Source organism: Bradyrhizobium sp. AUGA SZCCT0169 (assembly GCF_018130085.1).
Lineage (GTDB): Bacteria > Pseudomonadota > Alphaproteobacteria > Rhizobiales > Xanthobacteraceae > Bradyrhizobium.
Genome location: NZ_JAFCMC010000048.1, coordinates 1 through 53,798, shown reverse-complemented (window position 1 = coordinate 53,798; position 53,798 = coordinate 1). Strand labels below are relative to the sequence as shown.

At 62.8% G+C, this 53,798-nt stretch carries 53 protein-coding genes and 1 pseudogene; 20 read left to right on the top strand and 34 right to left on the bottom strand.

Annotated features, from left to right (window positions below; genetic code table 11):
* Positions 1–557 precede the first annotated feature (557 nt).
* Together JQ609_RS32125 and JQ609_RS32120 are read right to left on the bottom strand one after the other, a co-directional pair.
* A complete protein-coding gene (locus JQ609_RS32125; RefSeq protein WP_212276657.1) occupies positions 558–1,922 on the bottom strand; it encodes a hypothetical protein in 1,365 nt (454 codons plus the stop codon).
* A gap of 205 nt (positions 1,923–2,127) precedes the next feature.
* A complete protein-coding gene (locus tag JQ609_RS32120; RefSeq protein WP_409411215.1) occupies positions 2,128–3,396 on the bottom strand; it encodes an allantoate amidohydrolase in 1,269 nt (422 codons plus the stop codon).
* A gap of 423 nt (positions 3,397–3,819) precedes the next feature.
* Between JQ609_RS32120 and JQ609_RS32115 the strand changes: the two genes are divergently transcribed.
* From JQ609_RS32115 to JQ609_RS32090, 6 genes are all read left to right on the top strand, one after another.
* Positions 3,820–4,929, top strand: coding sequence for a BMP family ABC transporter substrate-binding protein (locus tag JQ609_RS32115; RefSeq protein WP_212276656.1), 1,110 nt, complete (start codon positions 3,820–3,822; stop codon positions 4,927–4,929).
* On the top strand, positions 4,926–6,035 hold the full coding sequence (locus JQ609_RS32110; RefSeq protein ID WP_212276655.1) for an ABC transporter permease: 1,110 nt from the start codon (positions 4,926–4,928) through the stop codon (positions 6,033–6,035). The genes JQ609_RS32115 and JQ609_RS32110 overlap by 4 nt, the downstream gene beginning before the upstream one ends.
* 1 nt (position 6,036) lies before the next feature.
* On the top strand, positions 6,037–6,963 hold the full coding sequence (locus JQ609_RS32105; protein ID WP_212209119.1) for an ABC transporter permease: 927 nt from the start codon (positions 6,037–6,039) through the stop codon (positions 6,961–6,963).
* Between the two features lie 9 nt (positions 6,964–6,972).
* Entirely contained in the window at positions 6,973–7,656 is a 684-nt protein-coding gene (locus JQ609_RS32100; protein WP_212276654.1) for a cysteine hydrolase family protein, read from the top strand.
* Positions 7,653–9,185, top strand: coding sequence for an ABC transporter ATP-binding protein (locus tag JQ609_RS32095; protein WP_212276653.1), 1,533 nt, complete (start codon positions 7,653–7,655; stop codon positions 9,183–9,185). Before JQ609_RS32100 ends, JQ609_RS32095 begins: the two co-directional genes overlap by 4 nt.
* A gap of 130 nt (positions 9,186–9,315) precedes the next feature.
* The gene (locus JQ609_RS32090; RefSeq protein ID WP_212276661.1) at positions 9,316–9,588 is read left to right on the top strand and encodes a hypothetical protein; all 273 of its coding nucleotides are present in this window, start codon (positions 9,316–9,318) and stop codon (positions 9,586–9,588) included.
* A gap of 16 nt (positions 9,589–9,604) precedes the next feature.
* On the opposite strand, the gene JQ609_RS32085 is transcribed toward JQ609_RS32090, so the two are convergent.
* The 4 genes from JQ609_RS32085 to JQ609_RS32070 form a co-directional block, all read right to left on the bottom strand.
* On the bottom strand, positions 9,605–9,859 hold the full coding sequence (locus JQ609_RS32085; RefSeq protein ID WP_212276652.1) for a DUF3551 domain-containing protein: 255 nt from the start codon (positions 9,857–9,859) through the stop codon (positions 9,605–9,607).
* Between the two features lie 147 nt (positions 9,860–10,006).
* Positions 10,007–10,939: an allantoinase PuuE gene (gene puuE, locus JQ609_RS32080; RefSeq protein WP_212276651.1), complete on the bottom strand. Its 933-nt coding sequence runs from the start codon at positions 10,937–10,939 to the stop codon at positions 10,007–10,009.
* Positions 10,940–11,353: a DUF3830 family protein gene (locus tag JQ609_RS32075; protein WP_192734938.1), complete on the bottom strand. Its 414-nt coding sequence runs from the start codon at positions 11,351–11,353 to the stop codon at positions 10,940–10,942.
* Between the two features lie 151 nt (positions 11,354–11,504).
* Positions 11,505–12,374: an aldose 1-epimerase family protein gene (locus tag JQ609_RS32070; RefSeq protein WP_409411216.1), complete on the bottom strand. Its 870-nt coding sequence runs from the start codon at positions 12,372–12,374 to the stop codon at positions 11,505–11,507.
* A 196-nt stretch (positions 12,375–12,570) separates the two neighbouring features.
* Between JQ609_RS32070 and JQ609_RS32065 the strand changes: the two genes are divergently transcribed.
* From JQ609_RS32065 to JQ609_RS32050, 4 genes are all read left to right on the top strand, one after another.
* A complete protein-coding gene (locus JQ609_RS32065; RefSeq protein ID WP_212276649.1) occupies positions 12,571–13,644 on the top strand; it encodes an LLM class flavin-dependent oxidoreductase in 1,074 nt (357 codons plus the stop codon).
* Between the two features lie 79 nt (positions 13,645–13,723).
* Entirely contained in the window at positions 13,724–14,701 is a 978-nt protein-coding gene (locus tag JQ609_RS32060; protein ID WP_212276648.1) for an NADPH:quinone oxidoreductase family protein, read from the top strand.
* Between the two features lie 10 nt (positions 14,702–14,711).
* Complete coding sequence (locus JQ609_RS32055) at positions 14,712–15,299, top strand: DUF2889 domain-containing protein (RefSeq protein WP_212276647.1); 588 nt, start codon at positions 14,712–14,714, stop codon at positions 15,297–15,299.
* A gap of 323 nt (positions 15,300–15,622) precedes the next feature.
* Entirely contained in the window at positions 15,623–17,872 is a 2,250-nt protein-coding gene (locus JQ609_RS32050) for a hypothetical protein (protein WP_212276646.1), read from the top strand.
* Positions 17,873–17,881: 9 nt separating this feature from the next.
* On the opposite strand, the gene JQ609_RS32045 is transcribed toward JQ609_RS32050, so the two are convergent.
* From JQ609_RS32045 to JQ609_RS32000, 10 genes and pseudogenes are all read right to left on the bottom strand, one after another.
* Positions 17,882–18,523: a pyridoxamine 5'-phosphate oxidase family protein gene (locus JQ609_RS32045; RefSeq protein ID WP_212209108.1), complete on the bottom strand. Its 642-nt coding sequence runs from the start codon at positions 18,521–18,523 to the stop codon at positions 17,882–17,884.
* A gap of 70 nt (positions 18,524–18,593) precedes the next feature.
* Positions 18,594–19,229, bottom strand: a complete 636-nt coding sequence (locus JQ609_RS32040; RefSeq protein ID WP_212276645.1) for an FMN-binding negative transcriptional regulator — start codon at positions 19,227–19,229, stop codon at positions 18,594–18,596.
* A 55-nt stretch (positions 19,230–19,284) separates the two neighbouring features.
* Positions 19,285–20,532 (bottom strand): annotated as a pseudogene (locus tag JQ609_RS32035) (SulP family inorganic anion transporter); the annotation flags it as partial.
* 53 nt (positions 20,533–20,585) lie between these two features.
* A complete protein-coding gene (locus tag JQ609_RS32030; protein ID WP_212209105.1) occupies positions 20,586–21,488 on the bottom strand; it encodes a CHAD domain-containing protein in 903 nt (300 codons plus the stop codon).
* Positions 21,489–21,749: 261 nt separating this feature from the next.
* The gene (gene uxuA, locus JQ609_RS32025; RefSeq protein ID WP_212209104.1) at positions 21,750–22,943 is read right to left on the bottom strand and encodes a mannonate dehydratase; all 1,194 of its coding nucleotides are present in this window, start codon (positions 22,941–22,943) and stop codon (positions 21,750–21,752) included.
* 24 nt (positions 22,944–22,967) lie between these two features.
* A complete protein-coding gene (locus JQ609_RS32020) occupies positions 22,968–24,008 on the bottom strand; it encodes an L-idonate 5-dehydrogenase (protein ID WP_212276644.1) in 1,041 nt (346 codons plus the stop codon).
* A 13-nt stretch (positions 24,009–24,021) separates the two neighbouring features.
* Complete coding sequence (locus JQ609_RS32015; RefSeq protein WP_212276643.1) at positions 24,022–25,428, bottom strand: TRAP transporter large permease; 1,407 nt, start codon at positions 25,426–25,428, stop codon at positions 24,022–24,024.
* Between the two features lie 4 nt (positions 25,429–25,432).
* A complete protein-coding gene (locus tag JQ609_RS32010; RefSeq protein ID WP_212209101.1) occupies positions 25,433–26,008 on the bottom strand; it encodes a TRAP transporter small permease in 576 nt (191 codons plus the stop codon).
* A gap of 82 nt (positions 26,009–26,090) precedes the next feature.
* Complete coding sequence (locus JQ609_RS32005) at positions 26,091–27,083, bottom strand: sialic acid TRAP transporter substrate-binding protein SiaP (RefSeq protein ID WP_212276642.1); 993 nt, start codon at positions 27,081–27,083, stop codon at positions 26,091–26,093.
* 64 nt (positions 27,084–27,147) lie between these two features.
* Entirely contained in the window at positions 27,148–27,882 is a 735-nt protein-coding gene (locus JQ609_RS32000; RefSeq protein WP_212276641.1) for a FadR/GntR family transcriptional regulator, read from the bottom strand.
* 186 nt (positions 27,883–28,068) lie between these two features.
* Here JQ609_RS32000 and JQ609_RS31995 point away from each other — a divergent pair, with 186 nt between their 5' ends.
* Entirely contained in the window at positions 28,069–29,538 is a 1,470-nt protein-coding gene (locus JQ609_RS31995; RefSeq protein WP_212276640.1) for a mannitol dehydrogenase family protein, read from the top strand.
* A gap of 65 nt (positions 29,539–29,603) precedes the next feature.
* Here the strand turns inward: JQ609_RS31995 and JQ609_RS31990 are convergent, their stop codons facing one another.
* The gene (locus JQ609_RS31990) at positions 29,604–30,671 is read right to left on the bottom strand and encodes a DUF1236 domain-containing protein (RefSeq protein WP_212276639.1); all 1,068 of its coding nucleotides are present in this window, start codon (positions 30,669–30,671) and stop codon (positions 29,604–29,606) included.
* Positions 30,672–30,827: 156 nt separating this feature from the next.
* Between JQ609_RS31990 and JQ609_RS31985 the strand changes: the two genes are divergently transcribed.
* The 5 genes from JQ609_RS31985 (at position 30,828) to JQ609_RS31965 (ending at position 33,520) form a co-directional block, all read left to right on the top strand.
* Entirely contained in the window at positions 30,828–31,160 is a 333-nt protein-coding gene (locus JQ609_RS31985; RefSeq protein ID WP_212209096.1) for a hypothetical protein, read from the top strand.
* Positions 31,161–31,242: 82 nt separating this feature from the next.
* The gene (locus JQ609_RS31980) at positions 31,243–31,503 is read left to right on the top strand and encodes a hypothetical protein (RefSeq protein ID WP_312014921.1); all 261 of its coding nucleotides are present in this window, start codon (positions 31,243–31,245) and stop codon (positions 31,501–31,503) included.
* 238 nt (positions 31,504–31,741) lie between these two features.
* Complete coding sequence (locus JQ609_RS31975) at positions 31,742–32,191, top strand: nuclear transport factor 2 family protein (RefSeq protein WP_212209094.1); 450 nt, start codon at positions 31,742–31,744, stop codon at positions 32,189–32,191.
* A 193-nt stretch (positions 32,192–32,384) separates the two neighbouring features.
* Positions 32,385–33,125 carry a DUF3750 domain-containing protein gene (locus tag JQ609_RS31970; RefSeq protein WP_249128683.1) on the top strand — a complete coding sequence of 247 codons (741 nt, stop codon included), beginning with the start codon at positions 32,385–32,387 and terminating at the stop codon, positions 33,123–33,125.
* Between the two features lie 185 nt (positions 33,126–33,310).
* Positions 33,311–33,520 carry a hypothetical protein gene (locus JQ609_RS31965; protein ID WP_212276638.1) on the top strand — a complete coding sequence of 70 codons (210 nt, stop codon included), beginning with the start codon at positions 33,311–33,313 and terminating at the stop codon, positions 33,518–33,520.
* Between the two features lie 190 nt (positions 33,521–33,710).
* Here the strand turns inward: JQ609_RS31965 and JQ609_RS31960 are convergent, their stop codons facing one another.
* The 9 genes from JQ609_RS31960 to JQ609_RS31920 form a co-directional block, all read right to left on the bottom strand.
* Positions 33,711–34,058, bottom strand: coding sequence for a RidA family protein (locus JQ609_RS31960; RefSeq protein WP_212276637.1), 348 nt, complete (start codon positions 34,056–34,058; stop codon positions 33,711–33,713).
* A gap of 18 nt (positions 34,059–34,076) precedes the next feature.
* Positions 34,077–35,198: an FAD-binding oxidoreductase gene (locus JQ609_RS31955; RefSeq protein ID WP_212276636.1), complete on the bottom strand. Its 1,122-nt coding sequence runs from the start codon at positions 35,196–35,198 to the stop codon at positions 34,077–34,079.
* A complete protein-coding gene (locus tag JQ609_RS31950; protein ID WP_212276635.1) occupies positions 35,195–36,613 on the bottom strand; it encodes an NAD(P)/FAD-dependent oxidoreductase in 1,419 nt (472 codons plus the stop codon). The genes JQ609_RS31955 and JQ609_RS31950 overlap by 4 nt, the downstream gene beginning before the upstream one ends.
* Entirely contained in the window at positions 36,610–36,906 is a 297-nt protein-coding gene (locus tag JQ609_RS31945; protein ID WP_212001941.1) for a (2Fe-2S)-binding protein, read from the bottom strand. Before JQ609_RS31945 ends, JQ609_RS31950 begins: the two co-directional genes overlap by 4 nt.
* A gap of 35 nt (positions 36,907–36,941) precedes the next feature.
* The gene (locus JQ609_RS31940; RefSeq protein ID WP_212276634.1) at positions 36,942–38,081 is read right to left on the bottom strand and encodes an FAD-binding oxidoreductase; all 1,140 of its coding nucleotides are present in this window, start codon (positions 38,079–38,081) and stop codon (positions 36,942–36,944) included.
* Positions 38,082–38,089: 8 nt separating this feature from the next.
* On the bottom strand, positions 38,090–38,896 hold the full coding sequence (locus tag JQ609_RS31935; RefSeq protein ID WP_212276633.1) for an ABC transporter permease: 807 nt from the start codon (positions 38,894–38,896) through the stop codon (positions 38,090–38,092).
* The gene (locus tag JQ609_RS31930; RefSeq protein WP_212276632.1) at positions 38,893–39,801 is read right to left on the bottom strand and encodes an ABC transporter permease; all 909 of its coding nucleotides are present in this window, start codon (positions 39,799–39,801) and stop codon (positions 38,893–38,895) included. The genes JQ609_RS31935 and JQ609_RS31930 overlap by 4 nt, the downstream gene beginning before the upstream one ends.
* The gene (locus JQ609_RS31925) at positions 39,798–40,841 is read right to left on the bottom strand and encodes an ABC transporter ATP-binding protein (protein ID WP_212276631.1); all 1,044 of its coding nucleotides are present in this window, start codon (positions 40,839–40,841) and stop codon (positions 39,798–39,800) included. The genes JQ609_RS31930 and JQ609_RS31925 overlap by 4 nt, the downstream gene beginning before the upstream one ends.
* Before the next feature lie 110 nt (positions 40,842–40,951).
* A complete protein-coding gene (locus JQ609_RS31920; protein WP_212276630.1) occupies positions 40,952–41,986 on the bottom strand; it encodes an ABC transporter substrate-binding protein in 1,035 nt (344 codons plus the stop codon).
* Positions 41,987–42,241: 255 nt separating this feature from the next.
* Between JQ609_RS31920 and JQ609_RS31915 the strand changes: the two genes are divergently transcribed.
* Positions 42,242–43,153 carry a LysR substrate-binding domain-containing protein gene (locus tag JQ609_RS31915; protein WP_212276629.1) on the top strand — a complete coding sequence of 304 codons (912 nt, stop codon included), beginning with the start codon at positions 42,242–42,244 and terminating at the stop codon, positions 43,151–43,153.
* Positions 43,154–43,160: 7 nt separating this feature from the next.
* On the opposite strand, the gene JQ609_RS31910 is transcribed toward JQ609_RS31915, so the two are convergent.
* The gene (locus tag JQ609_RS31910; RefSeq protein ID WP_212276628.1) at positions 43,161–44,678 is read right to left on the bottom strand and encodes a porin; all 1,518 of its coding nucleotides are present in this window, start codon (positions 44,676–44,678) and stop codon (positions 43,161–43,163) included.
* Between the two features lie 639 nt (positions 44,679–45,317).
* Between JQ609_RS31910 and JQ609_RS31905 the strand changes: the two genes are divergently transcribed.
* Positions 45,318–45,629 carry a hypothetical protein gene (locus JQ609_RS31905; protein ID WP_212209082.1) on the top strand — a complete coding sequence of 104 codons (312 nt, stop codon included), beginning with the start codon at positions 45,318–45,320 and terminating at the stop codon, positions 45,627–45,629.
* A 162-nt stretch (positions 45,630–45,791) separates the two neighbouring features.
* On the opposite strand, the gene JQ609_RS31900 is transcribed toward JQ609_RS31905, so the two are convergent.
* The 6 genes from JQ609_RS31900 to JQ609_RS31875 form a co-directional block, all read right to left on the bottom strand.
* Entirely contained in the window at positions 45,792–47,105 is a 1,314-nt protein-coding gene (locus tag JQ609_RS31900; protein ID WP_249128681.1) for a TRAP transporter large permease subunit, read from the bottom strand.
* On the bottom strand, positions 47,102–47,629 hold the full coding sequence (locus JQ609_RS31895; protein ID WP_212276627.1) for a TRAP transporter small permease: 528 nt from the start codon (positions 47,627–47,629) through the stop codon (positions 47,102–47,104). Before JQ609_RS31895 ends, JQ609_RS31900 begins: the two co-directional genes overlap by 4 nt.
* A 38-nt stretch (positions 47,630–47,667) precedes the next feature.
* Positions 47,668–48,573: a TRAP transporter substrate-binding protein DctP gene (gene dctP, locus JQ609_RS31890; protein ID WP_212276626.1), complete on the bottom strand. Its 906-nt coding sequence runs from the start codon at positions 48,571–48,573 to the stop codon at positions 47,668–47,670.
* A gap of 91 nt (positions 48,574–48,664) precedes the next feature.
* Positions 48,665–49,696: an L-idonate 5-dehydrogenase gene (locus JQ609_RS31885; protein ID WP_212276625.1), complete on the bottom strand. Its 1,032-nt coding sequence runs from the start codon at positions 49,694–49,696 to the stop codon at positions 48,665–48,667.
* Positions 49,697–49,719: 23 nt separating this feature from the next.
* Positions 49,720–50,487 carry an SDR family oxidoreductase gene (locus JQ609_RS31880; RefSeq protein WP_212276624.1) on the bottom strand — a complete coding sequence of 256 codons (768 nt, stop codon included), beginning with the start codon at positions 50,485–50,487 and terminating at the stop codon, positions 49,720–49,722.
* Between the two features lie 170 nt (positions 50,488–50,657).
* Positions 50,658–51,323, bottom strand: a complete 666-nt coding sequence (locus JQ609_RS31875; protein WP_249128685.1) for a glutathione S-transferase family protein — start codon at positions 51,321–51,323, stop codon at positions 50,658–50,660.
* Between the two features lie 112 nt (positions 51,324–51,435).
* Between JQ609_RS31875 and JQ609_RS31870 the strand changes: the two genes are divergently transcribed.
* Positions 51,436–51,783 (top strand): hypothetical protein, encoded by a 348-nt coding sequence (locus tag JQ609_RS31870; protein ID WP_212276622.1) that lies wholly within the window; start codon positions 51,436–51,438, stop codon positions 51,781–51,783.
* Between the two features lie 97 nt (positions 51,784–51,880).
* Here the strand turns inward: JQ609_RS31870 and JQ609_RS31865 are convergent, their stop codons facing one another.
* Complete coding sequence (locus JQ609_RS31865) at positions 51,881–53,269, bottom strand: hypothetical protein (protein WP_212209075.1); 1,389 nt, start codon at positions 53,267–53,269, stop codon at positions 51,881–51,883.
* Between the two features lie 327 nt (positions 53,270–53,596).
* Between JQ609_RS31865 and JQ609_RS31860 the strand changes: the two genes are divergently transcribed.
* The coding region (locus tag JQ609_RS31860; RefSeq protein ID WP_212276621.1) for a hypothetical protein at positions 53,597–53,798 on the top strand (202 nt) is incomplete at its 3' end.

Below are 53,798 nucleotides of genomic sequence, written 5' to 3'. Positions count from 1 at the left end.
ACCCGGCCTTCCCTGCGCAATGGCTTTACGGCTTATGCCGTGCTCTCCCCGGAGACGAGTTCTTAGTTGACTCCGTCGCTGCCGTTCCCGCTTGCGCTTCTCCGACAGCTTGACGCCTGCAACGGGCGCCAGGACCACACGGTTTTGCCGTACGCTTGAGTCCACGCCGTCGTCTCAGCGCAAACCAGCGTCCACCGCAACCCGCCCAACGTCCGTGACGACGGCCGACGCCCTTCTGACCAGGACGGGATGGCGATAGATGCGCACTGATTTGGGTCGGCCGACAACAGAAATATTTTTGATTTACGGAAATTTTCTACTTGACACGATTTCTGAAATTCCGAACTGATTTGCCCGTCGGGTTGATTTGTCGCACCTAACCGTCATTGCGAGCGCAGCGAAGCAATCCATGGCACGGCTTGGAGCAACATGGATTGCTTCGCTCCGCTCGCAATGACGAGGAGGTCCGTAGGGTGGGTAGAGCGCAGCGAAACCCACCACCCCACACTGACGAAGGCGATGGGTTTCGCTGCGCTCTACCCATCCTACGGATCAAGCTAGCTCCCCAGCAGCGACGTCCCGAATGCCCGCCGCCAGACCGTCAGGAAGCGCGGAAACCAGGAATGCGCGACGGCGCTCTGATAGGCCCAGGTGCGATATTTGAGGCCTTTTTCGGAAATCAGTTCCTGATATCCGCCGTGGGTTTCGGTCACGGTACGGATATCGCGCAAGATAGCGCAGGCATGGGCCCGATAGGTCTCGGTGCCGGAGCATTCATCGTAGTCCAGCATGCGATCGGCGAATTCGACGTTGAACGTCGGCCAGGACGAACGGCCCTGATAGGCCGGCGCCGCGATCTTGTGAATGAGCTTGTTCAGCGGATTATCCGCCGACACCAGGAAGTGCGATGTATCCGGGACCCGAAACCGCGGCTCGGCAAGGATGAAGTCGGTCGTGGCCGCGAACAGCGCGCGTTCTTCCGCGTCGTTCAAATCCCAAAAGCCCTGATGCACGTTCACGAAATCGAGCGCGATGGAATAGACCGGCGCCTGCTGCCGGGAGTCCAGGGAATGGCTGATATAGCCGTGCCTGCCGAACAGCAGCAGCAGCTCCTGCTTGTACTGTGAAAGCGCGCGTCCAAGCAGCTGCTCCAGCTCAGTCCGCTCGATGACACCAAGCTTGATACCGCGCAGGAACGTCGCGTAGACGCAGGCATTGGTGACGAACCGCCGGCGTTCGGCACGGGTATCGGTCGCCGCAGAACGGGGCGCGCTGACGTCGCACAAAAGCGCCGAAAGCCCGTTGTCATCGAACCGTTGCAACGCCCTGGCGAGCTCAACTATCTCCCGCTTCAGGTTCTCGCGATATTCGGACAGCAACAGGCGGCCGGCATGCGCACCTTGCGACATCGCCAAATACGAAGCCGACCTTTGCTCGGCGGAGAGCAGTTGCTCAAGGCCTGCGAGGATGCCCAGCAGCGTGTCCGACGGCCTCGAAAAATAGTTGATGCCGATGTAGCGGTTGCGCCCCGCAGGCACGATCGTCGTGGTGACGACGCCGGCGCGAACGGCTTCAAGCATCAGGCGGACGCTTTTCTCCAGCAGCCGAACCCTGCGCACGGCATCCTGCGCATCCATGATGGTCTCGGGATCGAGGACATCAGGATAGAACCAGGCGAAGTCGCGCGGATAATAGGCGGAGGCGTGCGGCGCCCCGGTAACGAGAAAGGCTTCCTTCTCGGCAAACGCCGCATTCATCGAATGCCGGTACAGCTCCTCGATGCCTGCCGACAAATGATATTTTCGCAGGAAACGATCACCGAGAAAATTGACGGCCTGAATGCCGTTGGCGACAAGGCTGGACAACATGCCCTGATGAAAGCGGTATTCGCGATGCGATGAAAATGTGATCTGGCTGTTCATAGGCAAGGATGAGAGCAATGTCCGGCGTGTCTGGTATCACGCGTTGGTACTCCAGACATCATTGATTCGTCTCTCCGCAACAGCGTGGGGAAAGATGTCATCGAATTGTCATGTAGGCGTAGGATGGGTTGAGCTCTTCGCGAAACCCATCGATGAAAGCGACGGAGCTGATGGGTTTCGCAAGGGCTCAACCCATCCTACGAACCTACGTGTTCGGCCTGAAATTCTCCACCAGCCGCAACAATACCCGCGCTCCGGCATCGGCATCCGCAAGCTCGACATGCTCGGCCGGATTATGGCTGATGCCGCCGCGGCAGCGGACGAACAGCATGGCGACGTCTGAGATATCGATCATCGCCATGCCGTCATGCCCGGCGCCGCTCGGTAGTTCGAACACGCCAAAACCTTCGGCGGCGACGGCGTCCGCGACCTGCGCTTTGAGCCAGGGCGCACAGGGCACGGTGCGGTTTTCGTGGGTGACGTCGAGCTGCAGCACAAGATTGCGGCGTTTGGCGATGGCTTCGATGCGGCGCACGATGTCGGCGACGGCCATCTTGCGGTGCGGATCGGATGGTGCGCGGATGTCGAGCGTGAAGGAGACGAGGCCGGGGATCACGTTGGTGGCGCCGGGCATCGCGTCGATGTAGCCGACGGTGCCGACGAGGCCGGCTTGGTCGGTCTTGCAGAATTCCTCCACCATGCAGATGCATTCGGCGGCGCCCGCCAGCGCATCGCGCCGGAACGCCATCGGCACCGTGCCGGCATGACCGGCCATGCCGGTCAGTTTTGCCGCCAGCCGCGTCGCGCCCGCGATCGCGGTGACGACGCCGACCGGCAGATTGTTCTCTTCCAGCACCGGGCCCTGCTCGATGTGCAGCTCGACATAGGCGTGGAGTTCGCGGCGGGTGCGCGCGGCCGCGCCGATGTACTCGGGGTCGAGGCCGAATGTGACCATCGCATCGCGCATCGAAATCCCGGCATGGTCGCGTGAATTGAGCGCGCTCTCGACAAAGGTGCCCGCGACCGCGCGGCTGCCGAGTAGCGTGGACGCAAACCGCACGCCCTCCTCGTCCGCAAATCCGACGACTTCGACCGCGAACGGCAGCCGCCGCCCGCGTTTGTTCAGATCGGCGACGCAGGAGATCGCCGTGATCAAGCCGAGCGGGCCGTCCCATTTGCCGGCATCGCGCACGGTGTCGTAATGCGAGCCCAGCATCAGGCACGGCAGGCCCGGCCGGTCGCCTTCATAGCGGCCGCAGACATTCCCGATGGCGTCGAGATGCGCGGTCATGCCGGCCTCGCGCATCCATGACAGAATGAGATCGGCGGCGGCGCGGTGCTCGGGCGAAAGGAAGATTCGCGTCAGATGCTCCGGCGTCTCGGAGATCGCCGCCAGCTGGTCGATCCGGCCGACGATTTCATCGCCCAGCGCTGCCCGGCTCGATCCGCTGCTGCCCATTTCTGTCTTGCTCATGCTTTTCCTGTACAGCGCCGTGTCGTTTCCAGCGCCGGCCGATCGATACACATTCAATGCCGGCGGCTTCGACGCAAGCCGCTGCGGACCCCTGACTGGTAGCAGCCCCAATTCGCCTGACCAGCCGGCAAGGCAAGAAATCCGCCGCCAATTCGGCCGGCTGACAAGCGCTGCGGGATCTAACAATTGCTTAACGACCTTGCATACAATCATGAAATGCCGCCTAAAAATTAGTCATACCGGCAACGAACGAATCCCACAGGACAAGTGAGACAACAGGATAACTCAATATATTCATTGGTTTATTGAGAGATGCCCGCCGCACACGCTCTGGCATGAAGATTGCGACATCCCTCCCCGAGCCCGCCGCATCGGCGCGGCCACGAAATAGGGGGCGGTCCAGCCGCCAGAGGGAGCAGGCACATGGAATTTGGCAGGATTTCACGACGGCATCTGTTGCAGGGCGGTGCGGCGCTGACACTCGGCACCGCTTTCGGCGCGGGCGCCGCGCGCGCAGCCGGCACCACCATCGGCTTCGTCTATGTCGGCTCGCGCGACGACTACGGTTACAACCAGGCCCACGCGCAGGGCGCGGCGGCGGTGAAGAAGCTGCCCGGCTTCAAGGTGATCGAGGAAGAAAAGGTGCCTGAGACCGATGCGGTCGAAAAGACCATCGAGTCCATGATCAACCTCGACGGCGCGTCGCTGCTGTTTCCGACCTCGTTCGGCTACTACAACCCGCACGTCATCAAGATGGCGAAGAAATTTCCAAAACTGCGCTTCGAGCATTGCGGCGGCCTGTGGAGCGAGAAAGACCCGACCAATGCCGGCAGCTATTTCGGCTATATCGACGAGGCGCAGTATATTTCCGGCATCGTTGCCGGCTACTCCACCAAGAGCGGCAAGCTCGGCTTCGTCGCCGCGAAACCGATCCCGCAGGTGCTGCGCAACATCAACGCCTTCACGCTCGGCGCAAGGCTCGCCAACCCGAAGGCGACCACGCAGGTGATCTTCACCGGTGACTGGTCGATGCCGGTCAAGGAAGCCGAAGCCACCAACAGCCTGATCGACCAGGGCGTCGACGTCCTCACCTGTCACGTCGACGGTCCCAAGACCATGGTCGAGAACGCCGCGCGCCGCGGTGCGATGGTGTGCGGCTATCACGTCAACCAGTCGCCGCTGGCGCCGAAGGCGTATCTCACCGGCGCGGAGTGGAACTGGGAAGCGCTCTACCCGAAATTCGTCAAGATGATCGCGGCCGGCGAATCCATTCCGAACTTCTATCGCGGCGGCCTCAAGGAAGAGATCGTCAAGTGCTCGCCCTATGGCGAGGCGGTCTCGGCCGAGGCGCGCAAGCACGCCGACGACATCAAGGCCAAGCTGGTCGCCGGCACCTACACCATCTTCAAGGGCCCGATCATGGACAACAAGGGCAACGCGGTCATTACCGCAGGCACCGATCGGGGCCAGACCGATCCCGAGCTCGAGAAGATGAACTATCTGGTGGAAGGCGTGCTCGGAGCGACTTCGTGACAACAGGTTCGGCGGATCCGGTGGAGGCGGTCGGCGTTGCGCCGGCCGCTGATCCCGGCTTCCTCCAACGCTACGGCGCCACCATCGAATACATCCTGATCCCGGGCGCGGCGCTGGTCGGCGCGCTCGCAACCTTCGGGCTGTTCGTGGCGCTGTTCGGCAAGAACCCGCTCGATCTCTATTTCTACATGTACCAGGGCGCGTTCGGCACCTGGTTCTCCTGGCAGAACACGCTGACGCGTGCCGCGCCGCTGATCCTGACCGCGCTGTGCACGGCGCTGCCGGCGCAACTCGGCATGGTGATCATCGGCGGCGAAGGGGCGCTGCTGATTGGCGCGCTGTCGGCGACCTCGGTCGCGCTCGCGATGCCGTGGGCCTCGCCCTTGGTGGTGCAAACCGCGATGGTGTGCGCCGGCGTGATCGGCGGCGGTCTCTGGATCACGCTGGCGGGCGCGCTCCGGCAATACCGTGGCGTCAACGAGACGATCTCGAGTTTGCTGCTGGTCTATATCGGGCTTGCGGTGCTCAACCATCTGGTCGAGGGCGCGATGCGCGACCCCGCCAGCCTCAACAAGCCATCGACCCGCGAAATCGGCGCGGCCAACATGATCGGCAGCATTCCCGGCACCGACGTGCATTGGGGGCTGGCGTTCGGCCTGGTCGCGGCGTTCGCGTCGTACATCCTGATCTATCATACCGTATTCGGCTTCTCGGCGCGGGTGGCCGGCGGCAACATCCGCGCGGCAAAAATTGTCGGCCTCGGCGTCAACAAACTGATCCTGACGATCTGCTTTCTCGCCGGCGGCGCCGCCGGCATTGCCGGCATGGTCGAAGTCGCCGCCGTGCAGGGCCGCACCAACGCCAATCTCGCCGCCGGCTACGGCTTCACCGGCATCCTCATCGCCTTCCTGGCGCGGCATAATCCGCTGGCGATCATTCCCGTGGCGATCCTGCTCGGCGGCATCAGCGCCAGCGGCGGGCTATTACAGCGGCGGCTCGGATTGCCTGATGCCTCGGTGCTGGTTCTGCAAGGCATCATCTTCGTCTTCGTGCTGGCGAGTGACGCGCTGTACGGACGGATCGGCTTCCTGAAAGGAAAATCCTGACATGTCGGACGGATCGCTCGGACTCTGGACCGTTCCGCTCGCCGTGTTCGGAGGCGCCATCCGCGTCTCGACGCCGTTTCTGTTCGTCAGTCTCGGCGAATGCATCACCGAGCGTTCCGGCCGTATCAACCTCGGTCTCGAAGGCACGCTGGTGATGGGCGCGATGAGCGCTTACGGCATTTCCTATCTCTCAGGCTCGCCTTGGCTCGGCGTGCTCGCCGCCGGCATCGCCGGCGCGATGCTGGGCGCGCTGCATGCCGGCATCTGCTCGCTGCCGCGGGTCAACGACATCGCGGTCGGCATCGCGCTGATGCTGTTCGGGACCGGTCTTGCATTTTATCTCGGCAAGCCGTTGATCGAACCGACCGCGGCACGATTACCGGCGATCGATTTCGGCTGGTGGAGCGACGTGCCGCAGGTGCGCGCCGCCTTACGGATCAACGTGCTGTTCCTGATCGGCCTTGCGCTGGCGCCGATATTATACTGGGCGTTCAAGACCACGCGCTGGGGCTTGCTCATCCGCACCGCCGGCGAGAGTTCGGACGCCGCCCGCGCCATGGGCTATTCCGTGCTGGCGATCCGGCTGCGCGCCACGATGGTCGGCGGCTTCCTGTCCGGGATCGGCGGCTCGTTTTTATCGCTGTTCTATCCCGGCAGCTGGAACGAGGGCCTGTCCTCCGGCCAGGGCATCACGGCCGTGGCGCTGGTGATCTTCGCGCGCTGGGACCCGATGCTGTGCCTGTGGGCGTCGCTCGCGTTCGGCGGCGCCGCGGCGCTCGGACCGGCGCTGCAATCGGTCGGCGTCACCTCGGGCTACCACCTGTTCAACGCAGCGCCCTACATCCTGACGCTCGCGATCATGATCATCACCTGTTCGCCGAAGCGCACGCTGACCGGCGCGCCGGCCGAACTGTCCATCACCCGATAAGGACGTGCCATGCCCGAGCGCTATATCTCATCCGAACCCTATGCCTGGCCCTACAATGGCGACCTGCGCCCGCAAAACACCGCACTTGTCATCATCGACATGCAGACCGATTTCTGCGGCGTCGGCGGCTATGTCGACAAGATGGGCTATGACTTGTCGCTGACCCGCGCGCCGATCGAGCCGATCAAGAAGCTGCTTTCGGTAATGCGCGCGCAGGGTTTTCACATCATCCACACCCGTGAAGGCCATCGCCCTGACCTCACCGACCTGCCCGCCAACAAGCAGTGGCGCTCGCGGCAGATCGGCGCGGGGATCGGCGATCCCGGCCCGTGCGGCCGCGTGCTGGTGCGCGGCGAGGCCGGCTGGGAGATCATTCCCGACCTCGCGCCGCTGCCCGGCGAGCCCATCATCGACAAGCCCGGCAAGGGTTCGTTCTGCGCCACCGACCTCGAACTGATGCTGCGGCTGCGCGGAATCCAGAACCTCGTTCTCACAGGCATCACCACCGACGTCTGCGTCCACACCACAATGCGCGAAGCCAACGACCGCGGTTTTGAATGCGTGCTGATCGAGGATTGCTGCGCCGCCACCGACAAGAGCAATCACGACCACGCGCTGAAGATGATCAAGATGCAGGGCGGCGTGTTCGGCGCGGTCGCGACCTCAGGCGCGTTCATCAAGGCCGTCTCATGATCATCGGTGAGACACCGCTGCCCGAAGGCCCGCTCGGCGTCGACGCGGTCGCGGTGACGATGAAGTTCGGCGACTTTCTTGCGCTCGACAATGTCGCACTCAAGGTGCGGCCGGGCTCGTTCCACGCGCTGCTCGGCGAGAACGGCGCAGGAAAGAGCACGCTCGTGAAATGCATCATGGGTTACTATCACGCGACCGAAGGCGACATCATGGTCGGCGGCCGCGAACAGGCGATCGCCAACCCGAAGGATGCGCATGCGCTCGGCCTCGGCATGGTCTACCAGCATTTTACGCTCGTGCCGGCGATGACGGTTGCGGAAAATCTGGTGCTGGCGCGCGATGACGTTCCTGCTGTTGTCAACTGGGCCAGGGAAAAACAGGAGCTGGAAGCGTTCCTGGCGCGGATGCCGTTCAAGGTGCCGCTCAACGCCAGGGTATCGGACATATCCGCCGGCGAACGCCAAAAGTGCGAAATCCTGAAGCAGCTTTATCTGAAGCGGCGTTTTCTGATCCTCGACGAGCCGACCTCGGTGCTGACGCCGGGCGAGGCCGACGAGGTGCTGGGCATGCTGCGCGACATGGTCGTGAATGGCGGCCTGACCATCCTGATGATCACGCATAAATTCCGCGAGGTGATGGCGTTCGCCGACGAGGTGACGATCCTGCGCCGCGGCAAGCTCGCCGGCAACGGCAAGGTCGCCGATCTGACGCCGGACAGCATGGCGCGGATGATGATCGGCGCCGAAGAACTGACGGTGCAGCCGCCGCGCGTCGGACAATTGGGCGAGGCGCGGCTGGAGCTGAGCAAGCTTTGCGCGATCGACGATGCCGGCGCGGTCGCGGTCGAAAATGTCTCGCTCACCGTGCGCGGCGGCGAGATCGTCGGCATCGCCGGCGTCTCCGGTAACGGCCAGCGGCAACTCGTGGAAGTGCTTGCCGGCCAGCGCGAGGCCGAGAGCGGCGAGGTTCGCGTTCGCGGCGATCTCTATTCGGCGAGCCGCGAGGAGATGCGCCGGCACAAGATGTCACTGCTCCCGGAAGAGCCCTTGAAGAACGCCTGCGTCGGCGGCATGAGCGTTGCCGACAATATCGCGTTCCGCGAATTCGACCGCGCGCCGTTCGCCAGCAAAGGCTGGTGGCTCAATCGCTCCGCGTTCCGCAAGGATGCCGAGCGCAAGATCGGGCTGTACAAGATCAAGACCCGCTCGCCGGATACGCCGATCGCGGCGCTGTCGGGCGGCAACGTGCAGCGCGCGGTGCTGGCGCGCGAACTCGGCGGCGAGGTCGAGGTGCTGATCGCCGCCAATCCCTGCTTCGGGCTCGATTTCGCCGCGGTCGCCCAGATCCATGCCGAGATCATGGCGGCGCGTAACCGCGGCGCCGCGGTGCTATTGGTCAGCGAGGACCTCGACGAACTCTTGGAACTGTCGGATCGTCTGGTGGTGATGTTCCACGGCCAGTTCGTCCATGAAGCCCGCGCCAGCGAGGCCGATCTCACCGAGATCGGGCGGCATATGGCTGGGCATTAACCGCCCGACCGCATTCGCGGAAGTGTGATCTGCTGGACCACGCATTCCCCGCGGCAATGCCTAGATGGGCCTTACCCGGAAAAGTCCGGAAAAGAGCGCCGCGAAGGCAGCACTCCGCAGGAGAACGATCATGACACGGCTCAAGGCGCTCGTCGCGGGCGCGCTGGTCTCGGCCATACTTGCCACGTCCGCGCTTGCGCAGGAGCCGGCGGCTTATGCGGCACAGAATCCGGACCGGGATGTGCTGAATGGCGGCGTGCTCACGCCTGCAGGCAGACTGGCGCGGGAGCAGCCCGGCGACGCTGCCGCCGCGCTCTATGCGATAAACAGAGCCAACGCCGGACTGGGAGGCGCCGTGCCTTCAGCCAGCCCCCAAAGCAATCGGCGCCGTCCGTTGCAGTAAACAGCGGCGCGATCAATCAATACGCGCGACGCGACGACCCACGGGGCATTTGCGCATTCGCATAATATGGATTGACGAGGCACTGGGCGGCGCGGCCCGATGCCGACGCGGCGCACTGCCCCATCGAGGTAAAGCGGCAATCGATGTCGCTTCCTCCCCAGCGGTAGTTCTGGATGCAGACCGGATAATTGCCGCCATAGGTCTGGGCCGAAGCCGGAGCAGACGTCAAAACGGTGACCGCCGTCAATATCATCAAAGCCGGAGTGCGCATCGGGACCTCCTTCGGGATTGACGTCACAGCATCAACCCGTCGAACCAGACAAGCCATACCGCCGGCAGTCAATTCACATTCGCGCGCGACGCGATTGAAGACGGCATATCCCATATGCGACTGCCGGTCGCGGCCAGGACCGCTGGCCTATCCGATATCAGCTGCGCTTTCGGCGAGATGACCGAGATTGGCGTGAAAATGCTGCGCGATCTGCAACCGCGTCGGTACCCAGACGGCGTCATGCTTCATGACGTAATCGAGAAAGCGCATCAGCGATGCGGCGCGGCCGGGGCGGCCGACGACACGGCAATGCAGGCCGACCGACATCATCTTCGGCGAGGTCGCGCCCTCGGCATAGAGCACGTCGAAACTGTCCTTCAGGTAGGTGAAGAACTCATCGCCGCCGCCAAAGCCTTGCGGGTTCACAAAGCGCATGTCGTTGGCGTCGAGGGTGTAGGGGATCACCAGATGCGGCTGCAATCCGCCTGCCTTGATCCAGTATGGCAGGTCATCGGCATAGGAATCGCTGAGGTAGAGCAGGCCGCCAGCCTCCATCAGAAGCCGCAGCGTATTGATTGAGGAACGCCCGGTGTACCAGCCGAGCGGACGCTCGCCGGTCGCCTCGGTATGAACACGGATCGCCTCGGCGATCTCCGCCCGCTCCTCCGCCTCCGACATGTCCTTGTGTTCGATCCATTTCAGGCTGTGGCTGGCGATGTCCCAGCCGGCCTCCTTCATGGCAGCGACCACGTCGGGATTGCGCTTCAGCGCAGTCGCGACGCCGAACACGGTGGCCGGCATCTTGCGCTCGGTGAACATCCGCCACAGCCGCCAGAAGCCGGCGCGCGAGCCATATTCGAACATCGATTCGATGTTGGCGTGGCGTTTGCCGGGCCAGGGCTGCGCGCCCAGCACATCCGACAGGAACGCCTCGGAGGCGCGGTCGCCGTGCAGGATGTTGTTCTCGCCGCCCTCTTCGAAATTCACCACGAACTGCACGGCGATCCGCGCATTGCCCGGCCAGCGCGGATCGGGCGGATTGCGGCCATAGCCGCGGAGGTCGCGGGGGTAGCCCGTCACCTAGATTTCCTCGAAGCGGATCTTCTGTGCACCCTTCCACAGCACGGTCTTGCCGAACGCGGTGAGGTTCTCCAGCCCCGAGGTCAGGGTGATGAAGTGGTTGCCGGCGAGCTGGCCCATCTTGCTGGCGAAATGCACGCCGCCATAGGCGAGCAGGATTTCGGTCTCGCTGATGCCGCCGGGATAGAGGATGATCTGGCCCGGCGCGGGATAGCTGGTGTGGTTCTCGTAGGAGACGCCGAAATCAAGATCGCCGAGCGGCATCCAGACCCCCTCGCCGCTCCAGCGGACATGGATCGCCTGGCTCTCGAACGGCATCGCCTTGCGAAAGGCGGCAACCGTCTTGGGCGCCAGTTGCTCTTCAAAACGGGCCTCAAAGGTGAAGTCGCCGGCGCGGACAATTAGTTGGCTCATCGATCTCTTCTCTTGGGTGCGGACAGGGTTCAGCCGTATCCATTGCAGCCGGGAAAAGCGGAAGCAAGGACCATTCAAGCCAGAAAATGCGGTTTGTGGGGCGGCTGCCGATAAAATCAGCCGAAAATGCCGTCGGTTGGCGCTCGCAACCTCAACCCGCGCGTATCCGGTAGCACAGGCTCCGCTTCTCGCCCGGCGCAATCTGCATCAATCCGGGCTTGCCAGTGAATTCGCCGTCGAACTCCGACGGGCTGGCGAATCCATGCCAGGGCTCGATGCAGAGAAACGCCGCGCCTGATGGTTTCGACCAGACGCCGAGTTCGGAAAATCCTTCCCAGGACATCTCGATCGAAGGCCCACGATCGGCTGCATAGCGAACCGAACCGCTCGCGAGCCGATCGATGATAACCGCATCGTCTTCGAACAGCCGCTCCGAGAGGGGGAGGCTGTTGCCGCGAACCGGCGACGGCTCCGCCTCGGCGCGCATCAGGCCATCTGCCAGCCTGCGGATCGGCGCCGGCTCTTCGTCCGAGAAGGTGAGCGCGTAGGCTTCCTTTTCCAATCCGGGCAGCAACGGCCAGTTGAACGCCGGATGGGCGCCGATCGAAGCCGGCAAGGTCTCATCGCCGGTATTGATGATGTCGAACGCCACTTTCAGGCCGGCATTTTCAACGCTGTAGGTAACCTCGAGCCGGAACGCAAAGGGATAGCGGGCGCGCGTCGCCTCGCTATCGACAAGCACCAGCCTGCACGACGAGGCCCCCTGTTCCACCCACTCGAACCTGACATCCCGCGCAAAACCATGCTGGGTCATCGGATAGGTTTTGCCCCGATGCTGCAGTTGATCGTTCTTGAGGCGGCCGACGATCGGAAACAGCAACGGCGAGTGGCGCGGCCATGCCGGCCCCGCCTGCCAAAGCAGCTCGATCCCTTCATTTCGGAGCGAGCACAGTTCGGCGCCATCGGCCTTGATGGTCGCCTCAATCGCGCCGCTGCGAAGCGTATGCTTGTCCATGCTGATACTTCACCACGCGAAGTGCCCCTGTTCCCTCTCATAAGTCATGGCATTGCCCCCAGCAACGGCGATGCCCTGGCGGCGTCATTTCCTGATGGCATGGTTGCAAGGCTGACACAGCTTCCGGCCCGCGAAGCGCTTGATTTCCCCTGTTGTTGCGCGTTTCATTCAGGCAAAGGACAAATACCCCGGGGAAACAGCCATGCCAGCGAAAATCATCGGTATGATCGGCACCCAGCAGGAGGGCGTCGCAGTTCACCTGATCAAGGGCCAGATATCGCGCCAATGGGTGATCGATTTTACCCGCCTGCATGAGCAGTGGAACTATGATTCCGTGCTGGTCGGATATTACGCCTCGGCCGCCGAAGGTTTTGCGATCGCGCTTTATGCGGCCGATCATACCGAGCGAATAAAATTCCTGATCGCGCATCGCCCGGGTTCGGTGGCACCGGCGCTGGCGGCACGGCAGATCGCGACCTTCGACCAGCTGACGCAGGGACGGATGTCGCTGCACGTGATCGCCGGCACCAGCGACCAGGACCAGGCCAGCGAAGGCGATTTCCTTCCCAAGAACGACCGCTACCGCCGCGCCGGCGAATATCTCGATATCATGCGGCGGATCTGGACCAGCGACGGCCCGTTCGACCACAAGGGCGAATTCTATCGCATCGAGGGCGCGTACAGCGATATCAAACCGTTTCAGCAGCCCTATCCCCGTCTGTTCTTCGGCGGCTCCTCGGAAGGCGCGCTGGAAATGGGCGCTGCGCATTGCGACGTGTTCGCGATCTTCGGCGAGCCGCTCGCCGAGACCCGTGCCCGCGTCGACGATTTCCGCCGTCGCGCGGCCGCGTTCGGGCGCCGGGTCGGCTTCAACATGTCGTTGCGTCCGATCATGGCGGACACCGAGGGCGCAGCCTGGGACAAGGCGCACGCGCTGCTGGCGGACGTCGAGCGCAAGACCGGCGAAGCGCCGCAAGCAACCAATCATTCCGCCGAACGCTTGCTGGGCTACGCCGCACGGGCCGACGTTCATGACGAACGGTTATGGATGGGGATCGCGCGCGCCACCGGTGCGCCCGGCAATACGTCCTGCCTGGTGGGAACGCCGGAACAGATCGCGGCTGCGGTGCTGGAATATTACCGGCTCGGCATCCATTCGTTCCTGCTGCGCGGATTCGAAAATCCGCACGACACGATGGCGATCGGCCGCGACCTCATTCCATTGATCAAGGCCGGTTCAGAAGCGATCGACCGGCAGGCCGAGGCGGCCGAGTAGCGTTGGCCCCCAGAATCTGCAAACACATCAACAGGCCGGGTCACAGCACGGCGCCAGGAAAGACCTTGGGACCAATTGCATGAAAGCCGTGGTGGTCGAGAATTACGATTCGATTGACGGCATCTCCATCAAGGAGATGGCGATGCCGGATATCCCGCCCGGCGGTGTCCGCGTCAGGATCGGCGCGGCCGCCATCGGCTTCGTCGACGGCTTGAAGGTGCAAGGGCTGTATCAGACCAAGGACCCGCTGCCGTTCGTGCCGGGCACGGAATTCGCCGGTGTGGTCGATGGTGCCGCAGGCGACGTCGCCGCGTTCAAGCCGGGCATGCCCGTGGTCGGCATGGTCAGATCCGGCGCGCTCGCCGAATACATCTGCGTGCCGTCAGCGGCGCTGAAGCATTTGCCGCCAAAAATTGCCTTCGAGGCCGGAGCGTCTTTTCAGGCGAATTACCTGACCGGACTTTACGCGCTGGATGCGCGCGCCGAACTGCGCAAGGGCGAAACGCTGCTGGTGCTGGGCGCCGCGGGCGGCGTCGGCATCGCGGCGGTACAACTCGGCAAGCTGATGGGCGCGAAGGTCATCGCCGCGGCCTCGACACCGGAGAAACGCCAATTCGCCAAAGGTTACGGCGCCGATGAAACCATCGACTACACCAAGGCGGACTGGCGCGAGACCCTGAAGACGCTGACCGGCGGCAACGGCCCGGATGTTATTTTCGACCCGGTTGGAGGCGAGGTGGCGCTGCAGGCGTTTCGCTCGATCGCCTGGCGCGGGCGGCACCTCGTGGTCGGGTTCGCCTCCGGCACCATTCCGGCGCTGGCCTTCAACCTTCCGCTGCTCAAGGGCGGCGCCCTGCTCGGCGTCGACCTCGCGCAGATCCAGAAGCGCGAGCCGGAAACGCATACCCGCCTGATCGCACAGTTGTTCGACTGGCTCGCCTCGGGCCAGTTGAGTCCCGTGGTCGGCAAGGTCGTGCCGTTCGAGAATTTTCGCGTAGCGTTCAAGACCATGCAGTCGCGATCCGCGCTCGGCAAAATGATCGTCAAATTCGCCTGAGGACAGCAACATGCCCCAACACAAGGCCGCCGACGGAACCGGGCGTCGCCTGATGCATACGCGAACGGTCGAATGCAACGGCTACATCAGGGACGACGGGCTCTGGGAAGTCGAGGCGCGGCTGGTCGACACAAAGCCGTTCACGCAAGCCGCCGACCGCTATCGCGAGGAACTGAAGCCCGGCGATCCCGTGCACGATATCCGCCTGCGGCTGGCGATCGACGACACCATGAAAATCCACGAGGCCGAAGCCACCATGCAGGCGACACCCTATCCCACCTGCATCGACGTCGAGCCGATCCTGCAGCGGCTGGTCGGCGAGAGCATCGGCAAGGGCTGGCGCGAGGTGGTCCGCCGCAAGATCGGCCGGCTCGAGGGCTGCACCCATCTGTCGGAGCTATTGGGCCCGGCGGTGACCACGCTGTTTCAGACCATGTCGCACGGCGACGCTCCGGAAGGGCGCGGCTCGCTGGAAACCCAGCAGAACTCCGGCAAGCGGCCGTTCTTCATCGGCGGCTGCTATTCCTGGCGCACCGACGGCCCCATCGTCGCCGACAAGTTTCCTCAATTTGCGACCAAGCCGGCCGCGCGGGATTAGAGCGTTTTCAAGCGCAGTGGATACCGGTTCGCGTGAAGAAAACGCGTCAAGACAAGAATCTAGAGCTTTGGTTCTGATTCAATCAGAACCAAAGCTCTAGGGCGCAACGATCCAGCGCGGGCCCTGATCACGAAATTGCAACCGCCGGGCTGCGATACCTTGTGAAGCCACGCGCTTGACAATCCACTAACCTATGGTTGTCATCTCTCCACCGATATACGTCTCTTATTTTGCGAAGTCGCGAACGGCGTTCTGAACGGACATCGCGCTTGAAGCCAAACGCCTGTCCGGCCGTTTCTCGCTCCTTGCGCGCGGGGGATCTCATGTCGAAGCGTTTTGTGTCGAAGCGTTTTGGAGTTGGATTATTGCTCGCCTGCGTTGCGGCACTTCTGCTTCCGGTGCTGGTCGTCCTCGTTGACATGATTTTCCTTCACCAGACGATGGTCAACTCCATCTACAAGAACGTCGATGACGTTTCCGACAGCGAGATGCCACCCACCGTTGCTTCCTTCCAATCCGGCCCTGACGTCGTCAGCACCATCGGCGGCAGCGGCGAAGGATTGAACTGCAGCCTCCCTGCCCTGACCAACATTTTCTTCGACCATCGCGCAGACGATAAAGGCAGACGCCATCTCGTGTTGCAACGGTTCCGGCAGGCGTGCGTGTTTCACGATCTTTGCTATCGCCATGGCCTGGCTACCTACGGCTATAACCAGAACGACTGCGATCGCATCATGCAGAATGCGGCTTTCCGGCTCTGCCTCTATATCCGGAACGGCGACGATGCGGATCAGGCGGCACGCTGCGAGACCGATTCAAAAATGGTTCTGGCGGGCGTGAGCATTGGCGGCGCCGACGCCTATCGCGCCTGGGACCGGTCGACCTACTTCGAATTCGATTCGGATCCCTGGCGGTCCAGCGGATTCCTGGTCAGCCGGGTGGTCGATCATCCCTTTAAATCCATCGATCGGGAGAAGTACCACGACGAGCCCGATCAAGTCATTCTGACATTCGAGAACAAGCGATCAAACCTTACGGTGACCTGCGTCACCTGCAAGGACGTACCGGTCTTTCAAACCACCGAACGACGCAGCGACGTCAGCGCGGAACTCCGATCGGTCGGGATCGAGCGGCTTCCCGACGCCTTGCTCAAGCGCGAAGATCAAATCCTATCCAACACCAATCCGGTTTGGCTGCCGCCGCGACGTCATCACGCCGCACCGCATCTGCTGGTCGATGGTGCGGGCAAGAATCATCTCATCTGGGTGACGCGGAACAATCCGGGAGACACCATCTCCTGCCTGGTCCTGGCGGATGCCGCGAAGTTGTTGACCCACACATTGCCAAAGCGTGACCTCTGCTCCGAGGAGGCGGGTTCCCAACTTACCATGGTTGAGGTCGATATGTATGCGAGCTCACCACTTCCAATGGAGATACCAAGTGCAAATGGCATTTTTGCAGCCGCAATCAGCGCGAAGCGGGAAGATGATCGCAGCCTGAGCTTCTGCCTGCGGTCCGCGTCCAGGAAGGTCGAGCGAGAAACGGTAAAGAACGACGACCAGGCCGATTGCATTCTCCTCTCCGGACCGGAAGTTTCCGGCGGCGCCGGCCTCGGCGCCTTTCAGAACTTTGCAGTCATCCGTCCAGGGCAGCAAATCCTGTTCGCGCGTGATATTGCACCATCACCGGCATTGCTGCCGGTCAGGCTTCTCCAGAATGCACTGGGCGTCAAATACTCGTCTAAAGGAACCATGCTGGTAATCGATGTCACCGCGCACTCCCAGGAAAAAAAGGCTTCGGGATCAAGAATCAGGAAGACGGTGAAGTTTGACATCGACGACCGTTTTGATCCGATGATGCCGATCACGCGTAAACGAGACGATCTCCGCTTCCTCAGTCTGGAGTCTTCGATGGAAGGGGTCGGTGTCCGCATGATTGATTTTGAGAAAGAAAGCCCTGCCGTCGGCGATGTGAAGCTCATGATGAATGGAAGTGACGTAAACCTGCACCGGTCCTGGGCCTCGCGACCTGTCCTAGTGCTCGAAACGCGCGAGAGGCTCCCAAAAACCAAACTTGTTTTTTCGCGAGCAGAAATTGCGGGCGAATCTGCCAGTCCCAATGCCGAATCATTGAGTCTGGAAACGCTGGTATTCGAGCGCGCTGCGGACGGCCCCTCCGACGCGCCATTCGTGAAGACCAGCGGGGCGGCCTGCACGGTAAAGTACAAGTTCCAATCGCTTCCTGATTACCCCTGCTATCGCCCGTTCGATCCGAAACGCCCGATGCGGGCATCGGCGGCCGCCAGAATGCAGGCATCCCAACTACTGGTCGGAAAATTCGCAGGTCAGGACGGACACGGCATTGCATTCCCCGATTTCTGCCTGCAGGGGGAACCGATCATCCTGAAGACAGAAGACGGCAGCTTCGCGCCGATGACGAAAACAGTCGGCGAGGAAATCGACAAGACACGCACGGTCACGTGCGATCCGCTCGACTCCCACAAGTATATCAGCGGGCCCATCAAGCCTGGCCCTGACGTGACGGTGTCGGCCGCCGACCGGCCGCGGCCTTAGCGCAAACGTTCAGCTCTCACGCGGACCCGTCTTGACGACCTCCGCATGCGGATCGCCGGCGGGCAGGATGTCGCGGATGTAATCGCGGCCCTTCCATTCCGGCGGCGGCGGTGGCCCCTCGCCTTCGCGGGGAACATAGGGCGACGTATTGCCGGGCGACGGACTGGCGCCGGCGAGGTCAGGCACATAGCGCGGGCAGTTCGGATAGATTTCGCACTCGATCCGCACCACGAGCTGCGCGCCGTAATGCCGGCCGATCGCCGCCGCGTCATCGAGGATCTCGGCGCGGCCGTTGATGCGCATGCGCCGGCTCTTGCCGTCGAAGCGCACGAACAACAGCCCGACATTCGGATTCTTCGACAGGTTGCCGAGCGTGCGGTACATCGAATTGCCGTCATACTCCGGGTATTCGATGATGTTCGGGCCAACGACTTTCACGAAGCCGGGATCTCCCGACTTGATGCTGCAGTCGACATAATCCGCAAAGGAAGTGCCGATGAAGAAGAACGGCGAACTCTCGATCAGCGCCTTCTCGTCGTCCCAGAATTCGTAATGCTTGCGGTGCCGCTCGATCGCCTCGGCCACACGCCGCCCGTCGAACCGGTCCTGCAGTTCGCTCATGCCCTCGTGATAGAACGCCCGCTGCCACATCGGCCTGCTCCCTTTTTTCTCGGGAGACATTAACGCCGATCCAGCGCAGCCGCCAGCCGTGGCCGGACGGCTAATATTCGAGATGGGGACGAAGCGCCTTCAGCTTGGCCGCAAGTTCGCGGGCGTCGGCGTCCTCCGACTGCGAAAGATGCCGCGTGATCGAGGCGTAATCCTCATCTGACTTGTGCTGGTTCAGCTTGCGCTGCCCTTCCACCTGCTTCACGTCCATTTCGAGCACGACGATCGATTGCAGCATCGACTCGCGCTTGGTCGCCTCCATGCTCGACAGCGACCATGGCTGCTTCGGTGTCAACCGCTCCTCGAAGGTCGACAGTAGCACGTCGCCATGGCTGCGATTGCTTTCCATCGAAAGCCGACGCACCGGACCGGAAAGATGCACGGCCTCATAGAGCCAGGTCGAGACGTGATCCGGCGTCGCATACCAGTCGTTGGAAACATAGGCGTCCGGGCCCCAGACAATCAGAAGGAACGGGGTCTTTCCATCGGCGAGTTCGGCCAGCTTGTTTCGTGCGGTGAGGTGAAACTGCACCGTGACGGCATCGCCCGTCCGGTCGATCCTGAACGGCACATGCGAACTGATCGGGCCGGCGCCGCCGCTCGCAACCATCGCACCAAATCCACGCGAGGCGGCAAACTCCAGCGCGCCGTCGCGGTCCCAGGCAAACATTGGACGAAGGATGTGCACGGCAGCTTCCTTGCTTTACTCAGGAGGAGGGGTCTTGCCGCCTGGCGCGGTCGAAAATGGCGAACGCCGCCGCCAGCGCACAGCCGGCGATGATGCCGACCGTAAGATCCTCGATCAGCGTGAGTCCGAAAGTGGCGAGCAGCACGCCGGCGCCGCGCCAGTCGTGCAGCAGATCAAGGAATTCTTCCTTCTCCGCCATGTTCCAGCACACCACGACAAGCACGCCCGCCAGCGCCGACAGCGGGATGAAGCTGGCCAGCGGCGCCGCGACCACCATGAACACAAGCACGAACAGCGCATGCATCATGCCGGACACCGGGCTGACCGCACCGGCGCGAATATTGGTGGCCGTGCGCGCGATCGTCCCGGTGACGCTGATGCCGCCGAACAGTGCGGAGGCGACGTTGGCGACACCCTGTGCCACGACTTCCATATTGTAGCGGTGCTTGCGCCCCGTCATGCCATCGGCGACCTTGGCCGAGAGCAGGCTCTCGACCGCGCCGAGCAGCGTGAAGGAGAGCGCGGCCGGCAACACCTCGACCACGGACGCATACGAGATCGATGGCAACCGGGGTCCCGGCAATCCGTCCGGCAGTTGGCCAAAGCGGCTGCCGATGGTCTCGACCGGCAAGCCGAACAGCCATGCCGCCACCGAGGCCAGCGTCACCGCGATCAGCATGCCCGGCCAGTTCGGCGCTATCAGCCGCAGCAGGAAAATCAAGGCGATCGAGCCGATGCCGACCGCAAGTGCGGCCGGGCTGATGGTCGGCAGCGCCTGACCCAGTGCCGCAAGCTTGGGCAGCAACGGTCCGGGTTCTACACCGGCTAATTTCAGGCCGCCGAGATCGCGCAGCTGGCTGGCAAAGATCGTCACCGCGATGCCGCAGGTGAAGCCGACGGTCACGGCGTGCGGAATGTAGCGAATGAGCACGCCAAGCCGCAGCAGGCCGATCAGGGTCAGCATGAACCCGGAGAGGAAGACGGTCAGCAACAGGCCTTCCAGGCCGAATTTGCTGACGGTGGCCGCGACCAGCACGATGAACGCGCCGGCCGGGCCGCCAATCTGAAAGCGGCTGCCCCCCAGCGCCGAGACTAAAAAGCCGCCGATGACGGCGGCATATAATCCCCGCTCGGGCGAAACCCCCGAGGCGACGGCGATCGCCATCGACAGCGGCAGCGCCACGATCGCAACCGTCAGCGCCGCCAGCATATCCCGGCGGAAGTGGCCAAGATGGTATCCCTCGGCCAGCACGGTAGCGAGTTTCGGACGATAAAGATGAGCGGAGGCGGAGCCGTCGGGCATCGCGGGTAAACCGATTGGGACTTAAGGCATCATAGCCGACGATCAAGCGTGCGTCAGCATGCCCCTGCTTCCTTGAGACCGCGATAGGCCGATATCGCGGCGCTTCGCAACTTTTGCCGTTGCCGGCGATAGCCCGGTGGCCGGCGTTGGCCTGGATTATCGCCTTCAGCCGACAGTCCGGGCCTGGCGAAGCGCTTGAGATCGCGAAGATCGCCGAGCGTGCGTTGCAGCTGTTTCGCCGGCTTGTGGACGTGACGGAATTCGCCATGGCCGAACACCGGGACTATGCCCGTCAGCGCCTCCAGCATGTAGCGAAAGCGCTTCGCCCTGATCCGCAGCCGGTGACGAGCCGATGCGCCGAGGGCTTTGAGCCGCCGGCCTTTTCGGATCAGTTGCCGGCGCCAGCGATTGAGCTCGCGCTTGCAATAGGCCTTCAGCGGCCTTGCGGACTTGCGGCGCAGCATCCGCTCCCAACGCGGCAGCCATGACCCACTCCCGATCCAGCTGGACATCGCCTCGATCAGGTCATGAAATCGCGCCGAACGCAGGCAGTGAACCATCCGGCGATGATCGCGCGTCTGATGCGCCTCGAGATCCTCGCCGATCATGCGTTGCGCCCAGTCCCGGTACCGTTTGCGGCGTGCATATTCCACGACCACGTCGCTGTCGCGCGCGGCGCCGAGCGAGCCGTTCAGCCATGCAAGCTCCTTCTTCAGGCGCCGCCATTCCGCATCGACCACAATCGAAGCAAAGAAGAACACGGCGGACCGCAGCTGGGTAATGGCGACACGAATCTGATGCACGGCTTCGGCATCGCCTGCGCAGGCGCTGCTGTGATGCAGCCTGACCTTGCCGACACAGTCCTGTGCGATTTTCTGGAACGCCGTCGCGCAATCGAACTGCGTCGCCGCAGCGGCCTTGCGCAGGCCGATTTTGGTTTTGCCAGCGCCCTTCATCTGCCACGCCCGATGGCGGGCCGAGCATACAGGCTACCGCACCGCAAAGCTTCCATCCCCGTCACGCGCTCCGGTCCATCCCGCCTAACATGGCCTGACCCGTCGCACGGCGCCAGCCCGTACGCCGGCCAAAAGCAGGCCACGGCTTGCGGAGAACGATCGCCGCAACCGTCGAGCCGGGATAGAGGGTTTGTGTCAGGCCAATCAGGAGTTGAGATCGGTCAGGCGGGAACCGCTTGATCGCGCGATGATTCCGGGCGATCAGCCGGCGTGCTCGATGGCGCGGATGGCGCCGCGCAGTTCCGCCAGCCCACGCAGCCGGCCGATCGCGGTGTAGCCGGGATTGGTGCGCTTGGTCTCGGCGAGATCGTCGAGCATGCGATGGCCGTGGTCCGGCCGGAATATGATTTTTTCACCTGCCGAACGTTTGCGGTTTTCGGTCAGCAGCGCCTTGAGAACCGCGATCATATCGACGTCGCCGTCGAGATGATCGGATTCGAAGAACGACAGGCCGTCGGCTTCGCGCTTGGTCGCGCGCAGATGCGCAAAGCCGATCCGCGGCGCGAATTGCTTTGCGATCGCCGGCAGATCGTTCTGCGCACGTACGCCGAGCGAGCCGGTGCAGAAGCAGATGCCGTTCGCCTTGGACGGCACCGCGTCGAACAGCACCTGGTAGTCTTCCGCCGACGAGGCGATGCGCGGCAGGCCGAACAGCGGCCGCGGCGGATCGTCGGGATGCAGCGTCAGCGTCACGCCGAGCTGCTCGGCAACGGGCGTGACGCGCGCGAGAAACTCGATCAGATGCTGGCGCAGGACGGCGGAATTGATGCCACTATATTGCTGCAGGCGGTCGCGGAACTGCGGAATGGTCAGGGGATCGGTGGTCGACCCCGGCAAGGCGCTGGCGATGTTGGTGACGAGGACGTCGATATCGGCCTGCGTCATCCCGGCGTGAAGCTGCTTGGCACGGGCGCGGGCGGCTTCCGAATATTCCGCCGCCGCTTCCGGGCGCTGCAAAATGTGCAGATCGAACGCCGCGAACCGCTCCTGGTCGAAGCGCATCGCCTTGGCGCCGTTCGGCAGCTCCCATTCCAGATCGGTGCGGCACCAGTCCACGACAGGCATGAAATTGTAGCAGATGATCTTGATGCCGGCCGATGCCACCGCCTCCAGGCTGGCGATCCAGGCCTCGATCGAGCGTGTCGCCTTGCCGCCGAGGCGCTTGACGTCGTCGGGGATCGGAATCGATTCCACCACCGACCAGGTCAGCTGCGAACGGCCGGGCTGGCTTTTCTCGATGATGTGCTTGCGTTCCTGGACGCCTGATCGCGTCCAGGCTTCGCCGATCGGCACCTGATGCAGCGCGGTGACCACATCGGTGGCGCCGGCCTGGCGGATATCGTCGAGCGACACCGGATCATCAGGCCCGTACCACCGCCATCCCTGCAGCATCATGAAAATCTCCTGAATATCTTCCGGTCACTGCGCCGTCAGCACGACCTTGACGCTTTGCGAGCGGTCCAGCGCGAGACGAACCGCATCGGGTGCGACCGAGAGCGGACGCTCGGCGGTCACCAGCGACAGCACATCGACGCTGCCGTCGGAAATCAGTTCGACCGCGGTCATGAATTCCGGCCCGAAGCGGAACGAGCCGCGCAGATCGATCTCCTTGGCCATGACAGCGTTCGCCGGCGTTGGAATTTGCCCGCCCGGCAGATTGCCGATCTGGACGACGACGCCGCCGCGCCTGACCGCGCCGATCGCGCTGGCAAGGCCGGCCGCCGTGCCGGAAACTTCAAACGCCACATCGTACGGCGCCACCGCCTTCAGGGCTTCATCGCCTTTGGAGATGTCGATGACATGGTTGGCGCCGAGCCGCGTGGCAAACGCCAACGGCGCGGCGGCGATATCGACGACGGTCACTTCGGCAATGCCAGCCCGGCGCGCGGCCAGCATCGTCAACAGGCCAATGGGGCCCGAGCCGAATAGCACCGCGCGTTTTCCACTGACATCACCGGCGCGGGCGACCGCGTGCAGGCAGACCGCGAGCGGCTCGGCCAGCGCCGCCGCCTGGTACGTCACATGGTCCGGAATTTTGACGCACTGCGCGGGAACGGCGTCGAACAGGCTGGAAAACCCGCCCTGCATGTGCGGCGTCTTGGAAGCCGAGCCCATGAAGAAGATGTTCTCGCACAGGTTCAGCCGGCCCTCGCGGCACGGTGTGCAGTGGCCGCACCAGCGCGATGGATTGACGGCGACGCGATCGCCGATCTTCAGGCCGGGCGCGCTGCCCGAGATCTCGACGACCTCGCCCGCGATCTCATGGCCGAGTACCAATGGCGAGGTGACGACGAAATCGCCGGTGCGGGCATGGCGGTAGTAATGCATGTCGGAGCCGCAAATGCCGCCGGCGCCGAAACGAATCCGCACCATGCCTGACGCCAATGGATCGAGCGGCCGCTCGACCATGCGCAGATCCTCGGGGCCGAACAGTGTTGCAGCCAAAGCCTTCGATGTCATTTTGCAAGTCCTATCACTTAGCAAGTCCCATATATTTCGGCAGCCAGAGCGTCAGCTCCGGGATGTAGGTGATGGCGACGAGCGCCAGCAGCAGCGGCACCAGCCAGGGGAGGATCGCCATCGTCGTGCGCTCGACCGAGAGCTTTGCGACGCGGGCGAGCACGAACAGCACCATGCCAAGCGGGGGGTGCAACAGGCCGATCATCAGGTTGAGCGTCATGATCAGCCCAAAATGGATCGGGTCGATGCCCAGCTTCAGGACGATCGGCAGCAGGATCGGCACCAGGATGGTGATCGCCGCGATGGTGTCGATGAAGCAGCCGACAAACAGGATCAGGATGTTCGCCAGCAGCAGGAACACCCATTTGTTCTGGGTGATCCCGAGTATCGCGTCGGTGAGGATCTGCGCCGCCTGCGACACCGTCAAGAGCCAGGCGAAGATCGAGGCCGCCGTCACGATGAACAGCACCGATGCCGTGGTCTCGATGGTGTCGAACGTCGCCTTCGCCACCGTCTGCAACGTCATCGAGCGATAGCGCACCAGCCCCAGGAACAGCGACCAGATCACGGCGGCGACCGCAGCCTCCGTCGGCGTGAACCAGCCCAGCGTCATGCCGCCGATCAGGATGACCGGCGCCATCAGCGCCATCACGGCGGAGAAATCGAAATACCAGTCGAGCGCCAGCAGCGCCACGAGCCCGATGCCAACAGCCATGTTGACCGAGAGCCCGGCGAGCACCAGCAGCCAGACCGCGAGCGGAAAGCACAGCACGACCACGATCTCGAGCCCGGCCGAGCCGATCTGCCGCCAGGAGAACGGCGTATCGCTGCCCCAGCCGTTCTTGTGGGCGAAATAGGCCACGGTCGCCATCATCATCAAGGTCATGACGACGCCCGGAATGAGGCCGCCGAGGAACAGCGCGCCGATCGAGACGTTCGCCATCATGCCGTAGATCACGAACGGCAGCGACGGCGGGATGATCGGGCCAAGCGTCGCGGACGCCGCGGTCACGCCGACCGAAAACTCGGTCGAATAGCCGTGGTCCTTCATCGCCTTGATTTCGATGGTGCCGAGGCCTGCGGCGTCCGCGATCGCGGTGCCGGACATGCCGGAAAAGATCACCGAGCCGACGATGTTGACGTGGCCGAGGCCGCCGCGCATCCAGCCCACCAATGCTACCGCAAAGCTGTAGATGCGCCCGGTGACGCCGGCGATGTTCATCAGATTGCCGGCGAGGATGAAGAAGGGAACCGCGAGCAGCGGAAAACTCTCGACGCCCGCGATCATACGCTGCGCCAGCGTCACGTCGGGCGTGATGCCGGTGACGAGAATATACAACAGCGACGACACCGCCATCGCGAGCGCAACGGGAAGGCCGACCAGCATCAACAGCAGAAATGCCCCAAGCAGCAGCAGCATCGCCCTACCCTTCCGTTCCGTCGAAGGCGCCGGGGCGCTCCAGTATCGAATAGCCGCGCCGCCAGTTTTCGATCGCGATCTGGATCGAACGGCCGAACATCAGCACGAAGCCGAGCAGGACGCCGTAATAGACAAAACCTTTTTCAATCTTGATCGTCGTCATCCGCTCTTCGCCGATGATCTGGATGTAGACCCAGACCAGCTTGATCGCATAGCCGAAGAAGGCGATCCGGATCAGATCGATCACGGTCGAGAGCGCGCGCCCCACCGCATGCGGCAGATAACGGAACACCAGGTCGACCTGGATGTGCCGCGACAGCCGCACGCACATCGATGAGCCGATAAACACCACGCCGATCAGGCAATAGGTCGCGATCTCCTCGGTCCAGGCGTAGCTGTCGTTGAGGACGTAACGGGTGAAGAACTGCAGGAAAACGCACAGCGCCATGATCCAGAAGATCACGAGCGCCAGCCAGTCCTCGAACGCATACGGACTGAGGTCGGCGCCCTTCGGCGCCTCGTCCTCGAACGTATGGGCGATCTCTTCCGCCGTGATCTGCTTGTGCACTTCAGCCGACATCGGCGTCTCTTTCCAAATGCGCTCGAGATAGCTTGCCCCTGCCCGCCGAAGGACGCGGCAGGCAGGGGCAAAAGGCGTCGGCTTACTTCACCGCCTGGATGCGCTCCCAGTCGGCCTTGCGGTAGTCGAAGCTTTCAAAGCTCGTGGTCTTGATCACGGTGTCACGGAACGCGGCCTTGTCGACCTCGGTGACGGTGAGACCCTTCTGCTTGAAGAAATCGACCAGCTTGGCTTCGTTGACCTTGATCTCGCCGGTGGCCTTGGCAGCGGCTTCCTGGGTCACTTCGGTGAAGATCTTGCGATCCTCTTCGCTGAGCTTCTTCCAGAGCCCGCCGGAAATGATCGTGTTGAGGTGGTCGACGATGTGACCGGTCAGCACGATGTGCTTCTGCACCTCGTAGAACTTCTTCGCCTCGATGGTGGTGAGCGGATTTTCCTGGGCTTCGACGGTGCCGTTCTGCAGCGCCAGATAGACTTCGGCGAAAGCGATCGGCGCGGTGTTGGCGCCGCAGGCGCGCGGCATCGCCAGATAGGCCGGCACGTCGGGCACGCGGATCTTGAGGCCCTTCATGTCCGCGCAGGCCTTGATCGGGCGGTTCGACGAGGTGTGACGCACGCCGTAATAGGTCACCGCCACGATGCGGTGGCCGGTCTTGTCTTCATAGCCCTTGGTGAGATCCTTGAAGACATCGCTCTTGGTGTAGGCCAGGAGATGATCGGCATCGCGGAAAGTATAGGGATAATAGGTCACGCCGATCGGCGGGAAACTCTTGGCCGCGAAGCTCGAGCCGGAAATGATGATGTCGACCGAGCCCAGCGAAAGGCCCTGGTTGATATCGGCTTCCTTGCCGAGCTGCGAGGCCGGATAGACGTCGATCGCATAGCGGCCGTTGGTGCGCTTGCCGATCTCCTGCGCGGCCCACACCGACGCAGTGTGGAACGGCTCTGACGTCTCATAGACGTGGGCCCATTTGAGTTTGGTCTGCGCCATGCCGGCGCTGGTGGCGGCAACAAGCGCGGCAGCGGAAGCCGCCAATACAATCGTCAATTTCTTCAGCACGGAAATCTCCTCCATTGTTACATTTGCTTTTGTTACTCAACCGTTTCAGCCTTTTTGGCCGAACCGTTCGAATGCGTGATCAGCCGCTCCTTGCCTGTGCGTGAGGCGATGCGGCTTCGGCTCCAAAGTTTTGTGCAAAGCGTTCCTGCGAACGCGCCAGATGCTCGCGCATGGCGGTGCGGGCAGCGTCGGGATCGCGGGCGGCGATGGCGTCGCGGATCGCCTGATGCTCGGCGAGCGCGGCGCCCCAGGACTCCGGGTTCTCGAAATAATGCGCGAGCTTGGCGAAATAGGGATTGAGCCGCTGGTCAAAGAGTTCGCCGACGACGCGAACCAGCACGGCGTTATCCAGACATCCCGCCACCGCAACATGGAACGCGCGGTCGTGGATCATCGAGGCGTCGCCGGGATGCTGGGTGTTTGCCATCGCCAGCAGCGAGGCGTCGATGCGCGCGATATCTTCCGGCTTCGCCACCCTCGCCGCTTGCTCGGCGATGGCGCCTTCGATGAATTCGCGGGCGCGCAGCAATTCGAACGGCCCTTCGATCATTGCGGAGGCCGGCAAAGGCGCGGCCAGCGCGGCCGGGTCGCTGACATAGATTCCGGAGCCGACACGAATGCGAACACGTCCTTCGACTTCGAGCGCGATCAGTGCTTCGCGCACGGTGGGACGGGAGACCTTCAATTGCTCGGCGATATCGCGTTCGGTGGGGAGCCTGGAGCCGACGGCGTATTCGCCGCTGTCGATCAAGGCGCGCAGCTGATCGGCAACCTGGCGGTATAGGCGTCGCGCTTCCACTGCCTCTAACGGCACGCTGCTTCCCCCGAATGATCCCGCGGATCGGTTCTTTTTCTGGCTGGCTTTGGCCAATCGGCTGGCCTTGAGCCAACCGCCAATCGGTAAATTGGCCTTACCAATTGACCAAACATTGACCTTACGGGTACGCCATGTCAAGGCGAATGGCGAAAATTCCGCCATTCCAACCCAAAGGAGGCCGATTTGCGCCTCTCGAACGCCAGCCTCGCCCGGCTCCCCAGCCATATCGGACGCCCCGGTTACGACCGGGTAGGCGTCACATCAGGCATCGTCCATCTCGGAATCGGCGCCTTTCACCGTGCGCACCAAGCGGTCGTGATCGACGACCTGCTCGCAAACGGCGCGACGGACTGGGGAATCATCGGCGCCAGCCTTCGAAGTTCGGACACCTACGACGCCCTCGCCCCGCAGGATTGTCTCTATGCGCTTGCCGTTCGCTCCGGCGCGGGCACTGAACACCGGATCATCGGCTCGGTGCTGCAGACGCAGGTCGCCAGGAACAACCCCGCGCAATTGATCGCGCGCATGGCTGATCCCGCCACGCGCATCGTCTCGCTGACGATTACTGAAAAGGGCTATTGCCACACGCCGCAGACCGGCGAACTTAACGCTGACCATCCCGATATCGTCCACGACCTTGCAAACCCCGATGCACCGCGATCGGCCCCGGGATTCATCGTGGCCGCGCTGGCGCGCCGCCGCGCGGCTGATATCGCGCCCTTCACCGTTCTCTCCTGCGACAATCTTTCGGCCAACGGCCATACCGTGAAACGGATCCTGACTGAGTTCGCTCACCTGCGATCGCCGGAGCTCGGAAAGTGGATCGCCGATCACGTCGCCTGCCCGTCGACGATGGTCGATCGCATCGTCCCCGAGACCACCGACGCCGATCGCGCGGCGGTCTCGTCCGAACTCGGCATGACCGACGCATGGCCCGTGATATCAGAGCCGTTCACGCAATGGATCGTCGAAGACAATTTTCCGGCCGGCCGGCCCGATTTCGCACGCGCCGGCGTGCAGCTCGTCACTGATGTGACACCGTTCGAACACATGAAGCTGCGGCTGCTCAACGCCAGCCACTCGGCGCTGGCCTATCTCGGCTATCTCGCGGGCCATGAGACCATTGCCGCTGCCATGACCGACGATCGCTTTGCGGCGTTCGCCCACGGTGTGATGCAAGAATCCGCCGTGACGCTTTCGATGCCGGAGGGGACCGATCTGGCGGGATACAGCGCCTCGCTTCTCGAGCGCTTTACCAACCCTGCCCTGCGTCACCGCACCTGGCAGATCGCGATGGACGGATCGCAGAAATTGCCACAGCGGCTGCTCGGCACGATGCAGGACCGGCTGCGGCAGGGCTTGCCGATCAATACGCACGCGCTCGCGGTCGCAGGCTGGATGCGCTACGTCACGGCGAGCGATGAAAACGGACAGCCGATCGACGTGCGCGATCCCCTCGCGGCGGAACTGGCGGCGATCGCCAAGAAAGCCGGCCCCGTCGCAGATCGGCTCGCGCCTGCGTTGCTCGACATTGGTTCGATCTTCGGCGAATTTGGAAACGACCCCCGCCTGCGCGACGCCGTGACGCGCGCCCTGGCGCAGCTCTACGAATTGGGCGCCCGTCGGGCGGTGCAGGCCTGGGCGCCGGCATAGACTGACCGGCGAGCGCACCGACGTGAGAAAGGCGGCCCGAAGGCCGCCTTTCAATCCGAATGCCGTCAGTCGATTTCCTCGATCACCATTCGCTCGCCCGGATCGACGAGATAGGTCCGGTTTTCGCGATGAATGTACCGATACTCGCGCAGCGCGGGCGCGTCCCGATACACCGTCTCGGGAAACTCGTCCACTTCGACGGCTTCCGGCAAACGCTCGCCACGACGGATCACCATCCTTGCGCTACTGCCGGTGGTTTGCGCCGTGCTGCCGGTGGCCTGACGTTCGGTACGTTCAGTTCTGGTCTTGACGTGCTTGCGGACCGCGTCGCGATCCTTGTCGGTAAACGCGGCCTTCGACTGCGAGCGCGCCGGAGCGGCGGCCGTCGAGCCGCCCGAACGCGGCAGAACCGTCACGATCTGGTAGGTGGACGGTTCGACGATCACGATTTCGTCGCGCACCACAAAGAAGCTGTATCCGCGATACTGCGGAACGATTTCCACGACGTCCGCAGGGAGTGTCTGCAGCCGCACGTCACGCGGAACGGCGGTGCCGACCGAGAGCGAGAAGTTGACGTTGGTGAGCGGCTGCACGTTCAGCCGCGAGATCGATTGCGTGACCCGCGTTCGCTGCTGATCGTTGATATTGACCGACGCATTCACGTTGGTCGATGAGGATTGCGCCGTATTCGAAGGCGGGTTGGTCGACTGGGCAGGCTGCTGCGCAGTGGTGCTCTGCGAGGGCTGCTGCGCGGTGGTGTTCTGTGACGGTTGTTGCGCTGTTGTGTTCTGCGGCGGCTGCTGCGCTGTTGTGTTGGAGCTTGCCGGCGCCTGCTGCGCCTGATTGCTCGAGCTGCCGGTTGCAGGCGTCTGCTGGGCCTGGTTGTTGGACGGCGACGGAGCATTGGTTTGCGCCTGAGCCGGAGCAGACGTTCCACCAGACTGGGAAGAAGTGGAAGGCGTCGTCTGCGCCTGCGACGAAGACGGCGTCCGGCCGCTTGACCTGTCAGGTGCCTTCTGCGGCGTTTGGGTTTGCGGGCTCGGCGAGGTCGACGGCTCCTTTGGCGACTGCGCAAATGCCGCGGTGGCGAAGACAACCCCAACGGCGGTGGTTAAAAGAAGACGTGTTTTCATTTGGAACTCCTCCTGTTGCGTTCGGGATGAACGAGCCCGAGGCTGCCGGGTTCCGATTTCCGCAGCGCCAAATATTGAGGAACCGGGAACATTCCAAATCCGGGAACATTCGGTAAGTGATGGGGTTGGTGATCATCGACCTGAAGGAGTTCAGTCATGAAGAAATTGATCGTAGTGCTCGCGATTGGCGCCGGCACCCTGTTCGCTACCGGCGCAACGGCCGCACCGCTCTCGAATGGCATTACCGTGATGCCGGATAACGGCATCGAACATGTCAGAATGGTCTGCGACGAATTTGGCCAATGCTACCGTACCCGTGGCGGCCGTCGCGTCGTCGTTGAGCGCGAATACGGCGACAGCTACAATTATTACGCTCCGCGCGAGCGATACATTGAACGCCGCGGCTATTACAATGACGGCCCGAGCGTCGGTATCGGCGTCGGACCGGGCGGCGTCGGTGTTGGATTTGGCGTCGGACCGCGCTACTAGGATTTCAATTTCGCAAGTCGAGGCCGCAGAGAAATCTGCGGCCTTCGGCGCGCCCGGCTTCCGGCACCGCGTGAGGTTTGAGATGGACGAAAGCAAGTTCGCTGCGCTGCTCGGTCACGCAGCACTGAAGGTGTGGCCGGAGCTGTCGCGCGACGCCCAGGAAATGTTGTTTGCGGCTGCCGTCGATGACGGCGTCATTGCAAATACGCTCGCAACCTACCTGCACGATCATCATCCCCCGGACCGCCCATCCGCCAAAGCCGACGGCGCTGGTCTGATTCGGATCTGCATGGCGGCGGCATTTAACGCCCAGGCGGCTGCTCCAGAGCCTCTGCTCGCCTGAAGCTGACGCTAGTTACAAGCACCAAAATTGCAAACCTGACGCGACTGCGCGAGCGACCTCGCTTTCTCTCGCAGCGCACACCGCTGATAATACTTTCAGAAGACACAACCCTGTGTTTCAATCGGTCCTGCGGAAGCCGCAACCGCGTGCGTGCGCAGGCCGGTTCCTGTCCCGATCGCGAATCCCGGCCAGCAGAAAACAACGCACGGTCTCAAAACCATAACAACGGAGGAAATCCATGGACATCGATCGTCGTCAGCTTGCGTTACCGGTACTCGCCATCGGACTTCTCGGCGTGATGCCAGCCTTCGCCGGCGCCGACGAAGATGCGGTCGCCAAGAACCTCGAGGCCTTCCGGACCGCGCAGGCCGCCGCCAACGCCGAGGGGCTGGCGTCGCTTTGCGCAGCCGAACTCAGCTACAGCCACTCGGATGGCCGCGTCGAAGACAAAGCGGCCTTCCTCGCCGGCGCGACCAGCGGAAAATCGAAGTGGCTATCGCTGGTCTATAAGGACCCCGCGATCCGCGTCGTCGGCCCGGTCGCGACCGTCCGGTTCAACTGGCTCGGTGAGCAGGAGGCCGTCGCCGACGGCAAGAAGACCTCCACCAACCTCCACATCCTGATGACGTGGCTAAAGCAGGGGTCGGACTGGAAACTGCTGTCGCGCTCGTCGACCAAGCTCGGGTAGCAGCCGCGGAGTGCAGCGCTCAAGCCAGCGCGCCGGATCATCGGTGCGCTGGCTGATGTCTCCCGATGGATCGCGCCAATCTGCCTTGCCAGTGGCGCCCCCTTCATAAAGACTCGGCACCAAACTGGCGCAGACAGAAAGTCGAACTATATCAGGGATCGTTGTTTCCATATCAATCACTCCCGTCGCCCCCTTGATCAAACCAGTCATCATCTTTCTGTCGTTGGTTTTTTTCCCGATCGGTGTATCGGCGGCCCGCTATTGGTCCGATGACCCGCGTGGAAGCTGGCAGACAGCGGACCGCTCCAGCGCCGGGCTTTTGCCCGAGGCGTCTCGTCACCCCGAGGCGGTCATTCGCATTTATGGCGCGCGCACGCTGCGTTGGAAGGCGATCTTCGCGATCCACACCTGGATCGTCGTCAAAGAGCAGAACGCCGCGACCTACACCCGCTATGACTACACCGCCTGGGGCGAGCCGATTCGGACCAACGGCTTCGCGGCCGATGCGCGCTGGTTCGGCGCGTCCCCCGAAACCATCGTCGCGGTCGATGGCGAGGAAGCAAGCCGCCTCATTCCCAAGATCCGTCACGTCGTCGAAAATTATCGATTCCGGGCCTATGGCGACTACAGCCCGTGGCCGGGTCCGAACTCCAACACCTTCGTGCAGGCCGTCCTCAACGCGGTCCCCGAGCTGATGGCTGTGCTGCCGCCCACCGCGATCGGAAAAGACTATCCCTACGAGGGCAAGTCATTCGGAGTGACGGCTTCCGGTACCGGCGTTTTTGCGTCGCTTGGAGGTTATCTCGGCCTCACCGTCGGATGGGTCGAAGGCCTCGAAATCAATTTCCTCGGCGCGGTGCTGGGATTGGATATTCGCCGGCCGGCGCTGAAATTTCCGGGCATCGGCCGATTGGGCATGGCGGCCGGAATTTAGCCCGCCGTTAACCTTTGCCGCTGACCGCATTGGCGTCGTTAGCCGTGACCGCGTCATCACTCGCTGATGCGGCAAAAATTCATGCATGATGCGCGCAATTTGATCTCGCATTGCACGCAGCAACCCTTATCTCTGGCTCAGGTAGGAAATTCGCCCCAAGGACAACTCCGAAAAGGAGCCATCTAATGGCGAACGTATTAACCACTGGGGCCTGGCTTTCTGCCCCGACCGAAAAGACTTCATTTTTTGCAAGATTGTTGCGCGCTCGTATCGAATCCAATGAGCGGCGGGCTGCCCGCGCCGTTGAGACGTACGTTACCGACCACGGGCTGCAAAAACTGTCAGATGATGCCGAGCGACAAATCGATCGCTTGTTCTCCAGAGCGGGCCGATAGCCATGGTCACACTCATTATCATGCAGGTCGCAACCAGACTCGCTCGTTTTGGCAAACAGGCTCGTGAGACGTGGCGCGAAACCCAGCGCCTCCGTCGCAGCCTTGCCGGCCCAGCGGAAGAATAACCGCACCGCGCGGGGTCCCCTTCGTTTCACCGGTCAGCCGGTGAAACGAGAGGGAAATGCGCGCCTCAGCCTTTGAGCGCGGTGACCACGACCTCAATCAAGGCGCCGCCACCTAGATCGGCCACACCGACGGTGGCGCGCGCCGGCAAATTGTCGCCGAAGAATTCGGTCCAGGCCGCGTCCATCTCCTTTTTCTTCGAGAGATCCGTGACAAAGATCGAGGCGCTGACGACGCGCGATCGATCCGTTCCCGCCTCCTTCAGATAGCCCGCGATCTTGCCGAGGATGTTGCGGGTCTGATCGCCCATCGAGACGCTGGTGTCGTCGGCGATCGTGCCGCCGACAAAGACGAAACCGTTGGCTTCGACGGCGCGGTGCATGATCGGGGTACGGATGTTGCGGATGATGTTCATGATGTCCTCATCTTGGTTTCAGGGTGTGGAAGAATGAAAACGGTCGATGCCGAGATCGCCGATCCGGGTCTGGGTGCCGCCGCTCACGATCAGCTCCGTCATCACGGCGCCGGCGCCGGGGCCGAGCTGGAAGCCGTGCAGCGAAAAGCCGAACTGGTGATAGAGCCCCACGTGGCGGGCGCTCGGGCCAAAGACGGGCAGTTCGTCTTTTGTGCGAGCCTCGATGCCGGCCCACGCCCGCACGATGGTGGCGCTGCGCATCACGGGAAATAGTTCGAACACGGTGCGGGCGCTGATGGCGAGGCTGCGCCAGTCCAGCACCGTCTCGTTGCGATCCTGATCCGGCGTCGCCAGATGCCCGCCGCCGATCAGCACCGTGCCGTTGGCGAACTGTTTGAAGGACAGCTTGCGCCCGCGCAGGATCACGACGGGATCGATGAAATGCGGCACGCGGGACGTGATCATCAGCATCGGCGCCACGGTCTCGACCGGCACCGGCTCGCCGAGATCAGCAGCGATGCGACCGGCCCAGGCACCGGCGGCATTGACGAGCACCGGCGCCGCATAGCTATCGGCACCGACATCGACCCGCCACAGCCCGTCCTGCTTTCGAATGTTGGTCGCGGCGACGCCCTCAACGACGGTTGCGCCGAGCGCTTCGGCCTTGCGGCGGATCGCGGTGGTGGTTCGGGCCGGTTCGGCCGCGCCGTCGCGCCGCGACACCACCCCGCCGGGGCAGCTGTCGGCCACCGCCGGCACCAGCCGCCGCAGCTCCGGCCCATCGATCAGTTCCTCGTGGGTGAAACCGAGCGCGTTCAGCTCGGCGACACGCGCGCGACAGGCATCAAATTCGGTGTCGTTCTCGGCGACCAGCACCTGGCCATGGCTTTCGAAGCCGCAGCTGTCGTCGACCAGCGCTTCGATCCGCTCCCAAATTCCCATCGAGCGGATCGAGAGCGGGATCTCGGCGACATGCCGTGCGAGCTGGCGGACGCCGCCGGCATTGACGCCCGAGGCGTGGCGGCCGGCATAGTCCTTCTCGACCAGCACCGGCTTCATGCCGGCGAGGCACAGGTGAAGCGCGGTCGAGCATCCGTGGATGCCGCCACCGACGATGATGGCATCCGCAAGCTTCGTCATCCGCGCACCACCGCATTGACGTCGGCGTCTGTCTTCGGCACCGCCGCCAGTTCCGCCAGCGTGATCGGCTTCACCGGTGCACGCAGCCGATAGTAGCCGATCTCCTGGGGCGTCTTGCCACGGGCCTGCGCCATCAGCTCGGTGACCGTCAGGCCGCAGAGCCGGCCCTGGCAGGGACCCATGCCGGTGCGGCGATAGGCCTTGAGCTGGTTCGGACCGGTCGCACCGATCGCGACGGCGTCAAGAATGTCCTTGGCCGATACCTCCTCGCAGCGACAGACGATGGTGTCGTCAGAGGGGATGCGAAATTGCGGGGCCGGACGGAACAGCGTGTCGAGGAAAATGCGGCCGCGCTCGGCCTTTACCAGCGATGCTCTGATGGTCGCCATCGGCGCGAGCTTGAAAGCAGCCGCAGGCGCCAGCGCCTCGACCGCGGCGCGCGCAGCGATACGGCCGCGGACAATGGCGGCATCCGCGCCGCCGATCCCGGCACCATCGCCGGCGATCGCGATGCCTTCGACCGATGTGCTGCCGTCGCGATCAAGCACCGGCGACCAGCACAATTGCAGCTCATCCCAGCGATGCTCGATCCCGACCGCCATCGCCAGGTTGACGTTGGGCACCACGCCCTGGTGCAGCAGCAGCAACTCGGCCGGAACAGTCTCGCGCCGGCTGCCGGACAGATAGGTTACGGTTGCGAGCTGGCCGTCACCGGCGGCAGCGAGTTCGGTGACGCCAGACACCACAGGCACTTTCGCGCGCACCTGCCTCATCAACGCAAAACCCTTTGCGAAATAGGGCGACGTCATGAAGGCGAAGGCGTGAGGCAGCGCGGCAAGATAATTTCGACGCTCGGTGGTATCGAGGATGCGGTCGATGCGGCCGCCGAGGCGCAGGATCTGCGCGGCGAGCAGCCAAAGCAGCGGCCCCTGGCCCGCGATCACCGTCCGCCCGTCCGGCACGAGGCCCGATGATTTCAGCATGGTCTGCGCCGCGCCTGCGGTCATCACGCCCGGAAGGGTCCAGCCGGGAATCGGAAACGGCCGCTCCAGCGCGCCCGTCGCCAGAATCACCCGACTCGCCCTAACGAAGAATGACGCGCCGCCTAGCGATATGCCGATTTCGAGATTCCGGTCGAGGCTCCAGACCGTCGCGCGCTGGATGATCTCGGCGCCGCTCGATCGCACCGCCTCGACCAGCTCCGCGCCCGCCCAATAGTCGGCGCCGAGGTGGTCGCGTTTCGTCACCGGGGTCGAGGCGATGGCGCGCCAGACCTGACCGCCGGGGCCGGCATTCTCGTCGAGCAGCAGCGTCGACAGGCCAGCCTCGGCCGCGGTCGCAGCGGCGGCGAGTCCGGCAGGCCCTGCCCCGATCACCACGACGTCATAGCTGTCGCGCCTGGCAGTCGTGTTCATCGGCCGATCTCCCGCTTGCCCTTCTGGATCTCGATCTGCATGCCCTCGGCAACGGGCACCAGGCAGCCTTGCCGATTGCCGACGCCGTCGATGGTGACGAGGCAGTCGAAGCACACGCCCATCATGCAATAGGGCAGACGCGGTGCGCCGCTCACGGCAGTCGCGCGGCGCACGTCACGGCCGGAGGCGAGCAATGCTGCGGACACCGTATCGCCCTCGCGCGCCGCGACGGCGGCCCCGTCCACGACGATGTGCACGGATCGTCTGCTGTCCTGATCGGATCGTTTGAACATTGGCTGCCTCTTCGCCCCTTCGGGTCGTGTCGATGTCAGTAATAGCCGCCGCCGGTCGCGGCATGGTTGGCGTCGAAGCGGTGGGCCGAGAACGCCCCGACCAGTTCCGGTTCGAGCGCGCCCGCCGCCACCATCCGCGCAATCTCGAAGGCGTGATTGGAGGCCAGCGTCACGCCGGAATGACAGCAGGTGACGAACGCGCCCGGCGCGCTCTCCGACTGATCGTAAATCGGGAAACCATCCTGCGGCATCACGCGGATGCCGGACCAGGTGCGCACGACGTTCAGGCGCGCCAGATGCGGAAACGTGCGCTGCGCCCGATCCGCCATCACGGCGCTGACCGCATGGTTCAGCGTGCGATCGTCGAGCTGATCTTCCTTGCTGTCGCCGATCATCACCGTGCCCTCGTCGGTCTGGCGAATGGTGGTCAGGGGATGCGGCAGGAACGGCATGGTGCGCTCGGTCACCACGATCTGGCCGCGGGTCGGGCCCATCGGCGCCGACAGGCCGACCATCGGCGCCAGCGACTGGTTGGCGTTGCCGGCGGAGAGCACGACCTTGCCGGCGCGGATCTCGCCCTGCGCTGTCGAGAGCTGGAATTCGCCGCCGCGCCGCGCGATCGCCGAGACCGGCCGCTCGGGAAAGTACTCGATGCCGAACAATTTCAGGCCGGTGTGGAAGGCGCGGAAGGTGCGCAGCGAATTCACATGCCCGTCCCATGGGCAGAAGCTGCCGCCGGAGACCTCCGGACCGATCAGCGGCAGCATCTTCTTGACCTCGGAAGCCGACAGCATCTCCATCCGGTAATCAGCCGCGCCGACCTGGTTGTGCATCCGCGTCACAAGCTGCGCGCGCTGCGCAAACTCATTCTCGCCAAGCGTCAGGTGGAAACCGCCATTCTGCTGCAGGGCGACGTCGAGCCCGGTCTGGTCTTTCAATTCGGCGGCGAGCCTGCCCCAGGTCTCGGAGGCCCGCATGGTCCAGCCGGTGTAGGCCGGCATGCCGAGGCCTTTGCTCTGCACCCAGACCAGCGCGAAGTTTGCCCGCGAGGCGCGCTTGGCGATGTCGCCCTCGTCGAGGACGACGACCCGCTTTCCGAGCCGGCCAAGACCCCAGGCGATAGCGGAGCCAAGCAATCCGCCGCCCACGACAGCGACGTCATAGTCCTTCAACATAGGTACTCCTAGCGCCCCGGGTCGTTCTTGCCGGCCAGCACGCGGTCGAGCCCGTAGAAGCGGTCGAGCAGGATCAGGGCGGTCATGGTGATCGCGATCACGCTGGCCGAGACTGACGTCACCAGCGGATCGATGTTGTCCTGAATGTAAAGGAACATGCGAACCGGCAGCGTCTCGGTGCCTGGCGTCGCCAGGAAGACGGTCATGGTCAGATCGTCAAAGGACTGAATGAAGGCCAGCGCCCAGCCGCTGATGACGCCCGGCAGGATCAGCGGCAGCGTCACGCGGCGGAACAGCGTCCAGTCGCCGGCGCCGAGCGAGACCGCGGCCATCTCGATCGAGCGGTCCATGCCGGTCGCCGCGGCCAGCGTCAGCCGCAGTGCGAACGGGAAAACCACCACCACATGCGCGACCAGCAGTCCTGCGAAACTGCCGCCAATGCCGATCGCCGTGAAAAAGCGCAGGAAGGCGATGCCGAGCACGACATGCGGGATCATCAGCGGCGACAGGAACAACGCTGCGAGGGTGTCGCGGCCGCGAAAACTGTAACGGGCGATGGCCAGCGCCGCCGGCACCGCGAACAGCACCGCCACCAGCGATGACAGCGCACCCAACCCGAGGCTCACCCAGAACGCGTGGACGAACTCGGGATAATTCGCGATCGCCCTGAACCAGCGCAGCGAGAAGCTGGTGGTCGGCAGCGACAAATAGCCCTCGGGCGTGAAGGCGACGAGGCAGACCACCAGGATCGGCGCCAGCATGATGACGACGAAGATCGTATGGAAGGTGAGCGCGAGCGGGCCGTTGGTCCTCATCGGAACACCTCGGCGTAGCGCCGCTCGATCAGCGCATTGCTGCCGACGACGATCAGCACCAGCGCCACCAGCAGCAGCACCGCGACCGCCGCACCGAGCGGCCAGTTCAGCGTGTTGAGAAACTCGTCATAGGCGAGCGTCGCCGCGACCTTGAGCCGGCGGCCACCGATGATGGCGGGCGTCGCGAAAGCGCTGGCCGACAGCGAGAACACGATGATCGCGCCCGACAGCACGCCCGGCATGATCTGCGGCAGCACGATGCGGCGGATGATGGTGAACGGGCCGGCGCCGAGCGACAGCGCGGCGTTCTCGATCTGCGGGTCGACGCGCTGCAGCGCGGCCCAGACCGACAACACCATGAACGGCATCATCACATGCGCAAGTGCGATGACGATACCGGTCTCGGTGAACATGAAGGGCAGCGGCGAGCCGATCAGCCCGAGCGACATCAGCAGCTTGTTGACGAGGCCGTTACTGCCGCCGAACAGCAGCGCCCAGCCGAGCGTGCGCGCCACCACGGAGATCAGCAACGGGCCAAGGATCACCAGCAGGAAGAAGCTCTTCCAGCGTCCGCTCATGCGGTTGAGGATGTAGGCCTCCGGCGCGCCGAGCACGGCGGTGATCAGCGTCGTCAGCAGCGCGATGCGGAACGTGCGCCAGAACATCTCGGCAAAATAGGGATCGGTCGCGACCTCGTGCCAGTTCTTCAGGATGAAGACCGGCTCGATGCCCTTGTACTGGCCCCAGTCGTGGAACGAGAGCATCACCGTCATGGCAAGCGGAATCACCAGCACGCCGACGAACAGCATCAGCGCGGGCGCGGTCAGCAGCCACGCCGTGCGCGCATCGCGCCCGTCCGTCGCAGGTTTCGCGCTCGGCGGAGCCGCATCGACGACCGCGCTCATGCGGCATCTCCGGCGCGGCGCAGGCTCATGTCTTCCGGCCGCCAGGCGAGCCGGACAGCCTCGCCCTCCGCGGGCTGCGGCTGGCCGTCGTTCTGGCGGATCACGATCACCGCGCCGCATTCGCTCTCGCACTGGAACAGCCAGTGATTGCCCTGGAAGATGCGGGTGACGATCTTCGCCGCGAGCCCGGCGTCGCCGAACCCGATCCGTTCGGGTCGGATGCTGACCGTCACCGGGCCCGCGAGTCCGGCCGGTGCCGGCGCGCTCCAGGAGCCCGCGATCAGCCGTCCCGGCGTGGCGGTCCGGTCGATGGTCGCGGCGAAATCATTGGTCTTGCCGAGGAACTGGGACACGAAAGCGGACGCCGGCCGCTCGTAGGTTTCCTGCGGCGTTCCGATCTGCTCGATGCGGCCCTGGCTCATCACCACGATCCGGTCGGACAGCGACATCGCCTCGTTCTGGTCGTGGGTGACGAGAATCGTGGTGGTGCCGAGATTTCGCTGGATCTGGCGCAGCTCGATCTGCATTTCCTCGCGCAGCTTGGCGTCAAGGTTCGACAGCGGCTCGTCGAGCAGCAGCACGCTCGGCCGGATCACGAGCGCGCGGGCAAGCGCGACGCGTTGCTGCTGACCGCCGGACATCCGCCGCGGATAACGCTCCTCGTAGCCAGCGAGCCCGACCATCGCGAGCGTGGCGCGGACGCGCTCGCGGCACTCGGACCGCGGCACGCGCCGCATCTCGAGGCCAAAGGCGACGTTCTCGGCCGCCGTCATGTGCGGGAACAGCGCGTAGCTCTGAAAGACGATGCCGAGCCCGCGCTTCGCCGGCTGCACCGCCGTCAGGTCGCGTCCCTCGAGCCGGATCGCGCCGCGCGAGGGATCGAGAAAACCCGCGATCATCTGCAGCGTCGTGGTCTTGCCACAGCCCGACGGGCCGAGGAAGGAGACGAACTCGCCCTTGCCGACAGTCAGACTGAAGTCATCGACCACAGTCTGCGCGCCGAACTGTTTTGCGACACGGTCGAGCTCAAGAAAGGACATGGATGCTTCCGGGTGCTGCTGTGGCAAAGCGCGACGATGGCCTGCGGCGTCGCGCCGGACCATCGCCGAAATTGTGTCCGCCTGCGCCGAGTCTTGACTCAGCAGTCGGCTCAGCGCTCGACCTCGCGATTCCAGCGCTTGGTCCATTCCTCGCGCTTGTCGTTGATGACGGTCCAGTCGGGCGTATAGAGTTTTGCGGCGCGCTCGCCGATCGGCGCCATCTTGCCGAGTTCAGGCGGGACCACGACCGATTTCAATACCGGGCCGTAGCCGTAGTCCTTCAGCAGCACGAGCTGTACTTTCGGCTCGAGCAGCGTCTTGACGAATGCCGATGCAAGCGGCGATGCGTTTGGCTTGGTGATCGGACAAGCGGTCGTCAGCAACGTGGCCGCACCTTCCTTCGGATAGACGAAGTCGACGGGGAAGCCGGTGTTGGCGAAGCTCTGGACCCGGGCCGTGCCCCACACGGCCAACACGGCCTGGCCGGACTGGAACAGCTCGGTCATCTTGCCCGGCGAAGGCTCATAGGCCAGCACGTTGGGATTGACGTCGGCCTTGATGATCTTGAAGCCGGCGTCGACATTGGCCTCGCTGCCACCGTTCATCCGGGCGAGCATCAGCAAGGTGTGCAGGCCATAGGTGTTGTTGATGGGCGGAATGACCAGCTGCTTCTGGTACTTTGGATCCTTGAGATCGTTCCAGGAGGTCGGCGGCGCCCAGCCCTTCTCCGCGAAGATTTTGGTGTTGTACATCAGGCCGGTTGCGACCAGACCAATGCCAACCGCGCGGTCGTCCTTGAAGCGTGCGGCCTCATAAATATCGGCGGGAAGGCCTTCGAGCTTGCCGCAGAAGCCGAGCTGGATGGCCTGGTACATCGGACCGTCATCGACGATCGCCACATCGATCTGCTGGTTGCCCTTCTGGGCTTGCAGCTTGGCAAGCGTGTCGGTCGAGTTGCCGGCGACATATTCGACCTTGACGCCGTTCGCCTTTTCGAACGCCGGGATGACTTCGTCGCGGATCGTCTTCTCAAACGAGCCGCCGTAACCGGCGACATAGAGTGTCTTCTGCTGCGCCAAACCCGCCGACGGGGCTAGGGCGATCGCGGCAATGCTGACGGCTCCGACAAAGGCGAGATGCTTCATATCGATCGATCTCCAATAGTCCGTTTGCTGGGTAACATCACGAGCGCATCCTTGTTCTGTCCGGCTCTCGGTATCGCGGTACGACGCTATGTCGGATCCGCGTGGAGATTTGGCCATCACCGGTCCGCTCCCGACCGGCGTCGCCCAAAAAATCAGCTATCTCCAGCCTTGATGAAAAAGATCGCAACTCACGCTTTCGTCGTCCAATTAATAATGGCACCCTCTTCATGCCGAAATGTTATGGATGGAGAGAAGATGGCTCGAATCAATTCGCGGCAGGTCGAAGCCTTCCGCGCGATGATGCTGACGGGCAGCGTGACGGAAGCGGCAAAGCTGATGGCTGTGACGCAGCCAGCCGTCAGCCGGTTGCTGCGCGACTTCCAGGCGCTGCTGAAAATGGAGCTGTTCGACAAGCGCGGCACCGGACTGGTGCCGAGGGCTGCCGCGACGGCGCTCTACATGGAGGTCGAACGGTCCTTTGTCGGTCTCGAACGGATCACGGCGGCAGCCGAAGAAATCCGCAGCCGCCGGACCGGCACGCTGCGGATCGCGGCGCTGCCAGCGCTGTCCAACGGCTATTTGCCGAGGCTCTCCGGGCGATTCCTGATGGAGCGGCCGAACCTCAATCTGTCGTTCTTCGGCGTGATCTCACCGATTGTGGTCGACTGGGTGTTGAACAACCAATGTGACATCGGCTTCGCCGAAGTGCCGATCGCCCACGCGGGATTATCGAGCGTGCGGTTGCCGGCGCCGGCCCGCGTCGCCGTGCTGCCAACCGGACACCGGCTCGCGGCCAAGGCGACGTTGCAGCCGCGCGATTTCGAAGGCGAGACCTTCGTGTCGCTGACGTCGGGATCGACCGGCCGGCATCTGATCGACCAGGCCTTCAATCGCGACGATGTCCGCCGGGTTCTCCGGGTCGAGACCAGCCTCTCGGAAATCATGTGCGGGCTGGTGTCATCCGGACTTGGCGTCGCGATCTGCGACCCGTTCACAGCGCAGGAGTTCGAGAACCGGGGCGTCGTGGCGCGGCCTTTCCTGCCGCGGATCGATTTCGAATTCGCTGCCGTGTTTCCGCCGCAGCGCAGTCCCTCGCCAGTGGCCCTGGACCTGGTGGAAGCCGTGCGGCAGGCGCTCAGCAAGATGAGCAACCCGCCGCAAGCATAGGCTCGTCTTACCAGTTACGCTGGGCGCGGAAGGCGAGTGACAATGTGCCCTGGTCCTTGAGTTCGTACAGGGCTGCCGGCTTGACACTGACCGCCGGCAAGGCGGCGACGCCGGAATATTGCTGATCCACATGCGTGTACATCAGCTCACCCGTGAAAGTGAGGTTCTTCACGGGGGACCAGCGCGTGTTGGTGCCGATCTGCGCGACGTTGAAGTTCGGATTGCAGGTCGAGCCTGGCGTCAGGAAGGTGGTGACGGTGGCGCAGATATAACCCCTTGTCGTGGCATTGTAGCTGACCGACGTGTAGGAGCCGAACAGCGCTGAATTCCACTGGCTGTTCCAGTTGTGCGTATAACCGGTACGAAAGCCCCACAGTTTGGTCGTCTCGATCCCATTGCCGGTCGTGAAAATGCCGTCAGAAACGCCCCCAATACTCAGGCCCTGGTAAACGCCAGCCAGAGCGCTGCTGCCATACATGGCGACGGTGGGTGCGACCAGGCTCTGCCAGACGTAACGGCTGGCACCGTCCGAATAGCCGAATGAAATATCGATGTCGTCGCCCTTGCCAGTCGGCAGGTTCTTGATCGTCATGGCCAGCTGACCAGCCCAGCCCCACTTGTCGCTTGGATGACCTGAGGTTTCAGCCGCGCCGTAGTAGCCCGCGTGGATGTTGTGCGCGGCTACCGAGGCCTGGAACATGCCCCAGGCCTGATCGACGCGAAGCATGCCGACAATGTCGGGAGACCGCGTGCCGCCGAAATTATTGGTGCCATAGGCGCCGGCCGCGAAGCCGGCTGCGGTGAGGCCCGATGCGTTCCACAAATTGGTCTGGTAATAGGTGACCTGATCCTGCAGCGAGACCGTACCGCTGATGCCCTGACCGAAATCGGCCGTATAGGAAAACTGGTTCACGCCGGTTTGATCGGAGTGGCCGCCGAGGAGCGCATCAGTGATGTTGGCGGGATAGCCGGCGAAGGGGGCGTCGAACATCGATACAGCCCTGCCGATCGTGAAGCCGGCGAACTGGATGAATGCGAAGTTGACGGCGAACCCGCCGCCTGAGGTAGCGCCGTCGGCTTGGTTAAGCGGCGACGCAGAGTACGCGGTGCCACCGACGCCACCAGCGGCGGCAGCGGCATAGGTACCCGTGGTCCAGGAAAAATTCGCATCGAAGTAAGTACGGACCACGCCGTATTCGGTCGCGGTGCGGGTGTCGACGTTGAGGTTTTCGCGGGCGCGAGCGAAATAATAGTTGCTCAGCCGGCTTTTTTGACCCGCCAGGCCACTCCACGCCGGGGTGCCCTGAATACCGCCGCCGTTGAAGGTGACATCGGCGCGCATGTAACCGCCGAGCTTGATACAAGTGTCGGTACCCGGGATGAAGTAGAAGCCGTTTCCATAAAGGGAGCAGATCCTGACATATTCGACCGCCTTGGCCTTGACTGGAAGATCCGCCGCGTGGGCTCCGCTTAAGGCGACAAGACATGCTGCCGTGCCAAGAACCGTGCTGTTGAATATCTTCATGATCTGCTTGCCTGCTCTTTCGGAGTGGCCCTCGCCAGGCCCGGCTCCGCAACCGTTCGAATCTTAGGTCGCAGATTTAGGTAACGATCGAGCAACGGACACCCTGCACAAGTGTCTTCAGACTTCTTTCCGGGCGAGTGTTACGCGAAAGGCACAAGGAGCGGCTCTTCCCTCATAAAATGGAAGCACTGCAATGCGTCGTTTGCAGTGCTGCGCGCCTTGCGATGGCGATGATCGGGAAAAAACATCGAAGCCGAGCGGGCACGGCTAGAGGCCCAGGCCGCGACGATGCCGGCCTCTGCTGCGAAGACCATCGAAACAGATCAGGCAGCCGACACCACCGCTGATCGCGATGCGAGGTTGTCGTCACCAGGACTTCAGCCACTGAGATAGTTTGGAACCTCAGGCCTAAAACGCTCGGGGCGGCGCCACTGTTCGCAGAAGGAAAAAGCCCCAGCTCGGAGGCTTGCGAGCTGAGGCCAAGGCTTGCTGGACCAGATGCGCTGAAAGCCCAGCGGCGTGAGCATAGGCTCCGATCGCGCCCTCATCTATCATCCGTTTGATTTACCTCGGATTTTCCAAACACAAAGAATTGCAACAGAGTAAGGTTCCATACCTGTTTTCGCGCGGGAATTCCGTATGCCTCGCTCCCCGTCCATCGTGCCGCATCGTGGCGATCACGACATCTATCTGGTGCTAAACGATTTTGGCAGGCTCGGACGCGCCTGGTGCGAGGCAGACGAGGAAGGCACCGACCGCGAGAGTTTGATCCGCCGCCTCCTGGAAGACCAGTTTAGCCATCCAGTGCGGATCGTCGCCTTCAATACTGCCGAGGGCTGGTCGCGCGATGTCACGGTGGATATTGCCGACGAGTTGCGTCGGCGCTTTCCTGAATTCGATGAGGTGCCGCTCTCGGTGCAGGAGTTCATGGAAACCGCTGTCCGGCGCTGAGCTATAGCGGGACCATTGCCGTCCTCAACAATCACACCGCCGAAATCGAGGGAGCTCAGTAATCCTTCCTGAGTACCCAGTCCGTCATATTGCGTTTCGCTTCAACCGGGAGCCTGGCTATGCGGGACGACGATCCTTGCCAGCATCAGGCCAGGTCTTGCGCTACAGCGCTTTCGTCATCCAGGTCGCCACTCCAGGCACCAGATAGACCAGCGCGAGAACTGCAATGCTGATGACGAGGTATGGAATGACCGCCTGGAAGATATGCCCCATCGATACCTGAGGCGGCGTCACCCCCTTCATCGTCATCAGCAACAGGCCGTGGGGCGGCAGCAGCATTCCCAGTTGCATGCAGATCAGGAACAGCACCCCAAACCACACCGGGTCGATCGCAAGTGAGTTCACCAGCGGCATGAAGATGGGAAGCGTGATCAGCATCATGCTGACCTGATCGATGAAGACGCCGAGCGCGATCAGGATCAACAACATGACGATGACCAGGGCGTTGGCCGACAGCCCGCTTTGCGTGATGATGTTCACGATTCCATTCGTGGAGCCGGAAAACGACAATATTTGAGAAAAGGTCGTTGCTCCAATGATGATGAAGAGAATCATCCCGGAAATAATCACCGTGCCATGCAGGGATTGCCACAGCACTTTCGGCGTCAACGCTCGGTAGACGCCCGCGAGCACGATCGTCGCGAAAGCGCCGATCGCCGCAGACTCTGTCGGTGTTGCCCAGCCGGCCACCATCGCACCGACGACAAGCCCGAAGATCGAAACCAGCGGCACCACATAGAGTACCAGCGGACTGAACCTCGCCCATCCGCTGTATTCCTTGAATTCGCTATCGGGCGCCAATTCCGGCTTGGATAGCGTGCGCAGGATAATCCACCCCACGAAGAGAACCGAAAGAATGATGCCCGGCATAACTCCCCCGATGAGGAGCTTGGAGATCGAAATGCCGGAGAGGCTTCCCAACAAAACGGCAAGGGCGCTCGGCGGAATCAGCATATCAACCGCGCCGATCGCCATGATGGGGCCCGTTGCCATCGTGGGATGATAGCCCCTCGACAGCATGATCGGCACCATTAGGCTGCCGAGCATCGCCGTCGTTGCGATCGTCGATCCCGAAATCGCGCTGAACACGGTTCCGGCCACGACCGCGACCACCGCAAGTCTGCCCGGGACGTGCTTGATAACCCTCTCAATGCCGTCGATGACCTTGACCGCCAAACCGGTGTGAAAAAGCACTTCGCCCATCAGGACAAAGAGCGGAATCGGCGTCAGGGAGAACGTGGTGATCGAGGAGACCGAGCTGCGCACGAGCTGGGACAGGCCGGCTTCACCGGCCATAAAAAGGTAGGCTCCGATCAGATTGATGAGGAGAAACGCGAATCCGACCGGCAATCCGGCGAACATCAGAACGGTTGATCCGCCGAGCAGTAGCCAGGCGGCAGCTTCCCAACTCATCATGACACCGACACCTGCTCGTGGCGCGGCTGCCGTGGCCCGTCAATGAGGCTTCGCAGCCGGAAGATTGCCTCGAGCGACAACAGCACGAACACACACGGCAGCGGCACCAGAATCCACCACTCCGGATAGACGACGGTCTTGATGAGCATGGCGTTGCCGCCCGCACTGCGCGCGGTAACAATGAAGCCGTACCAGACAATCGCCAGGCAACAAACGAGCATCGCGCAGGCGGCAAGCAACTCCATCAGCCAGCCGATCCGCGCCGGCACCATGTGGAGCAGGAGATCAATCCGGATATGGCGACCGCTTCGCAACAGATACGGCGCCACCAGCAAGGTCATCAGATAGATCGCAGACTCAGACAGGTCGCTGGCCAAGGCAAACCCGCGGGGCATCCCAGGCACGGCCACGTTGCGAAGGAATACGTCAACGCAAATGACCAGCATCATCCCGAACAGCAACGCACATGCCAGGGATACCAACGCGAGGCAAAGCTTGCCAATCGACCGATCCAGCACATCCATAGAGCACACTCTCTCGCCACTGGCGGACGTCGCAGTTATCAGCGATTCCCGAACAATGCTTTCAGCTTTTCCGCATGCGCCGGGCTCGCCTTGATCGCAGCCGCCCAAGCGACGCTATAGGCGGTATCGACGAAGACCTTCGCTTTGTCGCCATCCAGCTTGATCGTCTGGATGCCGGCATCCGCCTGCCGCTTTTCCTCATCGACGGCGTACTGCTTCCAGAAGACGTTGCCGGCCTCCAGCTCCAACGCCATGCTGTTCAGGAAGTCACGCTGCTTCTCGGTAAGGCTCTTCCATTTGTCCAAATTGACGATGATGGAAACCTCCGCATCGTAAAAGCCCGGATCGACGCGAAATTTGGTGTGCTGCTGCCAGTTCAGGTCGAACAACCCGCCGATCGGCCAGCCATAGCCATCAACAACCCCTCGCTCCAGCGCCGTATAGACTTCACCTGGAGCAGTCGTGACGACATTCGCATTGAGCGCCTGAAAGAACTCGCGATAAACCGGCGTGATCCGGATCTTGAGGCCGGTAAGGTCCGGCTTGTCGATCTTCTTGTTAAGATAGAGATGGAACGGCTGGCTCTCCACCATCCGCGCCAGGTACTGCATGTTGGCTTTCTCGTTCCACACCTTGTTGATGTAGTCGAAGGCTCCGTTCTTTCGTTGCTCGGCGACCGGCTTTTCAGCGAGCTTCAGCATGTCGGATTCGGGCATGACGTTGGTGTAAAAAGCCCCGGTCGACATGGCGATATCGACGACCCCCGTCTTCACCGCATTGCCAACTTCAAATGTGGGAATGGCACGGGGGCCACCGATGAAGTTTATCTGCAGGACCCCTTTGCCGCGCTCGTTTACCGATTTCACCCACTTCAAAAGATGGGAAACGTAAAAGCTGTTTTCCGGAAAGGCAGACACGAGACGCAGCGACACTTCCTGCGCCATTGCCGAGGCCTGAAACAGGATCAGGCACGCCACCGCACCCAACAGACGTACGAGTTTCATTTTTTTCTCCCCCTGTTATCTTCCGGTATCTTCAGAAGCTTAGCTGAACCTTCATGGATCGGCTGCGATCTCCCGCAACCTCGAAGGCGTGTATCGCCTCTTCCAGTCCAAAAACCCCGGTCAGCAGCGGCGCCAGATCCACCCGTTTCCGGTTGATGAGGTCGACGGCGAGGCCGAATTCTTCATGGAAGCGGAAGGTGCCGCGCATTTCGATCTCCTTGGCCACCACCATGTTTTGCGGGATCGAAACGTCGCCGCCGAGGCCGAGCTGAACCAGGACGCCGCGCGGCTTGAGCACCTCCAGCCCCGAGCGGACCGCTCGTTCGTTGCCGGACGCCTCGAACTGGACATCGAAATAGCCCTTGTTGGCCGAATAGGCGCCGAGCTGATCGGGGGCTTCAGCGACATTGATCACCCGGTCGGCGCCGAGCCCAAGCGCTTTCTGGAGAACCGCGGCCATGACGTCGGTCGCAACGATCTCCCGCGCACCGTGCCGACGCGCCGCCACGATCGCCAGGGCGCCGATCGGGCCGCATCCCGTCACCAGCACCCGCTTGCCGAGCAGCGATCCGGCGCGGTTGACCGCATGGAGGACAACGGCGAACGGCTCCGCAAAGGCCGCCTCGTTGATCGAGACACCGTCGGCAACCCTGTGGCATTGCCAGGCTTCCGCGACGAGGCGCTGGCGAAACGCACCCTGGATATGCGGCATCGGCATCGCGCTGCCATAGAAGCGCATGTTGAGGCACTGGTTCTGCTGGCCCTTCAGACAATAGTCGCAGGCATTGCAGGGCCGGCTCGGGGACACCGCGACGCGGTCGCCGATCGCGAGCCCGGATACCGACGCCCCCAGCGCCTTGATGGTCCCGGCCACTTCGTGACCGAGGATCATCGGCTCGCGCACCCGCACTGTGCCGAAGCCGCCATGGTTGAAATAATGCAGATCCGAGCCGCAGATGCCGCCGGCCTCGACGACGATCTCGACCTGTCCCGCGCCGGCGGCCTCGGCTTCACGTTCCTCGACCCGCAGATCGCGGGCGGCATGGATGACGACGGCTTTCATATGGAACTCCCGCGGCGCGAAGCTTACAGACTGGTGGTGATCCCGCCATCGACATAGAGCGTGTGCCCGTTGACAAAGGACGACGCCCTTCCGGACAGGAACACGGCGGCGCCGACCAGCTCCTCGACATTGCCCCAGCGTCCGGCAGGGGTTCGCTTTTCGAGCCAGCCCGAGAATTCCGGATTGTCCACTAGCGCCTGGTTGAGCGGGGTCTTGAAATAACCCGGCGCCAGCGCGTTGATCTGCAGGCCGTATTTGGCCCAGTCGGTACACATGCCGCGGGTCAGGTTCTTGATCGCCCCCTTGGTTGCGGTGTAGGGCGCAATGCCCGGGCGCGCGAGTTCGCTCTGCACCGAGGCGATGTTGATGATCTTGCCCCGACCACGCGGGATCATGTGACGGGCGACGGCCTGGCCGACATAGAACGCGCTCGAAATGTTGGTGGCGAGCAATTGCTCCCATCTCTCGACGGGAAAGTCTTCGAGCGGCGAGCGGAACTGCATGCCGGCGTTATTGATCAGGATATCGATCGGCCCGGTGTTCTGCTCGATCGCCCCGACGCCATCCTTGGCGGCTTGCGCGTTCGTGACGTCGAAGCCGGCCACCGATACCTTGTGTCCGGCGGACTTGAGTTTCGCCGCGGCCGCCTCCAGCTTGCCGGCATCGCGGCCGTTGAGGACGATCTCGGCGCCGTGTTCGGCAAGGCCCTGCGCCAGCGCAAAGCCGATGCCCTGCGACGAGCCGGTAATGAGCGCCCGTCGGCCGGTCAGTTGGAACAGTTCAAATGCCATTTAACGACCCCTGCTGGCGTCGGGGGCAACAGCTCACCGCCCGAGCGACTCCTTGATACCGCCCAATCCAGGCCGCAGGAAGGGGCGGAATGGACGTAGATGATCGACAACGCGCCTGGACCGTATCGCGGCTCATGATGCGCGTTGGCGCCTGGGGTGAACGCTGCCGGCTATCTCACGGCTGCATCGAGCCACCCCGGCACCGGTCGTCCCTGACTCGACAGGTAGTGCGCCAGCGCGGCGACAACTGGCATCACCGCGGGCCGCAAGGTCATGCGCTCGCGCCACGCAAGCAGCCTCGGTGTCTCCTGCCCCAGCACCGCTCCCATGCGTTCGCCGAACAAAGCGGCCATGTAGAACGCAATGTCTGCAAAGCTGTAATCGCCGGCGAGCCATTCGCGATCAGTCAGAAGCGCATTCATCTCCAGGTAATGGCGTGACGCACGGTCACGTGCTGCGACCGCGGCCGGGTCGTCAGGCTCGTCCTGCAATCCCATCAACCTGATGACGTGCGGGAAATAAACTTCATCGGACTTCATCTCGAGCAGGCGTGCGGCGGCCCGCGCTGCGGGCTTGCGGGGCCACAGCGGCGGCGCCGGTTGCACGTCCTCCAGATACTCGAAGATCTGTGTCGAGTCGAAAATCTCCACGTCACCGTCGATCAGCACCGGCACCTGGCGCTTCGGATTGACCCGTAGCACCTCGGGATGTTTCGGCTCGTAGCCGCGATCGCGATCGTATGGCACCATGACCAGCTGGAAATCGATTGCCTTCTCGATCAGGGCGATCTGGACCTTGGCACCAAACATGCTAAGCGCTGCGGAATAAAGGATCATCAGTTCCAACTTCTTGTTATTCCGGGTTTGCGACCGGGTGCGATGAAGGCTTGCGCCATGGTCCAATGCATCACAGTTTGATGTCAACGCAAAACCGCAGGAGACCCGTGACGTGATCGAAGCCTGGCCGGATAAGCGCGACAATCCCGTCGGGCGTCCTTGCGGGCGATTGCCGATTCTCGATCAATTCGAGGATTGCGAACTCGCCGAAATCGATGCGTCGGAGTGGTACGTGCCAAGCGCGGCGGAGGGTCGCCTGCTGGCGCAGGCCGGAGATCGGCTTGGCGTCTATCTGATGGCCTATCGCACCCGGCAAGAGGCGAAGGTCGGTCGGGGTCTTTGCAATCGGATCGTCCCGGCGCGTCTGGATCCTGCCGCCCTTGATGAGATCCTTGAAATCGAGACCACATTTCCTGATGTGGCGATCGTCGCCTACGAACGTCCGCTGCGCCGACGCTAATGAGCGCTGCCGGCAATGGCGTTCGGGAATTTTTCTCTCCCTGCTTTCTTGAGAAGCCGCCGGCGCCACCGCAGATTGGCGCATTTCCATCGCCGATTTACGTTCCCATTTTGAAGGCGTGAGAGCTCTTTTCCCACAAGGATCTGCTTAGCGAATACAGACACGCCGCGTAAAGCAAAGCGCCTCCTCCATAGACACATACATAGGCGACGATAAACGTGTCGATGCTCCAATGAAACAGAAACGTAAGAGCGCTGATCAGCGCCATCCCCGCAAGGGTGATGCTTGCGCGACGGGCAAGCGCCTCAAATCTTCCCGCGCCGACCAGCACGAATGCGCACGTTGTCTGTATCAGCATGAACACGAGCATTGCACAAAGTGCCGCGCGCATAGTCGGCGAGACTATTCCGCTATCGTTCAAAATAGTACCAAATATCCTTTCGCCGAACATGGAGACCGCGACAATGCCAAGGGTCATCGGCAATAAACCCAACAGGAATCCGGCCGCGGTTGCTCTGCCCAATCCGAACGCATTTGCGTTATGTAGCGCGCGCGTTTGATGAGGGAGGGCCGTCTCTGCGCCAATCAGGTAGGTCACCATCGCGAAGCGCGACACCTTATAGAACATATCGAACGCGACAATTGCCGCTCCATCCCCTGTCGCAGCCAGCAGGTAGTACGGAAAAATGCTGATCACAAACTCGGCCGACGACAACACGACCGTCGCGCTCGCCTTCCGAAACTTGCGCCTCAGAAAAAGCAGACCCTTGAGAAACACTCCACTCTGCAATGCAAAGCCGTGTGGGCGGGCGAGCCAGACCAGAGCTGATATCGACGTCACCCATATGCACAAGCTCAGTGCGCCATATGCGACAAACGAAAGGCCGAAAAGCATCGCGATCGTCACCGCCAGGATCGCGACACGTCTAACCAGATCAACGCCCTCCGTCCAAACAAAGCCATCCCTGGCGTTGATGGCCGCGCGAAGCGGCATGCGCGGCAAAGGACAGACAGCCCCGGCGAAAATCAGGAAATACCCGATGCCATGATGTGCGACAGGAATAATGCCGGAAACGAACGCCACACCCAGAATTGCGACGGCGATGGCAGCGATCGCGGTGTAGATCGTCACGGTTGCTCGCACCAGGTCGTGGTCGTCCTGGTTCGCCTTACGTCTGTCGGCCTCACTCAGGTAGTGGGACCGCAGTTCGGAAAATGTCAGAACGGTAATTCCAAGATCGCATTGCACCACAAGAGCAGCGACCGCCAGCAAGCCCGCAATAAAAGCATACGACTCCAGGCCAACTGTTCGAACCAGCACGTACGCCAGGACGAAATTCGATACCGCCGTGAGTGCGGCATTGAGCCCCTTCAACACAAGAAGGGCTGGCCAGCTATGCGTGCCGCGGCCCAGACCCGCTAGTATTGCGCTTCGCAGGCCTCGCTTGCGAATTGCTGGTGGCGGGTGAAACCGGAATAAAGACATAGCAATCATCCGCGCCCATCGGACCCTGGCCGCCGCACGCGAGCGAACAAGGCGGGCGTCCCCCTGTTACAGACGAGCATCGCCTGCCTGCGACCATTTTCGTAGGTAAGGCCATGCGCCGTCCAGAGCTCTATCGCCTGCCCGATACGCTGCCAAAGTATACAGAATTCCATAGGCAGAATTCCCCTACCCATCCGAGGTACCCATCATTGCCAGTTGTCCAGTCAGTGGGGAGGTGGGTGTAATCTTGCCACTGGCGATTGCAGTGGCTTGGTGTAGCGGCGGCGGCACACAGCGGTCACATTGTTGTGGTCACGGGAGGCTTGTGTGACGAATTTGCTCCTGGGGAACGCGAATTCGGCTTGCGTGATCTTGTCCGAGGGAGCCTCGTCCGTCCGCGACGGCGCAGAGCTCGAGGTCCAAGGCACGCTGGGCCAGGTCATCGGTCGGATTGCCAGCCGGTTCCCGGACCAGCCTGCGATTGTCTCCACCAATTTTGCGCCGCTGACGTACCGCGACCTTCAGCGCC

Bases quoted from the DNA above. Each gene is read 5' to 3' on its own strand.
- JQ609_RS32125 (WP_212276657.1), bottom strand. From the start codon at position 1,922: ATGAACAGCCAGATCACATTTTCATCGCATCGCGAATACCGCTTTCAT.
- JQ609_RS32120 (WP_409411215.1), bottom strand. From the start codon at position 3,396: ATGAGCAAGACAGAAATGGGCAGCAGCGGATCGAGCCGGGCAGCGCTG.
- JQ609_RS32115 (WP_212276656.1), top strand. From the start codon at position 3,820: ATGGAATTTGGCAGGATTTCACGACGGCATCTGTTGCAGGGCGGTGCG.
- JQ609_RS32105 (WP_212209119.1), top strand. From the start codon at position 6,037: ATGTCGGACGGATCGCTCGGACTCTGGACCGTTCCGCTCGCCGTGTTC.
- JQ609_RS32100 (WP_212276654.1), top strand. From the start codon at position 6,973: ATGCCCGAGCGCTATATCTCATCCGAACCCTATGCCTGGCCCTACAAT.
- JQ609_RS32095 (WP_212276653.1), top strand. From the start codon at position 7,653: ATGATCATCGGTGAGACACCGCTGCCCGAAGGCCCGCTCGGCGTCGAC.
- JQ609_RS32090 (WP_212276661.1), top strand. From the start codon at position 9,316: ATGACACGGCTCAAGGCGCTCGTCGCGGGCGCGCTGGTCTCGGCCATA.
- JQ609_RS32085 (WP_212276652.1), bottom strand. From the start codon at position 9,859: ATGCGCACTCCGGCTTTGATGATATTGACGGCGGTCACCGTTTTGACG.
- JQ609_RS32075 (WP_192734938.1), bottom strand. From the start codon at position 11,353: ATGAGCCAACTAATTGTCCGCGCCGGCGACTTCACCTTTGAGGCCCGT.
- JQ609_RS32065 (WP_212276649.1), top strand. From the start codon at position 12,571: ATGCCAGCGAAAATCATCGGTATGATCGGCACCCAGCAGGAGGGCGTC.
- JQ609_RS32060 (WP_212276648.1), top strand. From the start codon at position 13,724: ATGAAAGCCGTGGTGGTCGAGAATTACGATTCGATTGACGGCATCTCC.
- JQ609_RS32055 (WP_212276647.1), top strand. From the start codon at position 14,712: ATGCCCCAACACAAGGCCGCCGACGGAACCGGGCGTCGCCTGATGCAT.
- JQ609_RS32050 (WP_212276646.1), top strand. From the start codon at position 15,623: ATGTCGAAGCGTTTTGTGTCGAAGCGTTTTGGAGTTGGATTATTGCTC.
- JQ609_RS32045 (WP_212209108.1), bottom strand. From the start codon at position 18,523: ATGTGGCAGCGGGCGTTCTATCACGAGGGCATGAGCGAACTGCAGGAC.
- JQ609_RS32030 (WP_212209105.1), bottom strand. From the start codon at position 21,488: ATGAAGGGCGCTGGCAAAACCAAAATCGGCCTGCGCAAGGCCGCTGCG.
- uxuA (WP_212209104.1), bottom strand. From the start codon at position 22,943: ATGATGCTGCAGGGATGGCGGTGGTACGGGCCTGATGATCCGGTGTCG.
- JQ609_RS32020 (WP_212276644.1), bottom strand. From the start codon at position 24,008: ATGACATCGAAGGCTTTGGCTGCAACACTGTTCGGCCCCGAGGATCTG.
- JQ609_RS32015 (WP_212276643.1), bottom strand. From the start codon at position 25,428: ATGCTGCTGCTGCTTGGGGCATTTCTGCTGTTGATGCTGGTCGGCCTT.
- JQ609_RS32010 (WP_212209101.1), bottom strand. From the start codon at position 26,008: ATGTCGGCTGAAGTGCACAAGCAGATCACGGCGGAAGAGATCGCCCAT.
- JQ609_RS32005 (WP_212276642.1), bottom strand. From the start codon at position 27,083: ATGGAGGAGATTTCCGTGCTGAAGAAATTGACGATTGTATTGGCGGCT.
- JQ609_RS31990 (WP_212276639.1), bottom strand. From the start codon at position 30,671: ATGAAAACACGTCTTCTTTTAACCACCGCCGTTGGGGTTGTCTTCGCC.
- JQ609_RS31985 (WP_212209096.1), top strand. From the start codon at position 30,828: ATGAAGAAATTGATCGTAGTGCTCGCGATTGGCGCCGGCACCCTGTTC.
- JQ609_RS31980 (WP_312014921.1), top strand. From the start codon at position 31,243: ATGGACGAAAGCAAGTTCGCTGCGCTGCTCGGTCACGCAGCACTGAAG.
- JQ609_RS31975 (WP_212209094.1), top strand. From the start codon at position 31,742: ATGGACATCGATCGTCGTCAGCTTGCGTTACCGGTACTCGCCATCGGA.
- JQ609_RS31965 (WP_212276638.1), top strand. From the start codon at position 33,311: ATGGCGAACGTATTAACCACTGGGGCCTGGCTTTCTGCCCCGACCGAA.
- JQ609_RS31960 (WP_212276637.1), bottom strand. From the start codon at position 34,058: ATGAACATCATCCGCAACATCCGTACCCCGATCATGCACCGCGCCGTC.
- JQ609_RS31955 (WP_212276636.1), bottom strand. From the start codon at position 35,198: ATGACGAAGCTTGCGGATGCCATCATCGTCGGTGGCGGCATCCACGGA.
- JQ609_RS31950 (WP_212276635.1), bottom strand. From the start codon at position 36,613: ATGAACACGACTGCCAGGCGCGACAGCTATGACGTCGTGGTGATCGGG.
- JQ609_RS31945 (WP_212001941.1), bottom strand. From the start codon at position 36,906: ATGTTCAAACGATCCGATCAGGACAGCAGACGATCCGTGCACATCGTC.
- JQ609_RS31940 (WP_212276634.1), bottom strand. From the start codon at position 38,081: ATGTTGAAGGACTATGACGTCGCTGTCGTGGGCGGCGGATTGCTTGGC.
- JQ609_RS31935 (WP_212276633.1), bottom strand. From the start codon at position 38,896: ATGAGGACCAACGGCCCGCTCGCGCTCACCTTCCATACGATCTTCGTC.
- JQ609_RS31930 (WP_212276632.1), bottom strand. From the start codon at position 39,801: ATGAGCGCGGTCGTCGATGCGGCTCCGCCGAGCGCGAAACCTGCGACG.
- JQ609_RS31925 (WP_212276631.1), bottom strand. From the start codon at position 40,841: ATGTCCTTTCTTGAGCTCGACCGTGTCGCAAAACAGTTCGGCGCGCAG.
- JQ609_RS31920 (WP_212276630.1), bottom strand. From the start codon at position 41,986: ATGAAGCATCTCGCCTTTGTCGGAGCCGTCAGCATTGCCGCGATCGCC.
- JQ609_RS31915 (WP_212276629.1), top strand. From the start codon at position 42,242: ATGGCTCGAATCAATTCGCGGCAGGTCGAAGCCTTCCGCGCGATGATG.
- JQ609_RS31910 (WP_212276628.1), bottom strand. From the start codon at position 44,678: ATGAAGATATTCAACAGCACGGTTCTTGGCACGGCAGCATGTCTTGTC.
- JQ609_RS31905 (WP_212209082.1), top strand. From the start codon at position 45,318: ATGCCTCGCTCCCCGTCCATCGTGCCGCATCGTGGCGATCACGACATC.
- JQ609_RS31900 (WP_249128681.1), bottom strand. From the start codon at position 47,105: ATGATGAGTTGGGAAGCTGCCGCCTGGCTACTGCTCGGCGGATCAACC.
- JQ609_RS31895 (WP_212276627.1), bottom strand. From the start codon at position 47,629: ATGGATGTGCTGGATCGGTCGATTGGCAAGCTTTGCCTCGCGTTGGTA.
- dctP (WP_212276626.1), bottom strand. From the start codon at position 48,573: ATGGCGCAGGAAGTGTCGCTGCGTCTCGTGTCTGCCTTTCCGGAAAAC.
- JQ609_RS31885 (WP_212276625.1), bottom strand. From the start codon at position 49,696: ATGAAAGCCGTCGTCATCCATGCCGCCCGCGATCTGCGGGTCGAGGAA.
- JQ609_RS31880 (WP_212276624.1), bottom strand. From the start codon at position 50,487: ATGGCATTTGAACTGTTCCAACTGACCGGCCGACGGGCGCTCATTACC.
- JQ609_RS31875 (WP_249128685.1), bottom strand. From the start codon at position 51,323: ATGATCCTTTATTCCGCAGCGCTTAGCATGTTTGGTGCCAAGGTCCAG.
- JQ609_RS31865 (WP_212209075.1), bottom strand. From the start codon at position 53,269: ATGTCTTTATTCCGGTTTCACCCGCCACCAGCAATTCGCAAGCGAGGC.